The following is a 57,671-nucleotide window of genomic DNA, read 5'->3' as shown; positions in this document are numbered from 1 at the left end:
GGGTGTCCTTCGACATGGCAGCGGGTGAGCAGGGCGTACCCGACGGGCGTGCCGTCGGGGGTCTCGGCGAGCAGGGAGAGACCGTCGATCCACGCCGCGGGATCGGCGCGCAGCGCCTCGACGATCCCGGCCTCTTGCGGGGTCGGGAACGCCGCGAGGGTGATCCGGCGGATCGCTGCGGCGTCGTCGGCGGAGCCGGGCACCTCGGCGCGGGTGGTGAAGACAGTTGTGGATGATCGGGACAACGGGAACACCTTTGTGTGAGGGGTCCCGGTGCTGCTCAGGAGCGTGGTGTGCGCCTCCGGAGTGGCGGAGCAGGCGTGTCCTTGGGCTCAGCTCAGCTCAGGACCGGGACCCGGGAGATGAGAACTGTCCGGGCACCGCGTGTCGCGGCGGTCTCCACGGCAATCATCAACTCATCTCCCCAATCGCTGTTCGCTCAGGTCAGCGACCCCGCCGACCCCGTCGCGCGGAGGCTAGCACGCCCTTGGAACGGCGCCCATCCGTTTTCGGAAGCCACCGCCCCCGGCCCGCCGTGACGGTGGGCGGACCGGGGCCGGAACGGGCGGAGGTGGGCCCGGGATGACGATCAGTACCAGCCGTGCGAGTTGTGGAAGGCAAGCGCCGCCGCCCAGGAGCCGTACCGCTGCTGGACGTAGCGCTCGGCTCCGGCGTGCTGTTCGGCAACCGTGCCCCTGCCCCAGGGCTGGTCGGTCTGGAACAGCCCGTAGTACTTGCCGTTCTGTGCGTTCGGGTTGCCGCTGGACTCCCGGCGGATGATCTCCGCCTTGGCGGAGTTCTCCGCAGTCGAGGCGCTCGGGGCCTGGGCCTTGCTGCGGCCCTGCGGCCCCTGCTGCGGCTGGGGGGCTGCTTGCTGCGCCTGTGATGCCGTCTGTTGTCCGGCGCTGGGCGGGGCCGCGGTGTCCGGGGCCGTCGGGGCGGGCCGGGGTGCGGCCTCTCCGACGGTCAGGCGCTGCCCGGGGTAGATCCGGTCGGGATCCTCGAGGTTGTTCTGCCTGGCCAGTTCCTGCCAGTTGGTGCCGAGGTTCTGTGCCACCTCGGAGAGAGTGTCGCCGGAGCGCACCTCGTAGGTGTTGTTGGTCGCGGAGCCCTGAGCGGAACCCTGACGCTGCGTGGTCTCCGAGTGCGTGTGTGTGTCGGCTGACTGCGCCTCCTGCCCGAAGGCAGGCGCGGCGGGAACGGCAACGGCGGCCGCTGTCAGGACGCCGAAGGTGGCGATCTTGGTCTTACGCATCTGAATCAAGTCCTTACCGTCGAGCCCGGAGACTCTCTGTTGGGGTCAGAGGAAAGCCCGTCAGAGCCGTAGCAAACTCCGTCAGATGCGATCCGGGCCGACGATCCGTTCTGCTTTGCCGATCTTTCACTCGTCCAGAGGTACCGGGCGTCCCCGTTGGGCGGTACCTAGCGGGGATCGGCCCGCAACCAGTCGAGAACTTGGGCGGCGTGCCGGTCCGGAGGGAAGACGGGATAGAAAACGTGCTCGATCACGCCGTCGTGGACGATCAGGGTGAGGCGGCGGTAGAACGTCCGCCCGCCGGCCGTGAAGGTGGGCAGGCCGAGGGCTCCGGCGAGGGTCAGCGCGGGGTCGGAGAGCATCGCGAAGGGCAGCCGCAGCCGCTCGACCACCTCCCGCTGGTAGGGGCTGTCCTGGCTGGATACGCCGAATACCGCCGCGGCACCAGCGGCACGCAGTTGCTCGTGCTGGTCGCGGAATCCGCATGCTTCGGGGGTGCAGCCGCGTGCACCGGGGATGCTGTCCCAGCCGCTGGGCAGGTCGCGGTCCGGGCGGCCGGTGAGGGGATAGACGTAGAGGACGGTGCGCCCGGGGCCGAGTCGGTCCAGAGCCACCAACTGCCCGCCTGTCTCCGGGAGTTCGAGGTGTGGCAGCCGCGTTCCCGGCAGGTGGTCCGCCGCACCGTCGTCCTCGGGCTCGGGCAGTCCTGCGGGCAGTCGCGTCAGATCGTCCACAGGGTCTCCTTCCCCGCCGCTGAGTGCCGTGCTGGTGCCGTTGCCCGAACCTAACCCCCGCGCCGAGGGTCGGAGCCAAGCCGCCGCGTGACCGTACGGCTCCGCGACGGAACGGACACCGAACGGGCGAACAGCTGCCCGGAACGGGCGGCGTCCTGCGGCGGTCGGCATCGAAAGTGCTGGTCACGAGCGCTTCCGTGCGACGCGGGAACGGGCACAAGTGGCCATGAACTCTTCCGCCGCAAGGCTGGCCGCTCCGGCCCGGGGCGAGGTACAACTCTCAACACGGGCAGGAACGGGCAGGTCCGTGACCGAACGGAGAGGGGCGCGGGAGTCATGAGCGCGGCGGAGCGACAGCGGCAGATCGTCGGTACGGCACGACGGCTGGGCTCCGTCGAGGTGGCCCAGCTGGCTGCGGAACTGGGTGTGGCCAAGGAGACGGTGCGCCGCGATCTGCGCGTGCTGGAGCAGCACGGGCTGCTGCGCCGGACGCACGGCGGCGCCTATCCGGTGGAGAGCGCCGGGTTCGAGACGACGCTCGCGTACCGCACCACCATGCATGTGCCCGAGAAGCGGCGGATTGCCTCGGCGGCCGTCGAGCTGCTCGGGGACGCGGAGACGATCTTCATCGACGAGGGATTCACCCCGCAGCTCATCGCGGAGGCGCTGCCGCGGGACCGGCAGCTGACCGTGGTGACGGCCTCGCTGCCGGTGGCGAGCGTGCTGGCGACGGCCGGGGAGTTCACCGTACTGCTGCTCGGCGGGCGGGTACGCGGCGGAACGCTGGCAACCGTGGAGCACTGGACGACGAAGATGCTCGCCGGGTTCGTCATCGATCTGGCCTTCGTGGGGGCCAACGGCATCTCCCGGGAACACGGGCTGACCACCCCGGACCCGGCCGTCAGCGAGGTCAAGGCCCAGGCGGTGCGGGCCGCGCGGCGGCGGGTCTTCGCGGGGCCGCACACGAAGTTCGGCGCGGTGAGTTTCTGCCGCTTCGCCGAGGTGGGTGACTTCGAGGCGCTGGTCACCTCGACGGGTCTGCCCGCGCCGGAGGCACACCGCTACGCGTTGCGCGGGCCGCAGGTCATCAGGGCCTGACCCGCTCCCCAGCTCGGCACGGGCGGCCGTGCCGTGCGCCCGCGATTGACCGGAATATCACGATTCGCCAGGAGTTCACATGCGCTGTCAGAGCAGTCCGCAGGGCCGGATACGTAGCCGACCACGACGGGCCAGGGCGGTCAGGGCCGCCACCGCCGCCGGCACGGCGGGCGTACTGCTCGCGCTGTCCGCCTGCGCGGGGGCAGGCGCTCTCGGCTCCGGAGGCGACACGATCAACGTCCTGATGGTGAACAACCCGCAGATGCTGGAGCTCCAGAAGCTCACCGCCAAGCACTTCACCAAAGAGACCGGCATCAAGGTCAACTTCACGGTGCTGCCGGAGAACGACGTCCGCGACAAGATCAGCCAGGACTTCGCCAACCAGGCCGGGCAGTACGACGTGGCGACGCTCAGCAACTACGAGACGCCGATCTTCGCCAAGAACGGCTGGCTGCGCTCGCTGACCCCGTACACGCGCAAGGACAAGGGCTTCGACCAGCAGGACATCCTCCCGTCGGTGCGCGAATCGCTCAGCGGCGAGAACGGCCAGGTCTACGCGCAGCCCTTCTACGGCGAGTCGTCCTTCCTGATGTACCGCAAGGACGTCTTCGAGCGGGAGGGCCTGAAGATGCCCAAGCACCCCACCTGGCCGCAGGTGGCCGAGCTCGCGGCCGAGGCGGACGGTGCCGAGCACGGCATGAAGGGCATCTGTCTGCGCGGACTGCCCGGCTGGGGTGAGCTCGTCGCCCCGCTGACGACCGTCGTGAACACCTACGGCGGAACCTGGTTCGACAAGGACTGGAAAGCACGGCTGAACGATCCCGCGTTCCGCAAGGCGACCAAGTTCTATGTCGACCTGGTGCGCAAGCACGGCGAGTCCGGGGCAGCCCAGTCCGGCTACGCCGAGTGTCTCAACAACATGACCCAGGGCAAGACGGCCATGTGGTACGACGCGACGGCGGGCGCCGGCTCCCTGGAGAGCGCGAAGTCCAAGGTGAAGGGGAAGATCGGCTACGTGCCCGCGCCGGTCGTCAAGACGAAGAGCTCGGGCTGGCTCTACTCCTGGGCCTGGGGCCTCCAGAAGGCGAGCCGCAACCCGGACAAGGCGTGGAAGTTCATCTCCTGGGCGTCCGGCAAGGAGTACGAGAAGCTCGTCGGCAAGGAATTCGGCTGGGCCAACGTCCCGGCGGGCAAGCGGGCCTCGACGTACGAGCTGCCCGAGTACAAGAAGGCCGCCGGCGCCTTCCACGAGGTCACCCGCGAGGCCATCACCGAGGCCGAGCCCCGGAACCCGGGCGTGCAGAAGCGCCCCACGATCGGCATCCAGTTCGTGGACATCCCCGAGTTCTCCGACCTCGGCACCAAGGTCTCCCATGAGATCAGCGCCGCCATCGCGGGCCGCCAGTCGGTGGACAAGGCGCTGCAGAAGGCCCAGCAGCTGGCGCAGGAGGTCTCCGACGACTACGAGGGAAGAGGCCGATGAGCACTCCGACCACCACTCCGGCCCCGGGCGCGCACGAGGACAAGCCCGTACCGACCGCTCCGCCGGCAACCGCCGCACCGAAAGGACCGCCGAACCGGCTGCGGGCCTGGGTCACCCGGGCTCCGCTGCTGCCCGCGCTGGTCTTCATGATCGTCGTCACCCAACTGCCGTTCGTGGCCACGCTGGTGGTCTCGTTCTTCGACTGGAACGCGCTCTATCCCGAAGCGCGGTCCTTCGGCGGCTTCGAGAACTACCAGGAGGTGCTCGGCGACCCCGAGTTGCGCGACTCGGTGCTGACCACCGCGCTGCTGACCGCCGTCGTCGTACTGGCCAGTCTCGTACTGGGGCTGCTGCTTGCGCTGCTGCTCGACCGGAGCTTCCGGGGACGCGGACTGGTGCGCACCCTGCTGATCGCACCGTTCCTGCTGGTGCCGGTGGCCGCCGCACTGCTGTGGAAGCACGTGCTCTTCAACCCTGAGTACGGGCTGTTCAACGGTGCGCTCAGCTGGCTGTTCGGGGAGAAGGCGCCGCAGCCGGACTGGGTGGCTGAAATGCCGCTGGGCGCAGTGCAGGTGGCGCTGATCTGGCAGTGGACGCCGTTCATGATGCTGATCCTGCTCGCAGGGCTGCAGAGCCGTCCCGCCGACGCCATCGAGGCGGCACGGATCGACGGGGCCGGGGCCTGGCAGATCTTCCGCTATCTGACGCTGCCGCATCTGCGCCGCTATCTGGAGCTGGGCGCGCTGCTGGGGTCGATCTACATCGTGCAGAACTTCGACGCCGTCTTCACCATCACCTCCGGCGGGCTGGGCACCGCGAACCTGCCGTACACCATCTACCAGACCTTCTACCAAGGCCATGAGTACGGCCTGGCCTCGGCCGCCGGGGTGCTCGTCGTCATCGGCTCCCTGCTCATCGCCACCCTCGCGCTGCGGGTGGTCTCGTCCCTGTTCCGCGAGGAGGTCCGCGCATGAGCGCTCTGACCACAGGCGCACCGGAGGCGGCACCGTCCGCGGCGCCGCCGAAGGCTTCGTCCGCCGCGCCGAGAAGTGTCCGCCGGAAGAACGCCGCGCTGGGCCTGCTGGCCTGGGTGTGCGGGCTGCTGTTCGTGCTGCCGATCGCCTGGATGGTGCTCACCTCGCTGCACTCGGAGTCGGACGCCGCCACCAACCCGCCCTCGCTCGCGGCGCCGCTGACGCTGGACGGCTACCGGGAGTTCTTCGGCGCTGGCGGCGGCGCCGCACCGTGGCCCGCGCTGGCCAACTCGCTGATGGCCTCGGTCTTCTCCACCCTGCTGGTGCTGCTTCTGGCGCTGCCGGCCGCGTACGCGCTGTCCATCCGGCCCGTACGCAAGTGGACCGACGTGCTGTTCTTCTTCCTGTCGACGAAGATGCTGCCGATCGTCGCCGGACTGTTGCCGATCTACCTGTTCGCGAAGAACACCGGCTTCCTCGACAACATATGGCTGCTCGTCATCCTCTACACGTCGATGAACCTGCCGATCGCGGTGTGGATGATGCAGTCCTTCCTCGCCGAAGTGCCGACCGCGCTGATCGAGGCGGCACAGATCGACGGGGCACGACTGCCCACCGTCCTCACCCGGGTCGTCGCGCCGGTCGCCGCGCCCGGCATCGCGGCCACCTCGCTGATCTGTTTCATCTTCTCCTGGAACGAGATGTTGTTCGCGCGGGTGCTGACGGGGGTCGTGGCGCAGACCGCGCCCGTCTTCCTGACCGGCTTCATCACCAGTCAGGGGCTCTTCCTGGCCAAGGTGTGCGCCGCGTCTCTCGTGATCTCCCTGCCGGTGCTCGCCGCGGGGTTCGCCGCCCAGGACAAGCTGGTCCAGGGCCTGTCGCTAGGAGCTGTGAAATGAAGGCCGCACTCGTCGAGTCCGTGGGCAAGGTGTCCCTGACGGAGATTCCCGACCCGGCCCCCGGACCCCGCGAGGTGGTGGTGAAGGTCGCGGCCTGCGGGCTGTGCGGCACCGATCTGCACATCCTCCAGGGCGAGTTCGCCCCCTCGCTGCCGCTGGTGCCCGGGCATGAGTTCGCCGGGGAAGTGGTGGCGCTGGGCAGCGAGGTGACCGAGCTGGCCGAGGGCGATCAGGTGGCCGTCGACCCGTCGCTGTACTGCCACGAATGCCGCTACTGCCGACGCGGCCACAACAACCTGTGCGACCGGTGGGCGGCGATCGGCGTGTCCCGCGCGGGCGGCGCCGCCGAGTACGCCGTCGCACCCGTCGCCAACTGTGTACGCCTGCCCGAGCACGTACGTGCCCAGGACGCCGCCCTTATCGAGCCGCTGTCCTGCGCGGTACGCGGTTACGACGTGCTCAAGAGCCAGCTCGGCTCCCATGTGCTGATCTACGGCTCGGGGACCATGGGGCTGATGATGCTGGAGCTGGCCAAGCGGACCGGTGCGGCCAGTGTGGAGGTGCTCGACCTCAATCCCGACCGGCTGGCCACGGCCCGCAAGCTGGGGTGCAGCGGCACGGCGGCCACCGCCGAGGAGCTGGACCGGCCCGACGGCTGGGACCTGGTGGTGGACGCGACGGGCAACGCGGCCGCCATCCAGGACGGCCTGGGCCGGGTCGCCAAGGCAGGCACGTTCCTGCAGTTCGGCGTCTCCGACTACGCGACACGGGCCACCATCGAGCCGTACCGCATCTACAACCAGGAGATCACCATCACCGGTTCCATGGCCGTGCTGCACAGCTACGAGCGTGCAGCCGAGCTGTTCGCGGGCGGAATTCTCGACCCGGAGGTGTTCATTTCCGACCGGATGCCGCTGGCCTCCTATCCGCAGGCACTGGGGCGCTTCGCTGAAGGCAAGGGCCGCAAGATTGTGGTGGTGCCGTGAGGGGGTGAGCTCTTCTGGTCAGGGGCGGGGCGCGGTTGTGCCCTAGAGGCAGTCCCGGGGTACCGCTTCGTTCCAGGTGCGGGAGAAGACGCGGTTTCCCGACTCGTAGGCGTCCAGCGTGGCGTGTATGTGGAACGCGCTCTCGGTGCAGGTCAGCACCGTACGGGTAGCGGTCTGCGTCTCCCAGCCGTCGCGCCGGAACGTCATCGTCCAGACGGACTCGCCGGCCACGGAGGTGAAGTCGTCGGCAATCGCCGTATACCGCTCGTAGGCGCGGCGACCGACCTCCAGCCCGATGTGGTCCAGCCGCTCCATCCCCCGGTCCTTCACGATCTCCAACTCCTGGTGGTAGCCGATCAGATCGCGCTTGACGTCCCAGCGTTCCTCCGGGGACCTGAGCGTGCTGGTGGCCAGCGGCGGCGCCCCCTCCGGTTCGCCGAACAGACCGCGCGGTGCCTCTCCCTCCTCCTGCGGGGTGCGCACCGGCAGGGTGAGGATGCTGGAGTTCTCGTACACGCTCAGCAGCGAGGGCCTGGGCGGCGGCCAGGCCAGCGGCCAGTACGAGGTGGACAGGGAGAGCCGGATGCGGTGGCCCGGCGGGAACGCCTGTGCCACCCCGTTGAGCTGCACGGTGGCCCGGTAGCGGCGGCCGGGCTCCAGCGGCTCGGGGTCGTCGGTACCGCTGTGGCGGGTGAGGTTCATCAGGCCGTAGGTGATACGGGTGGCGCTGCCGTCGGGCGCCACATCGGACAGCCGCGCGGCGACCTGCGCCACCGGCTCGCCGACCGACAGCTCCAACTCGACGCTCGGCGAGCCGAGGATCTCCAGCCGCTCGGTGAGCGGCGCCGTCTCGAAGACCAATGACCCGCCGTCCTCCTCCCGCTGGTCGTAGGGCAGGTCCGGAGGCGCGTTGTAGGAGGCCCACTTGCCCGCGAACTGGCCGACCGACAGCGGCGAGCGCACCGTCAGCGCCGCTCCCGGCGCTGCCTCGTTCTGCTCCTCCGGGGAGCAGATGCGGTAGCGGGACAGCGGGTGGTCGATCTCCGTGACGTGCGGCGAGGGCCACTCCGGCTCCACCACCCACCGGCCGGGCCGCTCCTCGTAGGCGGTGGACGGAGGCACGCTGTCCTGCATCCAGGTGCTCAGCATGGGGCCTTCCATGACGCCGTTGTCGACGCCCTTGAGCCAGTGGTCCCACCAGCGGACGACCTCCTGGAGATAGCCGATGGCCGGGCCCGGCTCGCCCAGGTGCGGGAACTTGTGCGACCAGGGGCCGATGAGGCCCTTACGCGGGACGTCCAAGTGGGCGAGAAGCCGGGTGACGGCGTTGGAGTACCCGTCGGCCCAGCCGCTGGAGGCCAGCACCGGGCAGCGCACGGCCTGGTAGTCCTCGCAGACCGAGGCGTGCCGCCAGTAGTCGTCGCGCCGCTGGTGGCGCAGCCACTCCAGTACCCACGGCTCGCTGTGCTCCAGCCGCTCGAACCACATGTCGCGCCAGCGGTCCCCGACGACAGCGGGGTCGGGCGGACAGGTGCTGTAGGCGAACATGGTGCCTGCCTCGGCCAGGTTGTCCGACAGCAGCGTGCCGCCCATGTAGTGCATGTCGTCGGCGTACCTGTCGTCGGTGAACGAGGCGATGACGATGGCGCGCAGGCTCTCCGGCCGGCGCGCCGCTACCTGGAGGGCGGCGAAGGCACCCCAGGAGATGCCCATCATTCCGGTGGTGCCGTCGCACCAGGGCTGTGCGGCCAGCCATTCGAGGACGGCCTCGGCGTCCTGCTGCTCCTGCTCCAGATACTCGTCCCCGAGCACTCCGTCGGAGTCCCCGGTGCCGCGCAGGTCGACACGCACGCAGTTGTAGCCGTGGCCCGCGATGTAGGGGTGGTGGATCGAGTCCCGTACGGCGGTCAGATCGCGCTGCCGGTAGGGGATGTACTCCAGCACCGCCGGCAAGGGCTCCTCGTCCGAACAGACGGGACGCCACACCCGGGCCGACAGCCGGGTGCCGTCCGGGAGCGGCACGGTGGTGGGCTCTTCCTTGGTCTCGTAGGGCAGGTTGTGCACGCTGCGCATGGCGCGGTCTCCGCTCGACGATGGTGCTGCGCGTTAGGGCTTGCCCCGCGGATCCTGCGTACCCGGCATCGGGGTTGCCCTGTTCTGGAAGGGGGTGCCCCTGCCGGTTCGCCCCAGGCTGCCGGCGCGTTGTGGCTGGTCGCGCAGTTCCCCGCGCCCCTTCGGGGCGCGCCGGGGCGCATCGCCGAGGGCTGTGCCGGTCGGCGCCGTGCCGTGCAGACCCAGGGCCGCGATGGCGCGGTCGTACTTCTCTCGCAGTTCGGTCTCGTCCTCCCCGGCGGTGAAGATGTGCGCGATCTCGTAGCTGTAGCTGTCCTGCTGTGCAAGGTTCCGCAGCCGCTGGCCCTCGTCGGGCACCACGTCGATGCGCACGCCGGGAATCTCCTCCTCCACCCTGGCGACCTCCTCGTCGGAGGGCACCTGCCGGGCCACCCCGTCGGTGAACCAGCGGTGGTACCACTTGGCCGCGCACAGGTAGGGGCCCGCGCGGTGCGGAAGGGCGGGGTCCCGGCCGAGGGCGAGGGCGAGCATGCAGTGGTGGTTGGGGACGCCGTCCACGTAGCCGAACAGCTCGGCGTGTGACTGGGAGTGCCTCGGGTTGATCTCCAGTAGCTTGATCTCGTCCTTCCCTGGGTCGTAGAAGAACTCGATGCTGAACGTGGCGGCGTCCATCCCGATCTGCCGGACGACGCGCCGGGAGACCTCGGCCAGCCGCTCCTGGACGGGCTCCGGGAGCCTGCTGGGGTACTGGTGCCGCAGGAAGGAGGGTGTGTCGGGGTAGTTGATGGAGTCGAGCACCCCGTAGACGGTGACGGCGCCCTGGTGCACATAGCCCTCGACGGCGACCTGGAGGCCGGTCAGCCTCTCCTCGGCGAGACAGACCATGCCGCCCACCCGGGCCATCTCGTCCGGGAGCTCGATCTGGTCGAGCACGTACTCGAACGGCTCGCCGAGCCGGGTGATGCCCTCGCGGATCTTGTCGACGGCCGTGCGGAACTCCTCCAGGTCCGCCACTCCGTAGGCCAGTTCCGACGAGTAGGACAGCGCCGGTTTGACCCACATCGGGAAGCGCACCCCGGCGGGCGGCTCCGGCTGCGCGGCGTCCAGGTCCACCCGGCCGAACCTCGGCACCTCGTCGATGACCTGCTGCTGCTCCAGCCTGCTCCAGTATTTGTGCTCGCACTTGACGACCGAGTCCAGGCTGGTGCTGCGTGTGCCGTACTGCTCGGCCAGCAGCGGGATCATGGTGCTGACGGGGAAGTCCCAGTACCCGACGACGGCGTCGACGCGGCCGTCGAAGGAGTCCAGGACGCCCCGCGCCCGGTCCAGCAGCGCGGGCACCGAGATCCCGTCCCCCTGCAGTTCCTCCGGGGCCAGCAGCGGATGGAAGCGGTAGCGCGCCGCGTCGGGGACCGCTTCCAGGGTGGTGCGGTTGGCGTCGTCCATGCCCAGGACGAAGACGTTCTTCTCCTCCTGCGTGGCCGCGTTGCCCGTGGCGTTTCCTGTGGCGTTCTCGGATATGGACACGTGCCCTCTCAACCTCAGTGTTCGGTGGTCCCGGGCGGAGCCCGGGGCCGCCGGCGCACTGGCCCGACCCCGGCAGCCGGGACCGGGTTGCCGGGCAACGGAGCGGAGAAACGTGCGCGTCAGGCCGGGTGGTGCCTCGTTGCCGATCCGCAGCTTGATCGTTGGAGCCAGTGCGAATCCGGAGCACTGGGTTCCGGAGCGAGGAGAGGAGAACTCGTTGACACGGAGGAGTATCGCGCTGGCAGCAGCCGTTGCGATGAGCGGCGTACTGCTGGCGACCGGACAGGCCGCCGCCACGTCCCACACCCAGGCGCAGGCCGGCAAGCCGCCTTTCCCGTACGTCGACTGCATCAAAGAGGTGAAGAAGCAGCACAAGGCCAGTGACGCAAGGGCCAAGCACATTTGCGACCAGCTGGTGAAAAAGGGGTGGATCAAGCCGCCGAACGCCTGAGCCTGCCGAAGACGCCCCGTCGGACAGCGGATGTGCTGTCCGACGGGGGCTCTTTGCGTTGCGCCCGGTCAGTGGTCAGCTGTCATCAGTCGGCGATCAGCGGTGGACGGCGGCCCGGTTCACCGTGCCGCCGCGGCGGGTGTCCGCCGAGCGGGTGCCTGCTGGGCGCGGGCCGCCTTGGCGACTGCTGCCTGCCAGGCCAGCAGGCCGGGGACGGCGACCAGTTCGAGGCCGAGCGCGGCGATCATCGTCGGGTACGGGCGGCCTGTCCTACGCCAGGAGACCACGCGTCCGATGCCGCCGGCGAACGCGGTGCCGAGCACCAGGCGCAGCACGCCGCCGCGCTGTTCCACGCGGGGCAGCGAGGACCAGATGAGCGGTGCGGCTGCCAGCCAGAAGGCGTTGACGAAGCGGTACTCGCTGTCGAGCGTCGCGCTGACCTGCCCGCTCTGCCCGGGAAGCGCTGAGGGGCCGGCGAGCATCCCGGCCGTACCGGAAGCGAACGGGATCGCGGCGAGGGTCCCGAGCGTGAGCTGGAGGGCGCGCCGTCCGCGGTCCCCCTGTGCTGATTGAGAAGCCATGCCCTCATGGTTGCGCACCACCTCGGCCTCCGCCTCAACTTCCGCCCCCGCCCTTACCGCTGTTCCCGCGGACCGCCCTTTCCGCGCCGGGCCGCCCCGTCGGATCCGGGCAGGGTGTCGACGAGGGTTGCCGCGCAGTCCTCGACGAGAGTCTCGGCGTGCGCGGGAAGGGTGCCGCCGTTCCCCAGATGGCGCCGGACGACGGCGAGCGGAAGGTCGATCAGGGCGAGGCTGAGGCGTTCGGCGTCCTCGGGGCCCTCCGCGCCCAGCGCCGTGGTCAGGGAGCCGATTGCGGCGAACATCCGCCGGTTGCCCCGGTCGGCGCGTGATCGGTGTTCGTCCGACCACTCCTCCCGCCCGAAGTCGCCCGGGCCGCAGAGGAGCACGGCTGCCTCGTCGGGGTGGGCACGGCACCAGACGACGACATGCCGGGTGGCGGCGCAGGCGCCCTGCCGCACATCGTCGTGCGCGGAGAGGACGCGTAGATAGCCCTCCTGGAAACGTTCGACGGTACGCAGCCACACCTCGGCCAGCAGCGCGTTCCGTCCGGCGAAGCGGTGGTAGAGGGAGCCGCTCGGCGCGCCCGCCTCCTTGGCGACGGCTGCCATGGTCACGCCTGCCGGACCGGATGCGGCAGCCAGCCGGACGGCGGCATCGAGGAGCTGTTCGGTGTCGAATCGGGGTGGCCTCGCCATGGTCGGGAGGGTAGCCTGCTCGTATTAGAGAGCACTCTCTAAAACTGCTTCGCAAGCCCTATGGAGGTCCGATGGACGTCTACAACGTGCACGAACGGCTACTGTCCGCACCGCCGCGCCAGGTGGGTGCCCTGCTCGACTCGCTGGCCGGCGACGACGACCGGCTGTGGCCGCGCGGCTGGCCTGCCATGGCGTTCGACCGGCCACTGGGGGAAGGCGCCGCGGGCGGCCACGGCCCGGTGCGCTACACGGTCGCCACGCACGTTCCCGGCACCTGGGTGCGCTTCACCTTCACCGCTCCGCGGGGCTTCGACGGCTTCCACGAGTACGCGGTGTTCGCGGCGGACGGCGACCGAACGCTGCTGCGGCACACCCTGGCCATGAGGGCGCGCGGCGCGGCCCGCCTCAGCTGGCCGGTGTTCTGGGGCCCGCTGCACGACGCCTGTCTGGAGGACAGCCTGGATTACGCGGAGCGCAGCTGCGGGTGCGAGCCGGCCCGCCCCGCGCACCACAACGGGTATGTGCGGGCCCTGCTGCGGCTCGCCGCCCGCCAGAGCCGGAGCGAGGAGCGGCGCTACACCGGTTCGCCGTCGGCCCAGGCGGTCACCTCGACCTTGTCCCCCACCGCGAGCGTCCCGGGCCGCAGCACGGAGAACTTGGCGCCGAAGGTGACGCCGCCTTCCGGGGAACGCCGGTAGGCCGCCAGGGTGCGGAGGGGCTCCGGGCCCGCCTTGCTGCCGGAGCCCTGTTCGACCATCGTGACCGCACAGCGCACAGCGAGCTTGGTGAAGCCCAGCTCCGCGTCGCCGATCCGCAGCAGTCGTGCCCTGTCCTCGGCGTGGGGTTCCGCGTCCCAGCCGTCCACCACGACGTTGGGGCGGAAGCGGGCCATCGGCAGCGGCGCTGCACCGCGTTCGGCGAGCCGCGCGTTGAGCCGGTCCAGGGTGGCGCGCGAGAGGAGGTGGATAGCTGAACTGTCGGCGTAGCGGGAGGTGCCGGGAGTGAGACCGTCGGTCACCCTGTCGTTCCGGGGCGGGACCCGGACCAGTCTGCTGGGTGCGCCGAGCACCTCCGAAAGCCAGTCGGCGGCGTCAGCGCCCTGGTCGATACCGCGCAGCGGCTGCCCCAGCATGTCCACTTCCCGCGGCTCTCCCTCGAGCTCCACGTCGACGTGCAACGCCTCCGCGCCGGGCGCGCGCAGCGTCAACCGCTCACCGCCCGGTCCCCCTTCGCTCACCTCGGGGCGGATGACGGCGAGCTTCGGGTCCCGTCGCTGGGTACGTCCCACACCTTGCGGCGAGATCACCATGAAACCGCGGTCGTGGGTGAGTCCGGCGGGCTGCATGACCGCGCTCCTGGTGGAGACGGCGGCACACCCCTTGACGGGGTAGTAGGCCAGCTCGACGACCTCGGCCATGTGCTGCTCCCTCGGTTGTGTGCCCGGTTGGCTGTGCGCACGCTCCGTCGATTATGTGCGCGGGCCCCGGCCGCTCATCCCCCGGCCCACTCTCGCGCGCGGACGCCGGCAGGCGGGCGATCGGGACGGGGGCGGGGTCGCATAGCCTGGTCGTCAGGAGGAGAGTTCCGTGACCGACTCAGGACCCCGTCCCCGCCCCGAGGGGCCGCCGGCGAGCGACACACACGCGCGCCGGGCCGGGCCGGAGCATGTGCGCGAGTGTGTCCTGCTCAAGCACGGCGAGGTCTTTCTGCGCGGCCGTAACCGCGCCCGCTTCGAGGAGCTGCTGTACCGCAACCTGCGGGATGCGCTGCGCACGCTCCCCGGCCCGACGTGGGTCGAGAAGGGCCGCAGCGTCACGCTGGTGGGCGGCGCGCCTCCGCTGGAGGAACTCGTGGACTGCGTACGCCGCGTGATCGGCTTCAGCCTGGTGCAGCCGGCCGTGCGCATCCCCAGCACCGTCGAGGACATCGGCGCCCACGCGGTGCGTGCCCTGCGCCGGGCGCGGGACGAGCGCACCGACGGCAGCGGAGAGGTCACTTTCGCCGTACGTCCGAAGCGGCGGGACAAGTCCTTTCCGCTGACCTCCTCCGAGCTGGCCGTCGCCATCGGTGAGCGGGTGCGGCTGGAGACGGGGGCGCGGGTCGACCTCTCGGCGCCGGACGTGCAGCTGGCGGTGGAAGTGGACCGGCACGCCAGCTATCTGTCCTGGAGCCGGATGCCGGGCCAGGGCGGGCTGCCGGTGGGCTCCAGCGGCCGGGCGCTGGCCCTGCTGTCCGGGGGCTACGACTCGCCGGTCGCCGCCTACCGGGCCATGCGCCGCGGACTGGCCTGCGACTTCGTGCACTTCACCGGTGCTCCGTACACCAACGCCTCCTCCGTCTACAAGGCGTACGCGCTCGCCCGCGAGCTCAACCGCTTCCAGCCGGACCGCGTCCTGTGGGTCGTCCCGCTGGGCAAGGCACAGAAGCAGCTCGCGATCGCGGGGGCCGGCCGGCTCCAGGTGGTCGCCCAGCGCAGGCTGATGGCGCGGGCGGCGAGCGCGCTGGCCCGGCGGCTGGGCGCCGAGGCGCTGGTGACCGGGGACAGCCTGGGACAGGTGGCCAGCCAGACAGTGGCCAACATGGCGGCCGTCGACGAGGCGGCATCGGTACCGCTGCTGCGTCCGCTGCTGGGCTGGGAGAAACAGGAGATCATCGACGAGGCGCGCGCTCTCGGCACCGCCGACGTCTCGGTTCTGCCCGACGAGGACTGCTGCTCGCTGCTGGCCCCCCGCCAGGTCAGCACCCGGGCCCGGGTCCCGGATCTGCAACGGGTGGAGCGCCGCCTGGAGCTGGACGAGCTCGTCGAGGAACTGCTGGCGGGCGCCTGGTCTTTGGAACCCGGCGCCGATCCGGCGGCCTGATCCCTTACAGGGCGCAGCCCCCACCGGGTACGCCGCTCCCCGCGGATGGCCGACGGACAACCCGTGCGTTTCTCACATTCGGTTCGTGACAGAATTGACTACCCATTCCCCTTCCCGTACTGCACGCTTGATCCCGTGGTTCCCAGGGGAGGGAAACGATGGACAAGCGGTACGAGATATTCTGTCTGGCCGACCCGTATTTCTACGACACGCCGGACCGCTTGTCGCATTCCGCACCGGGCGACGACGAAGCGCTGGAGCCGGATCCCGAAGAGTTACCGGTGGCGCGCCGCCCGGTGCCTGCCGGATGGCGGCAGACCAGGTCCGGCGACTGGCTGGAACTCCGCCCGCTGACCGGCGAGTTCCCGCTCCAGGGCTGGAAGATCCACGCCTCGGCCACGCTGGAGAACGCGAACGAGATCGGCACGGCCGTCCGGGACTACTGCGTACCCCGCGGAATTCCCTTCAAATTCGTACCGCACCGCACTCTGCTGTATCTGCGCAATGCCAAATACGCCGGGCGTGGCACGAGCGGGAAATTTGCCACCATCTATCCGGCCGACGAAGCGCAACTCGAAAATATTTTGCGCGAGTTGGGGGAAATACTGGACGGCCGACCGGGCCCGTACATTCTCACGGACCTGCGCTGGCGTGAAGGGCCGCTGCACGTACGGTACGGGGGCTTCGCACCGCGCTTCTGCGTCGACGGCCAGGGCATACTCGTGCCCGCCGTGGAGGACGCGCACGGCCGGCTCGTACCCGACCGCAAGGACCCCGCGTTCCGGGTGCCGGACGGCGTGGAGCTGCCCGCGTTCCTGCGCCCGCAGCTGGCGGCGCGTGCCGCGGCCAGTGTGACGGAGCTGCCGTACCGCATCGAGCGGGCCCTGCACTTCTCCAACGGCGGTGGGGTGTACGGCGGTACCGACACCCGCGACGGGAGCCGGGTCGTGCTCAAAGAGGCCCGGCCGCACGCCGGGCTCGCCGCCGACGGCGCCGACGCGGTGGCGCGGCTGGAGCGGGAGAAGGCCGCGCTCGACCGGCTCGCCGGGCTGCCGGTGGTTCCGGCCGTACGCGACTGGTTCGAGCTGGACGGGCACCGGTTCCTGGTGATGGAGGAGCTGGCGGGCGAGACCCTCAACTCCTTCTTCGCCAGGCGTCACCCGCTGCTGAGCGCCGACCCCGACCCGGAAGCGGTGGCCCGGTACACCGAGTGGGCGCTGCGGATGCACCGGCTGGTGGAGCAGGCCGTAGCGGCGGTGCACGAGCGGGGCATCGTCTTCAACGACCTGCACATGTTCAACATCATGGTCGCGCCGGACGAACAGTCCGTCGCGCTGCTGGACTTCGAGGCGGCCGCGCCCGCGGCGGACGATCCGCGGCAGATCGTCGCCCATCCCGGCTTCATCGCCCCGGCCGACCGTACCCGCTACGACATCGACCGTTACGCGCTGGCGTGTCTGCGGCTGGCGCTGTTCGTCCCGATGACGACGCTGCTGGCCGTCGACCGCGGCAAGGCAGCACATCTGGCCGGGATCGCGGCCGAGCAGTTCCCCGGCATCCCGGAGGGGTTCCTGGCCGAGGCGGTCGCCACCATCGAGGGTGCCCGCACGGAGGACCCGGCCTCCCGTCCCGCCACCACTGCGCGCGCCGCTGCAGACGCCCTCGCGGCCCGGTCCCCCGCCCCTCGCCGGCCCGTTCGCGCCGCTGCTCCCGTCGCGCCCGGCGACTGGCCGGCAGCGCGTGCGGCGATGACGCGGGCGATCCTCGCCTCGGCCACGCCCGAGCGCGACGACCGTCTCTTCCCCGGCGACATCGCACAGTTCGGCGACGGCGGCGGACTCGGCCTGGCACACGGTGCCGCCGGGGTGCTGCACGCACTCGCCGAGACCGGCGCGGGCCGGTACCCGGAAGGCGAGGAGTGGCTGCTGCGGCATACCGATCCCCCGCAGCGCGGCACCCCGCTGGGGCTCTACGACGGACTGCCCGGAGTCGCCTGCGTACTGGCCCGGTTCGGACACACCAAGCGGGCGCTGGAGCTCACCGAGCAGGTGCTGGAGGAGAAATGGCAACGTCTGGGCAGCTCGCTGCACGGCGGCCTCGCCGGTCTCGGCCTCGCCCTGGAGCAGCTCGCTGACGACACTGCAGAGCAACAGCTGCGCTCCGCCTCCGACGAGGCCGCACAGCTGCTGGCCCAGCGGCTGGACGAGCCGGACGACGTGGCCCCGGGCGTCAACAGAGCCGGACTGCTGCACGGTGCGACCGGAGCTGCGCTGCTGTTCCTGCGGCGGTACGAGCAGCACGGCGATTCCGCGCTGCTCGATCTGGCGGAACGCGCGCTCGACCGCGATCTGGCGCACTGCGTCCAGGACAGTGCGGGGACCTGGCAGGTGGACGAGGGCAGCCGCGTCATGCCGTACCTGGGCGCGGGCAGCGTGGGTATCGCCATGGTGCTGGACGACTTCCTCGGGCACCGGCCGGAGCACGCCGGGTTCGCACGCGCACGGGAGGCGATCCTGCCCGCTGCCCGGATGCGCTACTACGCGCAGCCCGGTCTCTTCCAGGGCCGCGCCGGAATGCTGCTGCACCTCAGCAGGACCAGCACTCCGGGCGTCACCGAAGCCGACCGGGAGGCGCAGCTCGCGGGGCTCGGCTGGTACGGCATGGCCTACCGGGAGGGCCTCGCCTTCCCCGGCGACCAGATGATGCGGCTGTCGATGGACCTGGCGACCGGCACGGCGGGCTGTTTGCTCGCTGCGGGGGCCGCTGCCGCTGCCGCGGATACGGCGTTGCCGAGCTTGCCGTTTCTCGCATCACCGTCGCCGCCATAGCCGTGTCCGGCGGATCTGCTGGCGAGGGGGTGCCGCTGTCCGACGTCCGCAGGCTGCGGGTCCGTTGTGGCTAGTCGCGCAGTTCCCCGCGTCCCTTCGGGGCGCGTCCCCAACGCCAGCTCACAGACCGGCCTCCGGGACGGGGGCCGTACCGAACCACCACCGTCCCTGCACCACACACAACCCAACACCCCGATAGGGAAGGAAACCACCATGGCACTTCTCGACCTGCAGACGATGGAGCCCGAGGAGCGCACCGGCGGCGGCGACGACAGCAGCGCGAGCCTCCTCCTGTGCGACAAGCACAGCTCCCACAGCACGCTCCTGTGCCTGTGACCGGGTGACACACACATCCGGTGCTCCTGGACGGGGTTCTGCCCCCGCCCAGGGGCGCTCTTCTGTCTCCGGGCAGCGGACCGGCGTGGCCCCGGCGGCGGCCGACCGGCTGCTGCTGACCGCGTCACGCCCGCATCTGTGGCGTACGGTGGCGCTCTTTCTCTCGGCGACTGCCGCAGCAGGTGCCGGACTGGCGCTGCCTGCCGCCCTCGGCCGTACTCTCGACCTGCTGCTCGCCGGCGAAGGGGCCGGCAGTGCGGAAGCGACCCGCTGGCTCGCCGGATGCGCGGTGCTGACGTGTGCGCTGGTGGGGCTGGACGCCGCCGACACCGTGCTCACCGGCACTCTCAACTCCCTTACCACGGCGCGGCTGCGCTCCCGCCTCGTCGGCCGTCTGCTGGCGGTCGGCCCGCTGCGTGCGGAGCGCTTCGCCCACGGCGACCTGGTCACCCGCTGCACCGGCAACGCGGCGCACGCGGGCACGGGGCCCAGCAGTGTTGCGTCGGCGCTGGCCGCCGCGGTGACGCCGGTGGGGGCGCTGGTGGCGCTCGCGCTGCTCGATCTGCGGCTCGCGGCCGTCTTCCTCGCCGGCACACCGCTGCTGGTGCTGCTGCTGCGCGCGTTCTCCCGTACCTCGACCGACTGTGTCGCCCGCTATCAGGAGACGCAGGCCCGGCTCGCGGGGCGGCTCGTGGAGGCACTGGCCGGGGCCCGCACCATCGCGGCGGGCGGCATCCGGGAGCGCGAACGGGCCCGGGTGCTTGAGCCGTTGGCGGAGCTCTCCGCGCACGGACACCGCATGTGGCACGTGCAGGGCCGCGCCACCGCACAGGCCACCGTACTGGTGCCGCTGCTCCAGGTGGCGGTGGTCGCGGTCGGCGGGCTGCTGTTGAGCGAGGGCGAGCTGAGCGTCGGCGGGCTGGTCGCCGCCACGCGCTACGCCGTTCTGGCGGCGGGCGTAGGCACGCTCGTCGGACAGCTCAACGCCCTGGTGCGCGCCCGGACCGCGGCGCAGCGGCTGGCGGAGGTGCTGGACGTCACCCCCATGCCGGGCGGGCGGCGGATGGTGCCGGAGCACACCGCGGGCACCGGTGCGGGTCGGCTGGAACTGTGCGGTGTCCGGGCCTCGTACGGCGGGGAGGCGGTGCTGCGCGGCGTGGATCTCGTGGTGCCCGGCGGGACGACGGTCGCGGTGGTCGGCCGGTCCGGCTCCGGCAAGTCGCTGCTGGCAGCGGTCGCCGGGCGGCTCGTCGAACCGGAGGCCGGGCGGGTGCTGCTGGACGGCGTCGACCTGGCCGAGCTGGACCCGGCGGCGCTGCGCCGGGCCGTCGGCTTCGCGTTCGAGCGCCCCGTCCTCTTCGGCGCCACCGTCGGCGACGCCGTCGCCGCGGGCGTCCTCGCCGAAGGGGCGGCCCGCGAGGCGCGTATCCGGGCGGCGGCGCGTGCCGCCTGCGCCGAGGAGTTCGTCCGCACTCTGCCGTACGGTTACGACACCCCCTGCGAGCAGGCGCCGCTCTCCGGTGGCGAGGTGCAGCGCCTGGGTCTCGCCCGCGCACTCGCCCAAAGCTGCCGGGTGCTCGTCCTGGACGACGCCACCTCCAGCCTGGACACGGTGACGGAGCTGAAGGTGACGCGGGCACTGGTGGGCCCGGGGGGCGCGGACGGAGGGGACGGAGGGGCCGTGGGGCCGCGTACCCGGCTGGTCGTCGCGCACCGCGCCTCGACCGCCGCCCGCGCGGACCTCACGGCCTGGCTCGACGGTGGCCGGATTCGTGCGCTGGCACCGCACGAGCAGCTGTGGGAACGGCCCGCCTACCGGGCCCTGTTCGGCAGCGGGAGCGGCGATGGCTGAGTCCGGGAAGGGGAGCGGAAAGGACAGGGGGAAGGCGACGGCGCGCCTCCGGGCGGAGCCGCGCAGTGCTCGGCGAGGGCTCGGGCGGGCAGGTTCGGCCTTCCTGCTGCGGCGGCCCCGGGTGCTGGTGGCGCTCGCGGGCTGGTCGGTGCTGGAGGCGGCGCACACCTTCGCACTGGGCTTCGCGCTCGCCCGCGCCCTGGACGACGGTTTCCTGGCGGGCCGCCCGGCAACGGGCCTGGCATGGCTGTCCGGCGCCGCTTCGGGGCTGCTGCTGGGGGCGTGGGGAACGGCGCGGGTCTACCGCCAGGTGGCGGCGCTCGCCGAACCGCTGCGGGACGAGTTGGTGCGCCGCGTGGTGGGGCGCGGACTGTACGAGGCCGTCGCAGCCACCGGCGCGCCGGGGCGTGGCGCGGGTGACGCGTCCGGCACCGGCGTCGTCTCCCGGCTGACGCACCAGGTGGAGATAGCCCGGGACAGCTTCGCCGGACTGGTGATGGTCTCGCGTTCGTTCGTCTTCACGCTGGCGGGGGCTGCCTTGGGGCTGGCCGCGCTGGCGCCGGTGCTGCTCCTCGTCGTCGTACCGCCGCTGGTGGCGGGGCTCGCCGTCTTCGCGGGGACGCTGCGACCGCTGGCCCGCAGACAGCGGGACTTCCTGGTGGCCGACGAGGAGTTGGCACGCGAGGTGGGCACAACGGTACGCGCGCTGCGGGACGTGACCGCGTGCGGTGCGGAGGAGACGGTATGCCGGTCGGTGGAACGGCGCGTGACGGCGGAGCGGCGGGCGGCCGACGCACTCGCCCGCTGGGGCGTCACCCGCGCCGTGGCTCTCGGCCTCGGCGGGCGGCTGCCCGTGGTGCTGTTGCTGCTGCTCACCCCCTGGCTGCTGCGGCACGGGGTGAGCGCCGGGGCGCTGGCGGGAGCGCTCACGTATCTCACCCAGGCGCTGCTGCCCGCGCTGCAGAGCCTGGTGCACGGACTGGGCGGCGCCGGTGCCCGGCTCGCGGTGGTGATCGGCCGACTGCGGGAGGGTGCGCCCGACCCGGGCCCGGAGGCGCCGGGTACGCCCTTGCCGAGCCTGCCGGGACCTCGTAGGGCGGCCGCTGTTCCGGCGGCCGGGCGGGGAGTTCCCGCACTCGAACTGCGGGGCGTCACCTTCGCCTACGGCCCGGCGGCGGCGCCGGTGCTTTCGGGGCTCGATCTCACCGTCCCGGCAGGCGGGCGGCTGGCGGTCGTCGGGCCCAGCGGCGCCGGAAAGTCCACACTTGCCCTGCTGGTGGCCGGACTGCTGCGGCCCTCGGACGGTGAGATCAAGCTGTACGGACAGCCGGTCGCCCCCGAACAGCCGCTGCCTGGGCAGCAATTGGCCGGGCAACGGGTGCTGATCCCCCAGGAGTCGTACGTCTTCACCGGCGGCGTGCGCGACAACCTGTGCTGTCTGCTGCCGGAGCACCCCGGACCGCTGCCGGGTCCGGTGCTGCTCAGCGCCGTCGAGACGGTGGGTGCCCAGGGGCTGGTGCGGCGGCTGGGCGGACTCGACGGGTGGGTGGACCCGGTGGCGCTCTCGGCCGGTGAACGGCAGCAGTTGGCGCTGGCCCGCGCCTATCTCTCCCCCGCGCCGCTGGCCGTCCTGGACGAGGCCGGCAGTCACCTGGACCCGGCTGCCGAGGAGGTGGCCGAGAGTGCCTTCATCCGGCGCGGCGGTGCGCTGGTGGTCATCGCGCACCGGATCAGCTCGGCGCTCCGTGCCGAGCGGGTGCTGGTGCTGGACGGGGAGCGTACCTGCTGCGGCACGCACCCGGAGCTGCTGGAGTGCTCCGCGCTCTACCGCGACCTGGCGGCGGGCTGGGCCACGCGGTCCCGGGTTTAGCGGTGTTCACGGTCACCTCCGCGCCTTTGCCGTGCCCAAAGCGGGCCGGGTGCTCACAGCCAGCCGGCCCCCTGGGAGATACGGATGGCGTCCACCCGGTTGCGGGCGCCTGTCTTGCGGGTGATGGCCGACATGTAGTTGCGCACCGTGCCGGCCGACAGCCCCAGACGGCGGGCTATCTCGGTGACGGACGCGCCCTCGGCCGCCGCCGACAGCACGGTCAGCTCCCGTTCGCTGAGCGGAACTTCGGAGGCCCGCAGGAGCGTGCCCGCCAGCGCGTTGTCCACGAAGCGCTCGCCGGCTGCCACCTGCCGGATGCCGGTCACCAGTTGCTCGGGCAGCGCGTCCTTGCACACGAATCCGCGCGCTCCCGCGTCCAGTGCCCTGCGCAGGGCACCGGGACAGTGCTGGCTGACCAGCACCAGCAGCCGGTGTGCGGCCCCGGCGGTCCGCGCGGCACCCGTCCGGGAGAGCCCCGCCAGCTCGTCCAGCGGGGAACGCGCCGTCACATCGGCGTCCACGACACACACATCGGTGGTCCGTGTCCGCGCCAGTCGCGCCGCGTCCTTCGCGGAAGCGGCTTCGATGGCCATGTCCGGCTCCCTGCCGACCAGGGCGGCCAACGCGCATCGCAGTATGCGCACGTCGTGCACCAGCAGTACCCGGATCACACTCAGTCCCCCCTTGATGCCTGATCCCCATACCTGTCAGGCGCAGTTCAATACATACAACCTCAAGCCACCGAAAAGCCGCACAGTTTTGGCCACGCATGGAGACCAAGTGTGTGCGATGTGTTATCGGGGGCGCGGGAGGGGGCGCACTTCACTGGAGCAGCGGAAGTCACCACACCAGCGCGGCCAGCAGGGCGATTCCGACGAGCGCACACGCCACGTAGTCACCGACATGCCCGGAATGCAGCCAGCGCAGCGGTACGGACCAGCGGGGGCGCAGGCCGCTGGGCACGGTCCGCAGCGCGGCGTAGGCCGCGCCGACGGCGAGCGCGGCCGACAACAGCCCCAGCAGCACGCCTGCCGCCGACCAGTGCGGGGCGGGTGAGTGGATGCCGGGCTGCTCCGTGCCGTACAGCACGGCCATGGCATAGCCGGTGTGGTCGGTGAGCGTGTCGGCGGCCCGGCTGACGGCCCGCCACAGCGGGGGCACACACCCCACGGCGAGGCCGCCCGCGAGGAGGGCGCCCGCGGAGGCGAGCATCGTGTCCGGCACCCGGGTCACCCGCCCCGAGGTCTCGGCCGGTTCGTCCGCACCGGTCGTCTCCTCGCCTTCGCCGTCCGGCCCGTCCCCCTCCGCCGCCGACTCCGTCCGTGGTGAGTCCTCAGTCGGCTTTCCCGCCGCCTTACGTGCCGCCCGGTTCAGCTGCTGCCCCGACGCAGGCTCCCCCAGCCCCAGGAAGACCCCGCCCGCGACCCGCAGTACGGCGGCGCCGGTGGTCGCGGAGACGAGTACGAAGACGACCGTCGGCCAGCTGCCCGCGGCCTCCTCCGAGACCGCCTTGCCCAGCCCCGTACCGAACGGCGGCAGCCCCGCGAGCGCCAGCCCGCCGAGACCGAACAGTGCTCCGACGCGCGGCAACTCCCGACCTCTGCCGTGCAGTTCTCGCTCGTCGACGCTGCCGAACCGGTCCACCAGGACGCCCGCGCAGGCGAACAGCGCTGCCTTGGCCCCGGCATGGCCCAGAACGTACAGCGTGGCGCCCGAGACGGCCTCGGGGGTGAGGACCGACAGGGCGACGAGGAACAGCCCGGTGTGGGCGATGGTGGAGAAGGCCAGCAACCTTTTGATGTGCCGCTGCAACCAGCACAGCAGCGCGCCCGTGACTGCCGTCAGCACGCCCAGCGCCAGCAGTGCACGGTGCACACCCGCCTCCGGGGCGCCGCCGGGCCCGGCGAACACCGTCCAGTACAGCCGCGCCACTCCGTAGACGCCCAGCTCCACCATCACCCCGGACAGCAGCATGCACACCGGGGTGGGCGCCACCGTGTGGGCGTCGGGCAGCCAGAAGTGGAAGGGCACGGCAGCCGCCTTGATCAAGAACCCGGCGGCCACCAGCACGAACGCGGCCTTCACCAGCACGCCGGAGCCGTCAGGGGCCGCGTCCAGCCGCTGCCCCATCTGGGCGAGACCGAGCTCTCCGGTGCGCGAGTACAGCAGCCCGACGCCCAGCAAGGTGGCGTAGCCGCCCAGCGAGTTGAGGAAGCCGAAGGTGAGCGCGCCCTGGACGGCGCGGGCCTCCTCGACCCGGTAGCCGGTCAGCGCATAGGCGATCACGCCCATCAGCTCGAAGAAGACGAAGGCGTTGAACAGGTCGCCGGTCAGCGTGAATCCGCACATGCCCGACTGGAAGACCAGGATCAGCGCCGGGAAGGCTCCGGCCTGGCGGGGCGGCGGGTCGTCGAAGAACCGCCATGAGTAGACCAGTACGGCCACCACCAGCACCGAGACCAGCGCCGTCAGCCCCAGCCCCATACCGTCCCCGACCAGCACGATCCCCACGCCCGAGCCGTGCCGGGGCTGCCAGCCGCCCAGCCACTCCACCGGCACCGGTCCGTCCGCGGCGGTCACCAGCAGCCCCAGCGCCAGCGCGGCCGTCCCAGCGGAGACCGCACAGCCGCAGACCTCGGCGACGTACCTGGGCAGCCATCGGCCGGTGGCCACCAGCAGCGCGGCACCCAGCAGCGGCGCCACGACCAGCAGGGGCAGGGCCTGAGCCGCCGTCATCCCCGCAGCTCCCGCAGCTCGTCGGGGTCGACGGTGCCGTGCCGCTTGGCGACCTGGACCACGAGCGCGAGCAGCAGCGCGGTGACCGTGGCGCCGACGACCACATCGGTCAGGGTGAGCGCCTGCACCACCGGGTCGACGACGGGCCGCGAGCCGGGCGGGATGTCCGAGTAGACCGGCGCGGTGCCGCCGCGCCGGTAGCCGACGGCCAGCAGCAGTACGTACGTCGACGCCTGGCAGACCGCCAGCGAGCCCACGGCGTGGATCAGGTTCCGGCTGGTGGCCAGCCCGTAGCAGCCGGCCAGGAAGAGCCAGCAGGCGACCAAGTACGGCAGTACGCTCACGCGCCGCTCCGCTCGCCGTCCCGGCCCCCGGACCCGCCCGCCTGCTCCGATCCGTCCCCGCCCTCGATCACGATGGCCTGGTCGAGGAACTGTGCCAGCAGAACCACCACGGCGGCGGCCACCTCCACTCCGATCGCGGCGTTCAGCAGCGGCACGGTGCCGCCGGAGGAGAGCGTGTTGAACGTCCCGTACGGCAGGACGTTCTCCAGGAAGGCCGCACCCGAGAGCACAGCGCCGAGACCGACCAGCAGATAGCCCGCCTCGCCCGCCGCGTCGGCCAGTGTGAACAGTGTCAGCGAGCGGACCCGCTGCAGGGCGCGGTAGTCGATGGCGATGTAGAGCAGATGCAGCGCTGTCGCTGCCACCACCCCGCCCTGGAATCCGCCGCCGGGGCTGAGTTGTCCGTGCGCGGCGATGTAGAGCCCGGTCAGCAGGGTGACGGGCAGCACCAGCAGCGCGTAGCGGCGTACGAGGGACGGGACGCGGGCCGGTGCGGGCTCCACCCGGCGCTCGTCGCGGGTGGTACGCAGAATGACGACGGTGCCGAGGACCGAGCCGAAGAGGACGGCCTGTTCGCCGAGGGTGTCGAAGGCCCGCTGGTCGAAGTTGACCGAGGCGACGGTGTTGGCGGTATGCCGGCCGAGCGCGGCTTCCACCGCGCGGGCGCCGTACGGATGCCAGGAGCCGCCGAAGCCGGGCAGCGCGAAGCAGGCGGCGGCCAGCAGCACGGCCACCCCCAGCCCACCGACGGCCATCACCCACATCCGCACCCGGCGGCTCACCGGTGCTCCTCCCGCCGCTCGCTGCGCGCGGCCTTGCGCCGCACCTTCCGTACGGACAGCAGCACCATCAGCGGCGTCAGCACGGTGCCGACAGCGAGCTGGGAGAGCGCTACGTCGGGTGCCTGGAGCACGGCGAACAGCAGGGCGAGCGCCAGCCCGAGGCCCGCCAGGACCGTGGCCTGGCGCACCGGGTCACGGGTGAGGACGGTGGCCGTACCCGCCAGCGTCACCAGCAGCAGGGCGAGCGCCACCGGCAGTTCGCTATCCAACCGGCTCGCCCCCTCCGGGAGGTGTCGTCAGGGCCCGCATGCACACGGCGCTGCCCGCCACCAGCAGGCATCCGACGAGGAGGAGTTTCACCGTCGTCCTGCCGGGGGTGGCCGCGGCGCACACCGGCACCACGACGAGGGGTACGGGCACCGTGCTGAGCACCGTCATGGCCCTGGTCACCGCCGCGGGCGGCCGGTCGGCCCGCAGTTCCTCGCCCAGCAGCCGCTCGTACACCAGCGTGCCGGCCGGGCCGAGTACGGCCAGGGCGAGAGCCATGTCCGTATAGGCAGCGCGTGCCCAGCCCTGGGAGAGCAGCAGCAGGGCGAGCGCTGCGAGCACGGTGGCGAGATTCTGCGCCAGGACCCGGCGCCGGACGGGACCGGTACACACGCCGCAGAGCGCCGGGAGGACGCCGCACAGCAGCAGCGCGCAGCCCGCTGCGAGCCAGCCGTTCACCGCCGCACCGCCGCCCTGCGGGCCGCCCGCCCGGCGACCGCCGCGAACAGCGCGGCCCCCGCGCCGACGCAACACTCCAGGATGTCGACCGTCTGGATGAGTACGAGCCACAGCCCGGCCAGTACCACCCACCAGGCCGCCACCTCCGAAACAGCCGTCAGCCGACTGCCCATCAGTTCGCCTCCCCTCCACGGTCATGCCGTGCCCGGCGAGAGGCGCCGGTCGGCCGCAGCACGCCGTCGGGGCCTGCCTCCGCCTCGCCCCGCTCGGACGCGTCAGTGGGTACCACCGGGTCCCGGGTGGCAAACGGTGTCGCCTCGCGCGTCGTTTCGCCCGATTACCTGCGGGTACCTCGACGCTCTTGGAAACGACGCACCCGACAGCGCGGCCGGTACACCTCCGGCCCGCGGAGCGAGCGGAGTGAAGATGCGACCGACCGAGAGCAGCACGGAAGCGCCCGCGAAACCGAGCACGCCGAACCCGGCGGACACCCCGGGCCCGGCGGAGACACTGCCCACGCTGAGCGCCCGGGAGGCGGCGGGCGTGGTGGGGGACGTACTGCTGCCGGTGCTGGCGGGCGGCGTCATCGTGCGCAGGCCCCGGGCGATGTCGCTGGTGGAGCGCACCGGCTGGGACCGGCGCGGCGTCGAACGGGTGCGCGCGCTGCGCGAGCGGCACGGCTCAGGACCGCTCCCGCTGACGGTGCGGGGCCGGTCGTACGCGATGGTGCTGGACCCCGAGGACGCGCGTCGCGTCCTGCTGGAGACGCCGGAGCCCTTCAGTCCGGCGACGCTGGAGAAGTGCGGCTCACTGGCGCAGTTCCAGCCGCACGGCGTGCTCATCTCCGGCGGCGAGGAGCGGACACGGCGCCGGGAGTTCGTGGAGCAAGTGCTGGAGACCCCCCGGCCGTTGCACGACACCGCCGGGCGGCTGACCGGAGTCGTACGCGAGGAGGCGGCGCTGCTCCTGGCGGGGGCCGAGCGGTCCGGACAACTGCTGTGGGAGGAGTTCGACGCCGCGTGGTGGCGCACGGTCCGGCGCATCGTCCTCGGGGACGCGGCCCGCGACGACGCCACGCTCACCGCGCAACTGGGCGCGCTGCGCTCGGCCGCCAACTGGTCGCTGGCCGGTCCGCGCCGCAGGCGGCTGCGGAGCGCGTTCCTCTCCCGCGTACGCTCCTACGTCGCCCATCCGGAGCCCGGCAGCCTCGCGGAGCGCGTCGCGCGGACCCCGGCGCCGACGGGCACCGACCGGACGGGCCAGATCCCGCACTGGCTGTTCGCCTACGACGCCGCCGGCATGGCGACCGTGCGTGCGCTGGCACTGCTGGCCACCCACCCGCAGCCTGCCGCGCGCGCCTACGAGGAGGCGACGACCTCAGATCCGGACACCCCGCGCGAGCTGCCGTTCCTGCGCGGCTGCGCGCTGGAGTCGGTACGGCTGTGGCCCACGACGCCGCTCATCCTGCGGGAGAGCACCGCGGAGACCGGCTGGGAGGGCGGCACCCTGCCCGCCGGGACGGTCTTCGCCCTCTACACGCCCTATCTGCACCGCGCCGAGCCCGCCACACCGTACGGGGACGCTTTCGCGCCCCAGCAGTGGACCGAGGAGACGGGGCGGAAGGCGCGGGCCAACCCCGCGCTGGTGCCGTTCAGTTCGGGCCCGGCCGGGTGCCCGGGCGAGAACCTGGTGCTGTTCACCGTCAGCACGCTGCTGGCCGCGCTGTTGGAGCGGCACGCGTACTCTCTCGCCTCGCACCCCCAGCTGCGGGCCTCCGCGCCGGTGCCCGCGACGCTGGACCATTTCTCCCTGCGGTTGCGGGTGCACCCTTCGCAGGAGGGACGCGCCCCGTAAGGCCCAGGGCGAACAGGGGCAGCCCCTCCGGCTGGTCAGCCCTCGCCGGGGGCGATCTCTTCCTCGTTCACCGTGTGCAGCGCCTGCTCCTCCGGGGAGAGGCCGGGGCCCTCGCCGGTCTCGCGGCCGTAGACGTCCTGGCGGCGGGGCGGAGCCGCTTCCGGGTCGGCGCTGAGCACTCCGGCCGGGTCGTCGGGCGGGCCGGAGACGGCCTCCCGCTCGGACTCCTCGGGCTCCTCCTCGGCGAGCCGTTCGTCCAGGGACTCGCCCTCCCGCATCTCGGCGGGCGTGGGCGCGGAGCGGGTGACGGCGGTCGGGGTGTCTCCCGGCACCGACTCCTGCTGCGGGTCGCTGGACCGCTGCTGCATGGGGGCACCGTCCCCGAGATCGGGGATGCCCTGATCCTCGGGCTCGGCGCCGGGGTCGGCGGGCTCCGCGTGCTCTTCGTCGGCCTCCGCCTGCGGGGTCAGGAACGAGGTGTCCCGGCCGCCGCTGTCGCGTCCGCTCACCCTGGGCGGCGGGTCGGATTCCACGGGTGGCTGCCACCGGCCGCGCTCCTGGCGCTCGTCCGGTTGCCGGCCCTCGACGGGGCCCGCCTGCATCTCGGCGGCGTCCTCGGTGGTGACGCCCTCCTCCGCGGGGATGTCCCTGCCGTCTCCCGTCATGGTGGCCTCCTCTCGTGCGGATGCTCCGGGTACCCCTCCGGAACGCGGGCTACGCGGACGCCGCGCAGGTCAGGACGAGGGGCGGCCGGGCACTGCGGGCGGCCGGCCGTCGGTGAGTACACGCACCGTGCCGAGGTCGGGCGCGGCGGCGTCGGGCAGGTTCATTCCGGCCTCCACACCGCTGCGCAGATACTCCAGGACGGTCCTGGTCAGCCGCTCACCTGGCAGCACGGTGGGGATGCCCGGCGGGTAGGGAGTGATCATCTCGGCGGCGATCCGGCCCTCGGCCCGGTCGACGGGAACGTCCTCTATCGTGCCGAAGTACGCGTCGCGCGGCAGGCACGCCTGTTCCATCCGCAGGTCGGACGGGGCGTGCAGGCGGACCGGGGGCGCCTTGGGAAGCTCGTCGGCGCGCTCCGTCAGCTCGCGCAACGCAGCGAGGAGTCTCCCCGTGGTGTACCGGTCGTCGGCGTGGGTGAGCTGGGTGTTGATCCTGCGATGGTCGCTGATGTGGACGTCGAGATGCCGGTGCTCGCGCAGCCAGTCGGCGGCCTGGTAGCCGTTGAGCGGCAGCTCGTCCAGGTCGATGACGACGGGCAGCGGGTCCAGGTCCGCCGCCTTGCCCTCGCCGACGAAGTCGGCGCGGTCGTTGACGTGGAATCCGTCCATGGCCTCCAGCTGCTCCCGTACCTCGGCCGCCAGGTCGAGCGCGTGGGAGAGCAGCCGGTGGCCGTGCTGCACCATCTGGCGGCGCCAGCCGTCCAGCCCCGCGTAGAGAAGCACGTTGGGGCTGGTGGTGCCCAGCAGGTCGGCACGCTGGGCGAGCATCAGCGGGTCGATGTGGTCGCCTTGCAGATGGAAGACCGAACCCTGCTCGAAGCCGCTGCCCATCTTGTGGATGCTGGTCACGCAGACATCGGCGCCCGCGTCCATCGCCCAGGTGGGCAGGTCCTGGTGGAAGGGCAGATGGGCGCCCCACGCCTCGTCGACGATGAGCGGCCGGCCCCTGCGGTGGCAGATCTCCGCGACGGCCTGCAGATCGGCGCAGGTGCCGTACGGGGTGGGGCTGGTCACCAGGGCGCCACGCGCTTCCGGATGCTTCTCGAAGGCGGCTGCGAACGCGGCGGCCGAGGGGGCGTGCGCCAGCAGCCGCTGCTCGTCCCACTGCGGCTCCACCCAGACCGGGTGGATGCCCGACAGCAGCAGCCCGGAGATCACCGACTTGTGGGCGTCCCTGCCGACCAGCAGCTTCTCGTGCGGTCCGGCCACCGCGAGCATGGCCGCCTTCACGGACAGCGAGCTGCCGCAGGTGGAGAAGAACGTGTGCTCGGCATGGACGGCCTCGGCCATCAGCTGTTCGGCCTTGACCAGCACGGCACCGCGGGTGCGCCGGTCGTCGAGCCCTCCGGAGGCCAGGACGTCGCCGTGGAAGACGGCATCGCCCAGCACCGCGCGCACCCGTGGGTCGGCGCCCTTCGCCTGCTTGTGTCCCGGCGGGGAGAACGGCAGCTCCCCCGCCGCCTGGTATCGGGCCAGTGCCTCCAGTACCGGCGCGGCGTTGTGATCCATACGCCCCCGGGTGCCCTCTCAATCGGAAGAGAACCGGCAAAGGCTTGCCCGGTGCCTCATGCGTACCCCGCATGGGATGCTGCGCTTGCCAGCCCTGCGCCCCGGGGGTACCCCCTGCTCGAAGAGCTCGGGGGAGCGCCCGCAGCCTGCGAGCGACGGGCAGGGGCACCCCGAACAGCACACCTAGCGGCGGTGTTCGCGGGGTGTCTCGCGTACGACGTCCTCAGGCTTCTTGTCGTCGCGCAGCCCCAGGAAACGGGGATGCCGCAGCATTCCGTCGCGGGTCCACTCGGTGAAGCCGATCTGTGCCACGAGCCGCGGCTCCACCCAGTGTGCGCCGCGCTCGCGGACCGGGTCGGCGAACGGGGAGCGCCGTACCTCCAGCTCGTCCAGACCACGGCGCAGGGACAGCAGCGTGGCGTGGTCGTAACCGGTGCCGACCTTGCCCGCGTAGCGGAGCGTGCCGCCCTCGTAGTGGCCGAGCAGCAGCGCTCCGAAGCCCACGCGCGTCCCGGCGGGCTCGGTGAAGCCGCCGATGACCAGCTCCTGGCCGCTCGCGCACTTGAGCTTGAGCCAGTCGGGCGACCGGCGCGGCAGATAGCGGCCGTCGGCGCGCTTGGCGATCAGCCCCTCCCAGCCGTGCGCGCACGCCTCGTCCAGCAGCTGCCGGCCGCCCTCGTTGCGGTGGGTGGTGAAGCGCAGCGGGGCCCGGAAGTCCAGCGCTCTGCGCAGCAGCGACTTACGGGTGCGCAGCGGCAGCCGGGTCAGGTCCATGCCGTCGAGCCGCAGCAGGTCGAACACGTAGTAGGTGATGGCCACGCCGCTGGCTCTGGCCTGCCGTTCGGTGCTCAGCTGCATGCGCTGCTGGAGGCGGGCGAAGTCGGTGCGGCCGTGCGCGAAGGCGACGATCTCGCCGTCGACGGTGAAGTCGGACCGGGTCTGTGCGGCCAGTGCGTCGACGATCTCGGGGTACGTCGCGTCGACGCGCCGCCCGGTGCGGGACAGCAGCCGTTCGTGGCCGTCCTCGCGTACGGCGAGCGCCCGCACCCCGTCGAGCTTGCGTTCGAAGATCCAGCCGCCGGCGGAGAAATCCCGTCTGTCGCTCAGCTCGGCACGCATCGGCTGCTCGGCCGGCGTCGCACCCGGCGGCGCCCGGCGCAGCAGCGCTCGCTGGTCGCCGGGCAGGGTGTCGAGCAGACCGCTCACGACCGCCCGCCCTCCCGGGTCCACTCCTCGGTCGCCTCCTCGGAGACCTGTTTGAGGGTGCGGTCGCTGCGGGCCGAGCGGACGCGCCACGGGTCGGGAGTGCCACGCGGGGAGGCATGGCTGTCGTTCTTCTTGACCAGCAGCCACGCCTCGCGCTCGCCGTCGTCGCCGGTGCGGAAGCGGGAGAGCGCCCAGTCGCCGCGCAGCTTGCCGCCGTGCATCCGGAAGGAGATGTGGCCCTTCTCCAGCGCCTTGCCGAAGTCGCGGGAGAGCGGTTCGTAGGTGCCCTCGTCCCACACGATGACCGGCCCGGCCCCGTACTCGCCCTTCGGGATGACGCCCTCGAAGGTGCGGTATTCGAGCGGATGGTCCTCGACCGGCATGGCCAGCCGCTTGTCGTGCGGATCCGTGGAGGGCCCCTTGGGGACCGACCACGACTTGAGCACGCCGCCCCACTCCAGCCGGAAGTCGAAGTGCAGGCTCGTCGCGTCGTGGATCTGCACCACGTAGTGCGGCTCGTCGCTGCGCTCCGCGCGCTTGCCCTCGGGCTCCGCGGTCCGGTCGAAACGCCGCTTGCCGCGGTATGTCCTGAGCGTGTCGTCGTCGCCACTCACGCCTGGTCCTCACCGTTCCGTGCCGCGTTGTGTGCGCACGCCGCGCTCCGTGTGCTCCGTGCGCTCTTCGCATCCCCCGCGTTCCCACTGTCGCGCGGGCGACACGGGTTCGCAGCGGGAGCGGTGCCGTGGCGCAGGAGGGCGGGTCAGTGCGCGGGGCCGAGCTGGGAGGCCCAGGGGATCAGCGGGAGGGTGAGCGGGGGCGGGTGGACGGCGCCGGGGCCGATGATGTTGCTGCCGAGCCTGCCGCCGAGGTGGACGAGGCGCCCGTCGTCCTCCCGGAAGTGCCAGGCGCCGTCCCCACGCTGCACCGCCGCCACGGCTTCGGCCAGGAATCCCAGCTCGCCGGTGTCCTGGTCGGACCACTCGTACTCGCTCCACATGTACTGGTCCACCCAGAGCGTGGCCACGTCGTCGAAGTAGACGGCGATCATGGAAGAGGCGTTGCCGGGGCCGATCAGCACACAGAACTCGTCGGTCACCAGAGGGGCGAGCGGGTAGCCGGGAACGGCCCGCGCGGCGTCGTCGAAGATCTGCACGACGGGGTGCACGGGCTGCGCTGCGGCCTCCAGCCGGGTGTCCAGGCCCGGCCGTACGTGGATGTGCGGGCGGGCGGCCGTGTCGGGGACCGCCGTACTGGGGGCCGTGCCGGGAGCCGCGCCGGACGGAGACGTGCCGGGAGCCGTACCCGGGGACGGGGGCGGGGACTGGGACGGGGACGTACCAGGAGCCGCATCCGGGGATGTGCTCGTCGGGGCGCCACTCCCGGCCAGTTCTCCGCCCACCTGTTCGCTCAGTTGTTCGCCCACCGTCGCATTCCCCTCGTCGTCCGGTCCCGGCGCGGCATCTCTTGGTGACGCCACTTCCTCGCACCGCGCCGCTGCGTTCCGCGCTTGTCAGCTGTCACTGCCGAATGTCGACGCTATGCACGTTTTGTCTGTTCAGCAGCCCGGGGCACACGGTTGGCGGCGCGACCGCTGAGCCGAACGAGCGGCGTACCCAATTCCGCGGCGGGTCAGTTGACTTCACAGGAGGCGCGCGCACCGTACCTGCCGGCCTCCGCCACCGGACACGAGGAGGGCCGCATGACGTCGACACCCAGCACGCCTGCCACCACCACCGCACCCGCGTCCGCGCCGGCCCTCGAGACACCCGGCACGGTGGCGCTGCCGAGCCCCCAGGACGAGCTCGCCGCCTACCTCGCAGCGCATCCCGCCCCGGCCTCCGCCGTCGACGCGGTGATCCGCGACGAGCGGGGCCGGCTCCTGGTGGTCGACCCGGTCTACAAGGCGGGCTGGGACCTGCCCGGCGGCATGGTCGACGACGAGGGCCTGGTGGACGGGCTGGTGCGGGAGCTCCGCGAGGAGCTGCGGCCCATGGCACTCCGGGTCGGCCGGCTGCTGGCCGTCGACAACGTGCCGGCCACCGTGTACGGCAGGGCGCTGACCGCCTGCGTGTACGCCGTCCATCTGCCGCACCCGGTGACCGCCCAGGATCTGCGCCTCCAGCAGGACGAACTGCGCGCCGCCGAGTTCGCGCCCCCGGAAGAGGCGCTGGCCCGGCTCCCCGAGCGACTGCGCCGCCGCACGGCCGCCGCTCTCGCCGCCGAGCGCGGTGCCCATACGGCGCACCTGCTGGACGGCCACCCGGCTCCGCTGGACGAACGGGACCGCCGCGCCCTGCTGCCCGCCCCCGCGGTCGCCGCCGCGGCACTGGTCACGGATGCGACGGGACGCGTTCTGGTACGGGAGGTGCGGGACGACGACGGGGACAGCGAGCGGGACGACGGCGGATGGGGCGGCGGCTCCTCCTGCCGACTGCCGGGAGCCCTGGTGTCGGCGACCGAGACCCCCGGCGAAGCCGCCGCGCGTGCCCTGCACACCCAGCTGGGGCGCGCGGCACGCGGATCGACGGGCCGGCTGCTGGCCGTCGACAGCACCAGGTGTCCGTCGGGCGGCCGCACGCTCATCACCCACCTCTTCACAGCTCACCTCGCCGCACCGCAGCTCCCCACCACCGCCCGCTGGCTTGCCCGGGACCAAGCCCTGCGCGCTCTTCCCGCCCACGAGGCCCGCCTGCTGCGCGGCACCCCGGCAGGGGATGCCGGTGCCCATGGCCACACGGACGAGTGAGAGGAGCGAGACGGACGAGCCGTCCGGGCCTGAGGTGTCCCCACCGCTGGAGCCGTACGCCCATGGCGGGCTCGCCCGGCGCCGAGCGCGGTGGGAGAGCAGGTGAATCACCGTGCGCGCGGCGCGCACGGCGCGTTGGGGACGAGATAAATAGCCGGCCCGCAGTCGGGCAGGATGAGGCGGTGACTTCCCGATCCCGTGCCATGTCGTTCAATGCGGCGGCAGATCGCTATGCCGCGTACCGGCCGTCCTACCCGCCCGAACTCTTCGGCGCCGTCGAGGAGTTGACCGGAATACCGTTAGCAGGGGCCCGAGTCGCCGATGTCGGAGCCGGCACGGGCATCTCCACCGAGCAGTTGGTCGAGCGCGGCGCCGAGGTGATCGCCGTGGAGCCGGGCGAGGGCATGGCCGCGTGGTTCCGCAAAGGCCTGCCGGACGTGCCCTTGGTGCGGGGGGACGCCAACGCGCTGCCGCTCGCGGACGGGTGCCGCGATCTGCTCACCTACGCGCAGTCCTGGCACTGGACCGACACGACACGCTCGGTCCCCGAGGCGCTCCGCGCGCTGTGCCCAGGCGGCTCGCTCGTCATCTGGTGGAACACCACCGCACACGACGTTCCGTGGATCGCCGAACAGACGGAGCGCATCACACGCCACACCGGCGCCACCTCCCCCTCGCTGAGCCCGATCGACGACCCGGAGGCGGTACGGAAAGCAGGACTCGAGGGACTGCGCGTCGGACGCCGCCATGTGCGGTGGAGCCGTACCGTCCCGCTCGAGACCCATCTGGGCAACCTCGCCAGCCATTCCGGGTTCCTCGTCATGGACGACGAAGCGACGGAGTCGTTCCTCGACGCCGAGCGCGGGCGGCTGCGCCAACTCTTCCCGGACGAGCGGGTGGTGGAGACGTACGTGGTGGACCTGTGGGTTGCGAGCGGCGGCTAGCCCAGGGCCGCGCGGATCAGTCCGACCAGTTCTTCCGTGCGTTCGTCGACGAAGAAGTGGCCGCCGGGCACCGGCCGGAAGGTGAAGGGCCCGCTGGTCAGATCGCTCCAAGCCCGCATGGAGCCGGGCGGGAAGGTGGTGTCGGCAAGTCCGGGCAGCGCGGTCACCGGGCAGCTCAGCAGCGGCTCGAGCGGGGGGCGGTAGGTCTCGACGATGCTGAAGTCGGCGCGCAGTCCGGCCTCCGCCAGTTCGACGGCCGTCGGATCGTCGAACAGTTCGGCGGGCACCTGCCCGTAGAGACCGAGCGTGGTCATGAAGGCCGCGCGCGGCAGGTCGTGGGCCGGTTCCCGGCCCAACGGCAGTTGGGGCGGACGCTGCGCCGCGACCATCAGGCCCAGCGGTACCAGCCCCTCGGCCTCCAGCCTGCGCGCGGCCTCGAACGCGACCAGCGCGCCGAGGCTGTGGCCGAAGAGCGCGTAGCCGTCCACTCCGCGCACCTGGTGTCGCAACTGCGGCAGCAGCTCGTCCATCAGGCTGTCCATGGTGGTGTGCGGCCGCTCCATCGCCCTGCTTTCCCGGCCGGGTAGCTGTACCGGGAACACCTCTATGTCGGGAGCGAGCAGCCGCTGCCAGACGCGGTAGCCGGAGGCGCCCTGCCCGGCGCACGGGAAGCACAGCAGCCGCACCCGCGCCCGCCCTCCCGGCGCGGGCGGCGGAAAAGGGAACCAGGCACTGGGACTTCCTGCCGGGATGGTGGCGCTCATGCGGTGATGATCCCTGCGATGGCTCGTACGGTGGGGTTCTCGATGAGGGCCGCGATCGGCAGATCGGTGTCGAACTCCCTGCGTACGCGGGCCGCGAGCTGTATGCCGACCAGCGAGTTGCCGCCGAGCGCGAAGAAGTCGTCGTCCATCCCGATGTCGTCGATACCCAGTGCCTCGGACCACAGCCTCGCCAACCGCTGGTGCGTATCGGCTGGTGCCGCGCCGGATTCCTCCGGCTCATGGGCCCCCGGCACGGCAACCGGACTGCTGCCGGTGGTGGCGCCGGTCGGGGGCGTGGCGGGCTGTCCCGCGTCCGCGATGACGTTCTGGGTGAGCGCTTCGACGGCGCGCAGCCGCTTGTCCATGCCTTCGGGGATGACGACGACCTGGGGCCCGACGCGGTCGCCCAGGATGTGCCAGAGCGCCTGGATGCCCTCCTCGGGACGGATCGCGAACGCGCCGCCGAGCCCCTGGGGGGCCGGGTGGTCGGAGGCCGGGGGAAGGTCGGCGCCCCCGGTGTGACCGGGGTCGTCCGGAAGGTCCGGGACGGCCCGGGAAGAGGCGGAGGCGATGACTCTGCGCCGGAACTCCTCCCTGTCCCAGACCCGCACGGTGTAGCCGGTCACATCCACGACCTCGCGTCCGTCGTCGTCGGTGAGGGTGATGTCGAAGGTCACCATGTTCTGGTGCGCCCCGCGCCGCCGCGAGTACGCATGAACCGTCGGGGGCAGCGTGCCCCGCACCGTGATGCTGCTGATGGAGAACGGCAGATAGCTCTCCCCCCTCGGACCGAGCTCCGGCAGGTACACGGCGTTCGAGGTCGCCGCGTCGAACAGGGCCGGGTGCAACGGAAAGTCGGTCAGCTCGCCGAGGAACGGGTCAGGCATCTCGATCCGGGCCAGCGTCGAGGAGTCGTCACGCCGCAGCTCCGCGATGTTCGACCAGTGCGGCCCGAAGTCGATGAGGCCGAGCTCCGGGTAGAAGGACTCGGTGTCCGGCTTGACGACGGGGAAGCACTCCCGCAGCACCTCCAGGTCGTGCAACGGCGCCCGTGCCTCGGGTGCCGTACGAACCAGTCCCGTCACATGCTCCGTCCACTCCGCGCCATCAGTGGTGCTGGCGATGGCGAAGCGGTAGCCGCCGCGTTCGGGGGCGAGGGTCGTCCGCAGAACGGTGCGGCAGGCGAGAGCGAGCAACGAGAGGAAGGTGACATCGGTCAGCAGCAGCCGTCCGTCCGACGCCGGGTCCTCCAGCAGCGCTTCTCCGCCTGCGGCACGGATCATCTCCACGTATGCCGTCGCGGGCCATACGGGGATGTCCGACACCCGGTGCTCACCGGACACCCAGTGCGTCTCACCGTCCAGGACGGACCGGTAGACGATGCTGCCGTCCGGCCCTTCACTGCGCTCCCCGAGGAGCGGGTGCCCCTCGGGCTCGGTGTGACTGCTGGGAACGGCATCGTCATCGGGGGCGACGTGACCGACGGGCCGGGTGCTCGCGGTGTCGGCGGTGTCGGCGGTGTCGGCGGTGTCGGCGGTGTCGGCGGTGTCGGCGGCAGCCTCATCCGTGGGAGTCCCGGTGACGTCGTCGCCGTCGCTGTGGGCACTGCCGTGCTCCTCTGCCGCTCCCAGAGAGCCGATGTCTGCTGCGGCGCTGCCGGTCTGGAGCGCGCGGAAGGCGGCCGGGGCGAGGGCGTCCGCCTTGGCCGCCATGCCTATCTCTGCCCAGGCGTCCCAGTTGACGGAGACGGTGAAGCCGGGGCCGTCGGCCGCACGGGCGTGCGCGTAGGCGTCCAGGAAGGCGTTGGCCGCCGCGTAGTCGGTCTGGCCGAGGTTGCCGGCGACCGAGGTGATCGAGGAGAAGAGCACCATCAGCTCCACCCGCTCCCCCAGCAGCCGGTCCAGCACCAGCGTGCCCGCGACCTTCGCCGACATCACCCGCTCGGCCTCGGCCCGGGTCTTGAGCACCAGCAGTCCCCCGCCCGGGACGCCCGCGGTGTGGAAGACGCCGTCGAAGGCGCCGAACTCCCGCTCCCCACACTCCACCACGGCCCGCATCGCCGCCTCGTCCGCCACATCGGCCTGGCACACCAGCACTTCGGCACCGTGCTCCTCGATACGGCGCAGCCGCCGTACCGTCTCCAGCACCGAGTCGTCCGCGCCCTGCGCGGTATCCCTGATGTCTCCGCCGAGCAGCCGGTCCCACTCCTCCCGCGCGGGGAAGGGGGAGCGCGCTGTCAGTACGAGGCGGGCGCGTACGGCCTTCGCCAGGCCCTCGGCGACGGCCAGTCCGATGCCGCCGAGGCCGCCGGTGATCAGATAGGTGCCGCGCTCCCGCAGCGGACCGGCGGCTTCCCGGGTACGCGGCTCGGGCACCTGGGCGTAAGTGAGCAGCCAGCGTCTGCGTCCGCGCATCGCGATCCAGCGGTCGCCGCAGGCGGCGAACGCCGGCGCTGCCAGCCCGGCTCGGGCCAGCTCCTCCCACAGGCCCTGCTCGTAGCGGTGTTCGGCGACATCCAGGCAGCGGACGGAGATCTCGGGCAGCTCCTTGGCCATCACGTCGCACACCCCGGTCACCGCGGCCCGCGCAGGTACCACCGGTTCGGCGCCTGAGACCGCGCGCAGCCGCGAGCCGACCACGTCCCAGCGCATGCCGTGCACCTGCGCCGAGCCGCGATCGGCGAACGCCTGGGCGAGGTGCAGCACACTGAAGAAACCGAGGTCGAGCCACTCACCGGTGTGGTCGGGGCCGTGCGCCTGGTCCGGGGGCACCTCCCCGTCGGAGGCCGACGGAGGACCGAACAGCCAGCCATGCAGTACGCGTTCGGGCAGCAGACCGTCGGCGATCAGTGAGTCTGCCAGTGCGTCGTAGTCGTCCCGGGCTCCGGGCCGCAGCACATAGCGGCTGCCGGTCAGCCGTTCGAACTTCTCGCCCGGTTCGGCCGTCACCACTTGGGCGCCGGCGTGCCGCAGCCGGTTCACGGTGCCGTCCAGGCTGTCGCCCCTGCGGAAGACCAGCCAGGTACCGGCCATCGCGCCCGTCCCGGGAGGCGGAGCCGGGTCCTCGCACCACTCGGGGCGGAAGAGCGCCCGTTCGATGGGGCGTCGCCCCTCGTCCGTCGGCGGCTCCTGGGGCGCGGCAGGGGCCTCGGGCTGCCGGACGGGGTCGAGCCAGTGCACGCTGCGCTGGAAGGGGTAGCTGGGCAGCGGCACCCGACGCCAGTTGTCGCCCCGGTAGGCGGCCCAGTCGAGCTCGGCGCCGGCCGCCCATAGTGCGCCCACGGCCCGGGCGAGACAGTGCGGACCCTCGTCCGTGCCCTGCGGCATCGGCATCGTCGGCACAACGGTGCGGTCCCGGCTGCCGGAGGCGACCGCCTGGGCGCGGGTCAGACCGGTGAGTACCTGGCCGGGGCCCGCCTCGACGAACAGCAGACCGCTGTCCTCCAGCAGCAGGGCGACGCTGGGAGCGAACCGGACCGGGGCGCGTAGGTGCCGCGTCCAGTAGTCGGGGGACATGGCCTGCTTGTCGGTGATCCACTCGCCCGTGACGTTGGAGATGAACGGCAGCTCAGGCGCTCGCAGTTCGACTTTGGCCAGCTCGGCGGCGAACGGGTCCAGTGCGGGCTCCATCATGGCCGAGTGGAAGGCGTGCGAGGTGTGCAGCCGGTGCCCGGTCACGCCGCGCTCGGCCAGTGCTGTCTGAGCGGCGTCCACCGCCTCGTCAGGTCCGGAGATCACGGTGAGGCGGGCACCGTTGTAGGCGGCGATGTCGCAGCCCGCCAGGCCCTCGAGTTCTTCGGCGGGCGCGGGCACGGCCAGCATGCTGCCGCCGGGCAGCTCCTGGACCAGCGCCCCGCGCCGGACCACGAGCCGGACCGCGTCGGCCAGCGGGAAGACACCCGCGAGGCAGGCGGCGACGTACTCGCCGACGCTGTGGCCGATCATCGCGGCCGGACGCAGCCCCCACGCCTGCAACTGCCGTGCCATGGCGTACTCGACGGTGAACAGTGCGGGCTGGGCCATGCTGGTGCGGGTCAGCCGCTCGGCCGCACCGGGCTCGTCCGCAGCGAACATCACCTCGCGCAGATCGGCCTCCAGCAGCGGGCCCGCCAGCTCGGCGCACTCGTCGACAGCCGCGCGGAAGACCGGCTCCTGCGCGTAGAGGCGGCGCCCCATACCGAGGTGCTGCGAGCCCTGCCCGGGGAAGAGGAAGGCGACCGGCGCCGCGTCCGCCGGCGCCTGCGGACTGTCGGTACGGGCGGCACGCAGCGCGGCGGAGACGCCTTCCGTGCCGGGTACGACGGCAGCGCGGTGCCGGAAGTGGGGGCGGCCCAGACCGAGCGTCGCGGCCACGTCGGCCGGTTCCAGCTCGGGGTGCGCTTCCAGGTGGTCGGCGAGGCGGCCGGTGGCGGCGGCGAGCGCTTCGGGAGTACGGGCCGACACGCCGAGCAGCAACGGGCGCTGTGCGGCCGGGGTTTCGGGCTTTTCCCGCTCAGGGAGGGCAGGTGGCTGCTCCACCACCACGTGTGCGTTGGTGCCCCCGACGCCGAAGGAGCTGACGGCGGCCAGCCGCGCGTCGTGGTGCCCGGGCCAGTCGGACAGCTCGGTGTTGACGTAGAAGGGGCCGTTCTCGAAGTCGATGGCCGGGTTGGGCCGGGCGAAGTTGATGCTCGGGGGGATACGGCCGGCCTGGAGGGCGAGGACGGTCTTGATGAGCCCGACGACGCCCGCGGCCGGCCCCAAGTGGCCCACGTTGCCCTTGACCGAGCCGATGGGGCAGCTGCGAACCGCGGTCATGCCCAGGTCACGGTAGGCGCGGGTGAGCGCGTTCACCTCGATCGGATCGCCGACCCGGGTGCCGGTGCCGTGGGCCTCGACGTAGCCGATATCGGCGGGGTCGAGGCCGTGGGTGCGCATCGCACGCCGGATGAGCATGGCCTGGCCCTCGACGCTGGGTGCAGTGAACCCTGCCTTGAGCGCGCCGTCGTTGTTGATGGCGGAAGCGCGGACGAGGGCGTGGATGTGGTCGCCCGCGGCCACCGCGTCCGCGTACCGCTTGAGGACGACGGTGCCGACGCCGGTTCCGAAGATGGTCCCGTCCGCGTCCGCGTCGAAGGGACGGACCCGGCCGGTGACGGAGAACATGCCGCCCTCGGCCGAGTGGTAGCCGGTTTTGGGCGGTAGTTCGACCTGGACGCCACCCGCGACGGCGGCGTCGCACTCGCCGCTGCGCAGCGCCTGGCAGGCCAGGTGTACGGCGACCAGCGAGGTCGAGCAGGCGGTCACCACGTTGACGCTCGGGCCGGTGAGGCCGAGCTGGTGGGAGACGGAAGTGGTGAGGTAGTCGGTGGCGTTGGCGACGGCGACACCGACTTCGCCGAGGAAGGCGGTGGCCTCAGGGTGGGAGTTGACGTTCCACTCCCGGTAGAAGTCGGGGGCACCGCCGCCGTAGACACCGACCGTGCCGGGCACCCGGAACGGGTCGTAGCCCGCGTGCTCGAGGGCCGTGTAGACGGACTCCAGGAAGAGCCGGTGCTGCGGGTCGCGGACCTGCGCTTCGCGGGGAGTGAGTCCGAAGAAGGCGGCGTCGAATTCGGCCACGTCCTCCAGGACCGGTTTGGCCCGTATGTAGTGCGGGTCCGCGAGGACGGAATCGGGTATACCGGCCTCGCGCAGCTCCTCCTCGCTGAACCGGGTGACCGACTCGACGCCGCCCGCCAAATTCGCCCAGAACGTGTCCAGGTCGGCGCTGCCGGGAACCCGGAGAGACATGCCGACGACGGCTATGGCGTCCTCCCCGGCCCGGTCGCCCTGATCGTTCCCGGACACGCCGGCAGGCCCATTCGGCTTCGTACTGTGCACCGTGCACCCCCGTTACCTGGTCTTCGTGCATCCTCCGACGCCCCCAACTCGCCCGTCAATGCGTACAGTTCGACAATGTCGTACGGCGGGTCCGTTCCGTCCGGCCGCTACCCGGCGGCCCGCCGAGGGAGGAGAGCACCGGTGCCCGAGCCCATGTCCTACGCCCCGGGAGCGCTTTGCTGGGCCGATCTGCGCACCCCCGACCCATCCGCGTCCGAGCACTTCTACACGGCCGTACTGGGGTGGGGGTATCTGCATGCGGGTTCGACGTACGACCACTACGGATACGCCACCTGGCAGCGGCACATGGTGGCCGGTATCGCACCGTTCGGGCCCGACTCCGAGGAGGACGGCGAGGAAGCGGCGAGCTGGATCGTCTTCTTCGCGACGGACGGCGCCGACGCGCTCGCCGACCGGGTGGCGGCGGCGGGCGGCGAGGTCACTCGCGGCCCCGTGGACTTCGGAGTGCTGGGGAGGTCCGTCGTGGCAGTGGATCCCGCGGGCGCGCATGTCGGCTTCTGGCAGCCCAGGGCACACATCGGAACGGGTCTCTTCCGCGAGCCGTCCGCACTGTGCTGGGCGGAGCTTGCCGTGCACGACACGGCGGAGGCAGACCGGTTCTACGAGGCCGTGCTGGGCCTGCGGGCCGCCGAGTACAGCGCCGCCGGTGAGGAGCACTACGCGGCGTTCCGGATGCCGGCCTCGCGGGCGGAGGCCCTGGGCGAGCCGGTGGCAGGCGAGCCGGTGGCGGGCCGCACCGTACTGGGCGCGGAACAGCAGGACGTGGAGCCCTTCTGGATGCCGTACTTCGGGACGCGCGACCCGGAGACAACCGCCGGGACGGCACTGCGGGAGGGAGCCACGGTGCTGTACGAGGGGAAGAACGGGGAGGGCCGCGGGCTCGCCGTCCTCCGCGATCCGCAGGGGGCGGTCTTCGCAGTCGTCGAACTCCCTGCGTGACTCCCGGTTTCTCGCCAGGAATTTCTTGGTCAGCAGGCTGGAGCAGGCCGCCGTACAGCAAGTAGGGTGCGCGCCCATCGCCGTCGAGAGAACGGTGTGTTGAGCCGCGACGTTGTGGAGGTAGCGGATGAGCGCGGGCTCGATCTTCTTGTGGGAACTACTCGGTACCGCGGTGCTGATCATGCTGGGTACCGGCGTTGTCGCCAACAACGTGCTGCGCAGGACGAACGGCAATGGCGGGGGTGTGCTGTTCGTCAACATCGGCTGGGGTTTCGCGGTCTTCACGGGCGCGAGCGTGGCGGCGCCCAGCGGGGCGCACCTCAACCCGGCCATCACGTTCGCCCTCGCCGTCGCCGACAAGACCGACTGGTCGGACGTGCCCATATACATACTCGCGCAGATGCTCGGCGGCATCCTCGGCGCGGTGCTGTGCTGGGCCACGTACAAGCTTCAGTTCGACGACCATGACGACCCCGCGGGGACGCTGGGCATCTTCTCGACGGCGCCGACGATCCGCAACAGCCTCTGGAACACGGTCACCGAGGTGCTGGGCACCTTCGTGCTGGTGGCGTTCGTGCTGTTCTCCCCCACGTTCAAGCCGGGCAACGGCGAGGGCGGCATCCCCGACTTCGGCAACGCGGCGCTGGGTTACGCGGGTGTCGCCTTCGTCGTGCTGGTGATCGGCACCTCGCTGGGCGGGCCGACGGGCTACGCCATCAACCCGGCGCGTGACCTCGGGCCGCGGATCGCCTATGCGTTCGTCCTGCCGATCAAGGGCAAGGGCAAGGCGGACTGGGCGTACTCCTGGGTGCCGGTTGCCGGCCCGATGATCGGCGGCGTGCTGGCGGCCCTGCTGTATCTGGCTTACCCCGCGTAGGCCCCTCCGGGGAGGGGGTGCCCCTTGGGGAGCGTTGCGGACTGCCGGTCCGTTGTGGCTGATCGCGCAGTTCCCCGCGCCCCTGACGGGGCGCGGTCTCTCCCCCTTGCTGTGCTTGGGCAGTCTGCTCCCCCAGCCCTCCATGCCGGGTGTGCAAGACCCGCCGGGCAAGCCAGGGACACTCCTACGGGTGGCTGGCGGGCGATCCGCCGGGTGGTGGGGTGGTGCGGGCGCTTTGATCAGTGCGGGTGGTGGGGTGCAAGCCCCACCACCCGGTCACTGTCCGCACGTGTGAAAGGCACCCCGTGCACGGAGCACCACCGCGCCCCCGCGCCCGCTTGCGCATCAGCGCTCGCCGCCGTCTCGCCCTGGCCGGGGCGAGCACGGTCCTTCTGCTGGTACCCGCCCTGTCGGCCGCCGCCGACGGCCCGTCCGGGGCCCGGCGGGGAGGGACGACGCCCGTCCAGCTCCTCGCCGTCAACGATCTGCACGGCAACCTGGATGCCGTGCCGGGCCCCGCCGGGGCCGTCCACCGGAACGGGCCGGGCGGCGAGCCGGAACAGGTGCAGGCCGGCGGGGTCTCACGGCTCGCCACCCTGCTGGATCGGGCACGGGCGAGCGCGAAAGGGGCGGAGTCGCTGACCGTCGCCGCGGGTGACATGATCGGCGGCAGTCCGCTGCTGTCGGCCGCGTTCCACGACGAGCCGACCGTCGATGCGCTGGAGACACTGGGACTGGACGTCACCTCGGTGGGCAACCACGAGTTCGACGAGGGGCCGGACGAGCTGCGCCGGATGGACGCGGGCGGCTGCCACCCGAAGGACGGCTGCGCCGACCCCGACCGGCCCTACGACGGCGCCGACTTCCCCTACCTCGCGGCGAACGTGCTGCCACGTACGGCCGAGAAGGCAGGGAAGGCAGGGAAGACAGGGAAGACAGGGAAGGCGGACAAGGCCGGAAGGGCAGCGGCCGCCGCGCGGAAGCCGATCCTGCCGCCGTACTGGATCAAGAAGTTGCCGAGTGGCGAGCGCATCGGTTTCATCGGGCTGACCACCAAGGACACCCCGTCGGTCGTGAGCGCCTCGATGACCGAGGACCTGGTCTTCGAGGACGAGGTCGAGACCATCGACAGGTACGCCGACGAACTGGACCGCAAGGGCGTCAAGGCGGTGGTGGCACTCGTGCACGAGGGCGCCCAGCCGCCCGCCAAGACGTACGACGCCACCTGCGGCAAGGACGGTGCCCCCGACCGGCTCGACGGGCGCATCCAGGGGATCGCCGAGAATACGTCGCCGAAGGTGGATCTGTTCGTGACGGGGCACTCGCACGAGCCCTACGAATGCAGTGTCAAGGATCCGGCGGGGCAGCCGCGGCTGGTCACGCAGTCGGCGTCGTTCGGCCGCACCTTCACCGACCTGCGCTTCGACATCGACCGGGAGACCGGTGACGTGGTGCGCTCCTCGGCCCGCGCCGAAGGCCATGTCGTCACCACCGACACGCCCAAGCAGCCGAGGGTGGACCGCGTCATCGAGAAGTGGCGCGCCCGCTCGGCCGACATGGCGAACGAACCGGTCGGCTATATCTCCGACGACATCCCCGGCCGGGGCGCGCCGGATCCGGAGACCCCGCTCGGCGATCTGCTCACCGACGCCCAGGTGGCGGCCACCCGCGAAGCGGGCGCCGAGCTGACGCTGCTCAACTGGGGCGGCGTGCGCTCCGATCTGACCTATCGCGCCTCCGGCAAGGAGGGCGACGGTGTGGTGACGTACGGCGAAGCCTTCCAGGTGCAGCCCTTCGACAATCCGCTGGTGACGATGACGCTCTCCGGGAAACAGCTGCTCGCTGTGCTGCGGCAGCAGTTCTCCGGGGCGAACGAGGGCTATCCGCAGGTGTTGCAGATCTCCGACGAGCTGCGGTTCGACGTCGACAAGTCGCGCACGGGTGCCGACCGGCTGCTGGCGGACACCGTGCGGGTGAACGGCAAGCCGGTGGACGAGTCGCGCAGCTACCGGGTGACGGTCAACGACTTCCTCTCCCAGGGCGGCAACGGCTTCAGCATGCTGAAGGAGGGCACCGACCGGCAGTCCGTCACACGTGACCTGGACGCGTTCACCAGCTACCTCAAGAACCATTCCTCCCCCGAGAAGCCCATCGCGCCACCCAAGGCGGACCGCATCACCTGGCGCTGAGCAAGCACTGCGCCGCAAGGCTCCCGGCCGCCGAGAGGCTCCCCGTCACCGGTCCCCGGCCCGTGGCGGAGGGCCCGGCTACGGTAATGGCGCCCGCCGCGCTCCTCGCGGCGGGTCCGCCATTCCCCGCGAGGAGCCCGCAACGTGAGAGCCGCACGCCTGGTCACCGAAGTCCTTCAGCCCCGCAACGCGCTGCTCGCGGGGCTGACCGGGCTGGGGGTCGCGGCGGCAGGGAACTGGACGGGCGCGCCGTGGGGACTGTTCGCGGCGCTGTGCGCGGGCATCGTGCCGGCCTCGTACATCGAGTGGGAGCGCAGGCGCGGCACCTGGGGCGACCGGCATGTGGTCGACCGCACGCAGCGGCTGCCGATCTTCCTGGTGATCCTCGGATCGGTGGGGCTGGGAGCGCTGGTGATAGTGCTGGGGCGGGCGCCGCACGACATTTTGATCGCGATGGTGGCGCTGTGGGCAATGACTGTGGGCCTGCTGGCGGTGAACACCGTCTGGAAGATCAGCGTGGACGCGGCGGTGGCCGCCGCCATGGTGGCGATGCTCGCCGTGGTGCACTCGCCGTGGTGGCTGGCCGCCGGCGGCCCGCTGGTGGTGGCCGTGTGCTGGTCACGGATCGCGCTGACGTACCACACGGTGGCGCAGACGGCCGCGGGTGCCACGCTCGGGCTGGTCACTGCAGGCGCCTGGCTGGTGTGAGAGCGCGTCAGCCGGCCGGCGCCGGGAGCAGCGCGATACGGCCCACAAGCGTGCGGCAGCAAGCTGCCACGGGCTTCCGCCCGAGTGATCGGGCGACGAACGAACCCATCGCTCTCCCTACTTCGACTCCATCTTCTCGACCAGGCTCCGGGGCCGAAGATCGGTCCAGTGCGTCTCGATGTATTCCAGGCAGACCTGCCGGGTGTCTTCGGGGTGCGCCACGTGCCACCCGGCAGGCACATCGACGAACGACGGCCACAGGGAGTGCTGGTTCTCGTCGTTGACCAGGACGAGGAAGCTGCCGTTCTCATCGTCGAAGGGGTTCGTCGAGCTGCTCATCACATGCCTCCCGGTGATCTGTCGAAATGCGCAACGTCCGATCGACGGGCGTGGTTCTCGTCGTGCCCGCATCCCCCTTCCCGGACCTCCTCCGCCATTGGCGGACGAGGCGGCTCGACGCTATTTCCCTGGCGATCGAGCGACAAGCCCTGCGGCCACAAGCTGCCATAGGTGCGGGCAGGGATGGCCTGTTCAGGTCTCGACCACGCGGATGGCTTCGACCGGGCAGCGGGCAGCGGCTTGGCGGATGTCCGGATGCAGTTCGAGTTCCGGTGCTTCGTCGACCAGTCGCACCACCCCGTCGTCGTCCTGGTCGAACACGTCGGGCGCGGCGAGTACGCACTGTCCGGCACCGATGCAGACCTTCGGCTGCACCGTGACGCGCAAGCCGTCGCGTTCCGCCGTCACCGCGCCCGTCCCCCGGTGCCGGGCAGCCGGTCGAGCCGGTCGGCCACCACCGGCCCGATGCGGGAAAGCGCCTTGGGCAGCATCAGATGGTCATGCCCGCTGTCGACCTCGTGCACCTCGATCCGCCCGTCGACGAACGGCTGCCACGCCCTCGATGTACGCCACGGTCCGCTGCCGCCGCTCCCCGGTTCACCGGTGGCGATGAACAGCAGCAGGTCACCGTGGAACCGACCGGGCCGGTACTCCCTGAGGGCTCGGCCGTGGCGCTCGTGGCTTCGGCAGAGGCGGTCGAGGATCTCGTCGTCGAGGGCGAATCCGCTTGGCCCGCCGCGTGCGGCACCGAGGACCTCGATGAACATATCGCGGACGTCGCGGGGTGCTGCGGCCGGTAGTTCGGGTTGGCCGGTGGGCTGCGGGAACGCGTCGAGCACCGCGAGCAGCTCGACCTCATCACCTTCTTCCTCGATCGTCGTCGCGATGGCGTGCGCCACGATGCCGCCGAACGACCAACCGACCAGCCGGTACGGGCCGGTCGGCTGCACAGCCCGGATGCGCGCCAGGTAGTCCGACGCCATCTCCTCGACACAGGTGGGCGCGGAACGGCCGTCGAAGAGATCAGGAGCCTGCAACCCGTAGACCGGCTGCTCGGGGCCGAGGTGCGGCAGGAGCCCGGCGTACGGCCAGCTGATCCCGCCTGCCGGGTGGACGCAGAACAGTGGCCGGCTGCTTCCGGTCGCGCGCAGTGGGAGGAGAGCGTCCAGACCGCTGCCGGCCTCGTCCGAATCCAGGCGGCGGCTCAGCTCGGCCACGGTCGGTGCCGAGAACAGCGCTCCCACGCCCAGTTGCACGCCGAAAACGCTCCGGATGGAGGTCACCAGGCGAGTAGCCAGCAAGGAGTGCCCTCCGAGCTCGAAGAAGCTCTCGTCGACGCCGACGTGCTCGACGCCCAGGGCCTGGCCGAACAGCTCGCACAGTACCTCTTCGGTTCGCGTGCTCGGCGCCCTCGCCCCGGCCTCGCGCGTGAACTCGGGCGCCGGGAGGCTCTTGCCGTCCAGCTTTCCGTTCGCCGTGACCGGCAAGGCGTCCAAGGTCACGACGGCGGCGGGCACCATGTACGCGGGCAGGCGCTCTCGTGCGAACCGCCGGACATCGTCGGCGTCGACCTCCGTGCCCGTTTCGGGCACCACGTAGGCCGCCAGTAGTTTGTCGCCGGGCCGGTCCTCGCGGACGACCACCGCAGCGCGTGCGACTGCGGGGTGTCCGGAGAGGGTGTTCTCGATGTCGCCTGGTTCGATGCGGAATCCGCGCACCTTCAGCTGATCGTCAGCCCGCGCCACGTACTCCAGTTCGCCACTGTGGTTCCACCGCACGAGATCCCCCGTCCGGTACATCCGCGAACCGGCCGGGCCGAGCGGGTCGGCCACGAAGCGTTCCGCGGTCAGCCCCGGGCGCTGCCAGTACCCGCGTGCCAGTCCTTCGCCGCTCACGTACAGCTCCCCGATCACGCCCGGCGGGGTCGGTCGCAGCCACCGATCGAGCACGCGCAGCTGCGTGTTGGCGATCGGTCGGCCGATCGATGGTGGTCGCGTGGCATCGCACCAGGCCAGCGTCGACCAGACAGTGGTCTCGGTCGGGCCGTACAGGTTCCCGACCCGGCCGCCCCGCGCGCGCATGTCGGCGGCGAGGTCCGCAGGCAGCGGTTCGCCGCCGGAGAGCATCGTCAGTTCCCCGGCCTCCGCGCCGCAGGACCCGATCAGCACCTGCCACAGCGAGGGCGTCGCCTGCACGATCGAGATTCGCTCCTGTTCGACCAACCCGGTCAGCAGCGCGGGATCGCGCATCGCCTCCTCGTCGGCGACCACGACGGTGCCGCCCGCCAGCAGTGGGCCGAGCAGTTCCAGCACGGCAATGTCGAAGGCGAGCGTCGTGACGGCCAGCCAGCGGTCCGAGGCGTCGAGCCCTACGGCCTGTCCCATCGCGAGCAGCAGATTCCGCAGGGCGGACTCGGGCACCGCCACGCCCTTGGGCCTGCCGGTGGAGCCGGAGGTGTAGATCAGGTACGCGGGGTGCGACGGATGCGGCTCGACGGGGAGAACCTCGTCGGTGAGGTCGGTTGCGGGGAGCCTGTCGATCGCCTCGCGGACCGCACCGTCGTCCAGCAAGACCTGCGCGCACGAGGTGCCGAGGCGCGGGGCGGTGGCGGTCGTGGTGAGTACGAGGAGGGGATCGGCGTCGTCGAGCACGTGAGCGATGCGTTCCGCGGGGTGTGCCGGATCGATCGGCAGATATGCGCCGCCTGTCTTCAGCGTGGCGAGCAGTGCGACCAGCATCTCCGCCGAGCGCGGTATCGCCAGGGCGACGACTCGCTCCGGTCCCGCCCCACGGCCTATGAGATAGCGGGCGAGCCGATTGGCACGCGCGTTCAACTCCGCGTAGGTCAGCCGCCCCTCGCCGGAGACGACCGCCTCGCCTTTCGGAGACCTGCCGACCTGGGCCTCGAACAAGGCGGGCACCGACAAGGACGGCAGGGCGACCGGGGCGCCGTTCCACTCCCCCAGCAGCTGTTCCCGTTCGACGGCGGTAACCGCATCGACGGTGTCCACCGCCCGGTCCGGCATTTCGACGACCATCCGCAGCAGCGCGTGCAGCCTGTCGAGCATGGTCTCGGCGGCCGGCTGGTCGAAGACGTCCGACCGATGGTCCAGATGCAGTTGCAGCCGCTCCCCCTGCACGACGACGAGGCTGAGCGGGTAGTGCGTGCCGGCGTGGCTGTGCGCGTCGCGAACCCGCAGCCCACCGCCTGCCTCTTCGAGGGTTTCCCGGTCGACCGGGAAGTTCTCGAACAGCACCAGGCTGTCGAACAGTGCGCTGTGGCCGGTCATCCGCTGGATGTCGTTGAGCCCCATGTGCTCGAACGGCGCCATCCGCAACTGATCTTCCTGCACCCTGGACAGCAGGTCCGCAACGGGCTCGTCGGGGGTGAGACGGACGCGGACCGGCAGGGTGTTGATGAACAGACCGACCATGTCCTCGATCCCCGCCACCTCGGGTGGGCGTCCCGCGACGGTCGCGCCGAAGACCACGTCATCGCTGCCGGTCAGCCGGCCCAGCAGCAACGCCCACGCGCCACGCACCAGCGTGTTGAGCGTCCAGCCGCGCTCCCGCGCAAGAGCCTCCAGAGGCTCGGTCAGTTCCGGCGGCAGTTCGCGGGAAACCCGGTGGCGTCGGCACTGCGCCTGGACGACTTCCGCTTTCGGCGCGATGCGGGTCGGCGCCGGCAAGCCGCGCAGCATTCCTTGCCATGCGGCTGCGGCCCGCTGCCGGTCCTGCGCGGCTTGCCACGCCAGGAACTGCCTATACGGAGTGGGCTGCGGTAGCCCGTCCACGCCGTTGTGTTCGTAGATGTGGAACAGATCGCGGAGCAGCACCGGCATCGACCACCCGTCCAGTAGCAGGTGGTGGTGCGTAAGCGCCAAGAGGTGAGCCTCTTCGCCGAGCCGGAACAGCACGAACCGCAGCAGCGGGGGCCTGGCCGGGTCGAACCGTTGCGACCGTTCCTCGGCCAGCAGACGTGCCGCTTCGGCTCGCTGCTCGTCGTCACTGAGGTGCCGGAGGTCGACTTCCCGCCAGGGCAGGATCACGGAGGCGGGAACGACCTGGACCGGCCGTTCGACGCCGTCGAACCAGAAGCCGGCGCGGAGGTTCGAGTGGCGCTCCAGCAGGGATTCCGCTGCGTCCCGCAGCGCCCCGCGATCCATCGGCCCGACCAGTTCCAGGGACAGCTGGAGCACGTAGTCGTCGAGGTCGCGCGCGTCGTACAGCGCGTGGAACAGCAGCCCTTCTTGCAGCGGGGTGACCGGCAGGACCTCGTCCGCTCCCCCGTGCCGCGCGTACTCGGCCCGCACCCGGGCGAGTTGCTCCGCGGTGAGGTCGGCCGCAGGTGCTCGCGCTTCCGTTGCCGCGAGCACGGGCGGGTCCCGCAACTCGGCTGCCTCGGCCAACGCGGCAACGGACTTGTACTGGAACACGTCTCGCACCGTGATCGTCAGCCCGGCCGCCTGGGCCCGGTTGACAAGCTTCACGGAAGAAATGCTGTCGCCACCCAGGTCGAAGAAGTTGTCGTCCACGCCGACGGCCGTGATGTCGAGCACCTTCCCGAACAGATCGCACAGTCGGGCTTCGAGTGGTGTCCGAGGGCCGCGCTCCGTGACGGATTTCGTGAAGTCCGGTTTGGGGAGCGCTTTCCGGTTCAGCTTCCCGCTCGCCGTCATCGGTAGGCGGTCCAGCTCCACCACGGCCGACGGCACCATGAACTCCGGCAACCGCAAACGCACGAACTCCCGCAGCCGACCGCCATCCACCTCGGCGCCCGAAGCCGACACGACGTAAGCAACAACACGCCGGTCGCCCGGCTGGTCCTCGCGCACCACCACCGCCGCCTCGGACACCGCCGCATGTCCGGTCAACGCGTTCTCGATCTCCGCAGGCTCGATCCGGAAACCCCGCACCTTCACCTGATCATCAGCACGCCCCACGAACTCCAGCACGCCGTCCCGGTTCCACCGCACCAAATCCCCGGTCCGATACATCCGCGACCCCGCCGGACCGAACGGATCCGCCACAAACCGCTCCGCACTCAACCCAGCACGACCCCAGTACCCCCGAGCCAAACCCACACCCGCCACATACAACTCCCCCACCACACCCGGAGGAACCACACCCAACCGGCCGTCCAGCACATAGACCCGCGTGTTGGCAACCGGACGACCGACCCTGACCGGGCCGCCCTCGGCCTCCCAGAACAGGCTGTCCGCGCTGGCCTCGGAGGAGCCGTACAAGTTGAGCAACAGCGAATCCGGCAGGACATCGCGGTGGCGCTCGGCGAGAGCGCCGGGCAGGGCCTCACCGCTGGTCACCCAGCAGCGCACCGACGACAGGGACCTGGAGAAGGTGTCGTCCAGCAGCAGTCGGAGCAGGCTCGGGACCACGGTCACCCGCTCCACCTCGTACTCCGAGACCAACCGCACCAGGCCGGCGGGGTCTCGCAGGACGTCGTCCCCCGCCAGTACGACCTTGCCTCCGTACAGCAAGGTGCCCAGCACTTCGGTAGCGCTGTCCAGGAAGCTCAGCGAGCTGCGAGCGAGGACCGTCGAGGACTGCCACTGCGGGTACCGACTGCTGAACCATTTCCAGCGGTTCGCAAGTCCGGCGTGCAGCCCGACGACGCCCTTGGGCACACCCGTCGAACCGGAGGTGTAGATGACATACGCCGGATGCTGCGACGTCAGCGCAGCCGTCCGCTCGGCGTCCGTGACGTTGGCGGACGACGCTGACGGCTGGCCTTCTCGATTCGCCGGATCGTCGATCAGCAGGCTGGTGGCATCGGTGCTCGGCAGCTCGGACAGCCCCGCCGAGGTCGTCACTACGACCGCAGGCTCGGCGTCGGCGAGCATGAACTCGATCCGGTCGGCCGGGTATGCCGGGTCGATCGGCAGGTAGGCGCCACCGGCCTTCAGCACGGCCAGAACCGCGACCACCATGTCCACCGAGCGGGGCAGCGCCAGTGCCACGACCCGCTCCGGGCCCACGCCGAGCCGTATGAGGTGGTGCGCGAGCTCGTTCGCGCGAGCATTCAGGTCGCGGTAGGTCACCTCGGTGCCTTCGAACACGAGCGCATCGGCGTCCGGAGTGCCCGCCACCTGCTTTTCGAACAGATCCGGCAGCACCGGCGACGGCGGCAGCGGCATCGCCGTGTCGTTCCAGGAGGTCAGCAGCCTCTGCCGCTCGGTGGCATCCACCAGGCCGATGCTGCCGATGCTGCGGTCAGGGTCGTCGACCGCCGTCTCCAGCAGGCTGCGGAACCGGGCCAGGAGGTCTTCCACGGTAGGGCGTTCGAAGATGTCGGTGTTGTACTCGACGGTCAGCGAGATCCCCTCCGAGTGCGCGCCTTCGCTGACACTGATCAGCAGGTCGACTCGGGATGCACCGACGCTGGCCGGCATCAGCCGACCATTCGTGTCCGGCAGGCTCAACTCGGTGTCCAGCGCGTCCTGCAGCGTGAGCATCACCTGGAACAGCGGGTGGTGCGCCAGGGTCCGGGTCGGGTTCAGCACGTCGACGAGCTGCTCGAACGGCACGTCCTGGTTGTCGTAAGCCCTCAGATCGGTGTCGCGGGCGCGCCCGACGAGCTGGCGGAACGTCGGGTCGCCGGAGGAATCGACCCGGAGAACGAGGGTGTTCACGAAGAACCCGACGAGATCGTCCAACGCCTCGTCGGTGCGGCCTGCGACGACGGAGCCGATGACCACGTCCTCTCCGGCGTCCTCTCCGGCGTTGAGCCGGGTGAGCAGAGCCACCAATCCGGCGTGGAGCACCATGAACAAGCTCGCGTCGCCGGACTTGGCCACCTGACGCAGACGTGCGCAGAGCTCGGAAGGCCACTCGACGACCAGCGTGTCCCCCCTGTGCGAGGCAACCGCCGGACGTGGTCGGTCGGTGGGCAACGGCAATTGTTCAGGCGCCCCGTCCAATTTCCGCCGCCAATAGGCGAGCTGCCGGGAAATCAGGCTGTCCGGGTCTTCCTCGCTGCCGAGGAATTCGTGCTGCCACAACGTGTAATCCGCATACTGCACCGGCAACGGCACCCAATCCGGCCCCACACCCTCACAACGCGCCCGGTAGGCGTCACAAAGATCCCGCCACAACGGCCGCAAAGACCACCCGTCAGCGGCAATATGGTGCACCACCAACACCAGCACCCGCTCGGTCGGCGAGACCACCAACAGGCTGGTCCGGACCGGCAACTCATCACCGAGCTCGAACCGGTGCCGCACCGACCCGGCCACCGCCTCATCCACCCGCCCCGCCTCAACACGGGTGACGGTCAGGCCCGGCCACACACCTCCCAGCTCATCGCACGGCACCACTTTCTGGCACGGCACCCCGTCGATTTCGTCGAAGACGGTCCGCAAGCTCTCATGCCGAGCCACGACATCATCCAATGCCGACGCCAGCGCGTCCTCATCCACCTCACCCTCCAACCCCACCACCAACGGAATGTTGTACGTCGCCGACGGCCCCTCCAACCGATACAAAAACCACAACCGAAGCTGCGCAAACGACAACGGCAACCGCTCCGGCCGCACCACCGGAACCACACCACCCCGAGCCCCACGCGCACCGGCTACACGCTCCGCCAACAACCCCGGCGACGGCGCATCAAACACCGCACTCACACCAAGCTCAACACCCAAAACCCCCCGAACACGCGACACCAAACGCGTCGCCAACAACGAATGCCCACCCAAATCAAAAAACCCATCATCCACACCGACACCCTCAACACCCAACACCTCAGAAAACAAACCACACAACACCACCTCCGCGTACGACCTCGGCGCCCGAGAAACCCCACCACCCGAAACCACCGGAACAGGCAACGCCCCCCGATCCAACTTCCCATTCACCGTCACTGGTAGGCGGTCCAGTTCCACCACGGCCGACGGCACCATGAACTCCGGCAACCGCGCACGCACAAACTCCCGAACCTCGCGCTCCCCCACGCCCGAACCCACCACATACGCCACCAGACCCCGCCCACCAGGCAGGTCCTCACGCACCACCACCGCCGCCTCGGACACCGCCGCATGCCCGGTCAACGCGTTCTCGATCTCTCCGGGCTCGATCCGGAAACCTCGCACCTTCACCTGATCATCAGCGCGCCCCACGAACTCCAGCACGCCGTCCCGGTTCCACCGCACCAAATCCCCGGTCCGATACATCCGCGACCCCGCCCGGCCAAACGGATCCGCCACAAACCGCTCAGCACTCAACCCAGCACGACCCCAATACCCCCGAGCCAAACCCACACCCGCCACATACAACTCCCCCACCACACCCGCGGGAACCACACCCAACCGGCCGTCCAATACATACACGTTCATGTTTGACAGCGGCCTGCCAATGGGCGGGACCGCAGAACCGGAAAGCTTTTCGGTCATCGTGAGGTAGACGGTCGCCTCAGTGGGCCCGTAGGCATTCACCATCAGCCGCCCTCCCGACCACCGGTCCACGAGTTCGCCAGGGCAGGGTTCGATTCCGGTGATCAGGACGCGCAGCGCGGGGAAATCCTCCTGGCGTGGAATGCTCGACAGCACCGTGGGGGACACGACAGCGTGGCTGATGCGCTCCTCAGCCAGGACCGCGGCCAACTCCGCGCCGACCAGCTTCCCCGTCCCGGGCACGACGAGCGCGCCTCCGGTCATGAGAGCCATGAGCAGCTCCATCACCATCACATCGAAACCGGGCGATGCCAATTGCAGCACTCGACTGCCGACACCGGCATCGAGCCGCTGCCGCTGCACTTCGGCGAGGTTGGCCATCGCGGCGTGCGGAACCACGACGCCTTTGGGAGTGCCGGTCGAACCAGAGGTGTAGATCACGTAGGCCGGCGACTCCGGCCTCAAGGATGCGCGTCGGTCGGTATCGGTCAGATCGTCGCTGCTGGTGACAACGAGTTGGCGCCGGAGCTCTGCGTCGTCCAGGAGGAGGACCGGAGTCCCCTCTGGCACCACGTGATCAGCGCTGGTGTCCGCTCCGATGACGACGGCGGGGTGCGCGTCTTCCAGGATGAACCGGATCCGGTCGGCCGGGTATGCAGGGTCGATCGGCAGATAGGCGCCACCGGCCTTCAACACAGCCAGGATCGCGACCACCATGTCCACCGAGCGGGGTAGCACCAGTGCCACGACCCGCTCCGGCCCCACGCCAAGCGCTACCAGGTGGTGCGCGAGTTGGTTTGCGCGGGTGTTGAGTTCGGCGTACGTGAGGTGAGTGCCGGCGTGTTCGAGTGCGGTGGCGTGGGGTGTCCTGTCCACTTGCTCCTGGAAGAGGTCGGGCAGCCGTGTGGGAGTGATGTCGGGCCTGTGGGTGTCGTTGCGCTCGACCAGCAGCTCGTGTTCTTCGTCCGCATCGAGGAGCTGGACACGGCCTAGACGCAGCTCGGGATCTTCCACCACCTGGCCCAGGAGACGAACTAGATAGCTGCCGAGCTGATACGCCGTCTCACGGTCGAAGAGGTCTTCGGAATACGTCAGCGACAGCTCCATGCCGGCCGGCGCCCCGCCAGTGCTCCGATACTCGTCGAACACGAACGACAGGTCGAACTTCGCCGGACTGAAATCATGGGAATACAAACCCCCCGTCGTGCCCGGCAACGCGAAATCATGCTCCTCCGCATTATTGAGAGCAAACGCCACCTGAAACAACGGATGCTGCGCCAACGACCGAATCGGATTGACCGCCTCCACCAAACGCTCAAACGGCACATCCTGATGCTCATACGCCGCAACATCGACCTCACGGACCCGACCGACCAGCTCACGGAACGTGGGATCACCCGAGGAATCCACCCGCAAGACAAGAGTGTTGACGAAAAACCCCGCCAAGTCCTCCAACGCGCTGTCGGTCCGCCCCGCAATCGGAGACCCGA

The 57,671-nt window shown here is 71.1% G+C and carries 43 protein-coding genes and 1 pseudogene (1 of these 44 running past the window's edge); 19 read left to right on the top strand and 25 right to left on the bottom strand.

Annotated elements, in window-relative coordinates:
* The 3 genes from ACTWQF_RS24185 to ACTWQF_RS24175 all read right to left on the bottom strand — a co-directional run.
* A protein-coding gene (locus ACTWQF_RS24185) for a GNAT family N-acetyltransferase (RefSeq protein WP_443281744.1) crosses the window boundary here: on the bottom strand, positions 1-245 show its 5' portion. It extends 292 nt beyond the left edge of the window; only the first 245 of its 537 coding nucleotides appear in the window; the start codon lies at positions 243-245; its stop codon lies off the left edge, out of view.
* A 344-nt stretch (positions 246-589) separates the two neighbouring features.
* Positions 590-1,255 (bottom strand): LysM peptidoglycan-binding domain-containing protein, encoded by a 666-nt coding sequence (locus ACTWQF_RS24180; RefSeq protein WP_443281743.1) that lies wholly within the window; start codon positions 1,253-1,255, stop codon positions 590-592.
* Between the two features lie 167 nt (positions 1,256-1,422).
* Complete coding sequence (locus ACTWQF_RS24175) at positions 1,423-1,989, bottom strand: peroxiredoxin (RefSeq protein ID WP_443281742.1); 567 nt, start codon at positions 1,987-1,989, stop codon at positions 1,423-1,425.
* A gap of 336 nt (positions 1,990-2,325) precedes the next feature.
* On the opposite strand from ACTWQF_RS24175, the gene ACTWQF_RS24170 reads away from it, so the two are divergent.
* From ACTWQF_RS24170 to ACTWQF_RS24150, 5 genes are all read left to right on the top strand, one after another.
* Positions 2,326-3,087 carry a DeoR/GlpR family DNA-binding transcription regulator gene (locus ACTWQF_RS24170; RefSeq protein ID WP_443281741.1) on the top strand — a complete coding sequence of 254 codons (762 nt, stop codon included), beginning with the start codon at positions 2,326-2,328 and terminating at the stop codon, positions 3,085-3,087.
* 79 nt (positions 3,088-3,166) lie between these two features.
* Positions 3,167-4,570, top strand: coding sequence for an ABC transporter substrate-binding protein (locus ACTWQF_RS24165; protein WP_443281740.1), 1,404 nt, complete (start codon positions 3,167-3,169; stop codon positions 4,568-4,570).
* Positions 4,567-5,544, top strand: coding sequence for a carbohydrate ABC transporter permease (locus tag ACTWQF_RS24160; protein ID WP_443281739.1), 978 nt, complete (start codon positions 4,567-4,569; stop codon positions 5,542-5,544). Before ACTWQF_RS24165 ends, ACTWQF_RS24160 begins: the two co-directional genes overlap by 4 nt.
* Positions 5,541-6,443 carry a carbohydrate ABC transporter permease gene (locus ACTWQF_RS24155; RefSeq protein ID WP_443281738.1) on the top strand — a complete coding sequence of 301 codons (903 nt, stop codon included), beginning with the start codon at positions 5,541-5,543 and terminating at the stop codon, positions 6,441-6,443. The genes ACTWQF_RS24160 and ACTWQF_RS24155 overlap by 4 nt, the downstream gene beginning before the upstream one ends.
* Positions 6,440-7,429, top strand: coding sequence for a zinc-dependent alcohol dehydrogenase family protein (locus ACTWQF_RS24150; RefSeq protein ID WP_443281737.1), 990 nt, complete (start codon positions 6,440-6,442; stop codon positions 7,427-7,429). The genes ACTWQF_RS24155 and ACTWQF_RS24150 overlap by 4 nt, the downstream gene beginning before the upstream one ends.
* 42 nt (positions 7,430-7,471) lie before the next feature.
* Here ACTWQF_RS24150 and ACTWQF_RS24145 read toward each other — a convergent pair whose 3' ends face one another.
* Entirely contained in the window at positions 7,472-9,502 is a 2,031-nt protein-coding gene (locus ACTWQF_RS24145) for a CocE/NonD family hydrolase (protein ID WP_443281736.1), read from the bottom strand.
* Positions 9,503-9,535: 33 nt separating this feature from the next.
* Entirely contained in the window at positions 9,536-10,948 is a 1,413-nt protein-coding gene (locus ACTWQF_RS24140) for an ATP-grasp domain-containing protein (RefSeq protein ID WP_443281851.1), read from the bottom strand.
* Between the two features lie 298 nt (positions 10,949-11,246).
* On the opposite strand from ACTWQF_RS24140, the gene ACTWQF_RS24135 reads away from it, so the two are divergent.
* A complete protein-coding gene (locus ACTWQF_RS24135) occupies positions 11,247-11,480 on the top strand; it encodes a hypothetical protein (RefSeq protein ID WP_443281735.1) in 234 nt (77 codons plus the stop codon).
* A 119-nt stretch (positions 11,481-11,599) separates the two neighbouring features.
* Here ACTWQF_RS24135 and ACTWQF_RS24130 read toward each other — a convergent pair whose 3' ends face one another.
* Entirely contained in the window at positions 11,600-12,061 is a 462-nt protein-coding gene (locus ACTWQF_RS24130; protein WP_443281734.1) for a DUF4345 domain-containing protein, read from the bottom strand.
* A gap of 53 nt (positions 12,062-12,114) precedes the next feature.
* Complete coding sequence (locus ACTWQF_RS24125; RefSeq protein WP_443281733.1) at positions 12,115-12,756, bottom strand: TetR/AcrR family transcriptional regulator; 642 nt, start codon at positions 12,754-12,756, stop codon at positions 12,115-12,117.
* A 71-nt stretch (positions 12,757-12,827) separates the two neighbouring features.
* Between ACTWQF_RS24125 and ACTWQF_RS24120 the strand changes: the two are divergent.
* Positions 12,828-13,307: pseudogene (locus ACTWQF_RS24120) on the top strand (SRPBCC family protein); the annotation flags it as partial.
* 23 nt (positions 13,308-13,330) lie between these two features.
* Here the strand turns inward: ACTWQF_RS24120 and ACTWQF_RS24115 are convergent.
* Positions 13,331-14,173, bottom strand: coding sequence for an MOSC domain-containing protein (locus tag ACTWQF_RS24115; protein ID WP_443281732.1), 843 nt, complete (start codon positions 14,171-14,173; stop codon positions 13,331-13,333).
* A 250-nt stretch (positions 14,174-14,423) separates the two neighbouring features.
* On the opposite strand from ACTWQF_RS24115, the gene thiI reads away from it, so the two are divergent.
* The 5 genes from thiI (at position 14,424) to ACTWQF_RS24090 (ending at position 22,503) form a co-directional block, all read left to right on the top strand.
* The gene (gene thiI / locus ACTWQF_RS24110) at positions 14,424-15,617 is read left to right on the top strand and encodes a tRNA uracil 4-sulfurtransferase ThiI (protein WP_443281850.1); all 1,194 of its coding nucleotides are present in this window, start codon (positions 14,424-14,426) and stop codon (positions 15,615-15,617) included.
* Positions 15,618-15,775: 158 nt separating this feature from the next.
* Positions 15,776-18,445, top strand: a complete 2,670-nt coding sequence (gene lanKC / locus ACTWQF_RS24105; RefSeq protein ID WP_443281731.1) for a class III lanthionine synthetase LanKC — start codon at positions 15,776-15,778, stop codon at positions 18,443-18,445.
* 213 nt (positions 18,446-18,658) lie between these two features.
* Positions 18,659-18,781, top strand: coding sequence for a SapB/AmfS family lanthipeptide (locus ACTWQF_RS24100; RefSeq protein ID WP_016471140.1), 123 nt, complete (start codon positions 18,659-18,661; stop codon positions 18,779-18,781).
* Positions 18,782-18,785: 4 nt separating this feature from the next.
* Positions 18,786-20,633, top strand: a complete 1,848-nt coding sequence (locus ACTWQF_RS24095) for an ABC transporter ATP-binding protein (protein ID WP_443281730.1) — start codon at positions 18,786-18,788, stop codon at positions 20,631-20,633.
* Entirely contained in the window at positions 20,626-22,503 is a 1,878-nt protein-coding gene (locus ACTWQF_RS24090; RefSeq protein WP_443281729.1) for an ATP-binding cassette domain-containing protein, read from the top strand. Before ACTWQF_RS24095 ends, ACTWQF_RS24090 begins: the two co-directional genes overlap by 8 nt.
* 53 nt (positions 22,504-22,556) lie before the next feature.
* On the opposite strand, the gene ACTWQF_RS24085 is transcribed toward ACTWQF_RS24090, so the two are convergent.
* The 7 genes from ACTWQF_RS24085 to ACTWQF_RS24055 form a co-directional block, all read right to left on the bottom strand.
* Positions 22,557-23,174, bottom strand: a complete 618-nt coding sequence (locus ACTWQF_RS24085; protein ID WP_443281728.1) for a LuxR C-terminal-related transcriptional regulator — start codon at positions 23,172-23,174, stop codon at positions 22,557-22,559.
* 169 nt (positions 23,175-23,343) lie between these two features.
* Positions 23,344-25,239 (bottom strand): complex I subunit 5 family protein, encoded by a 1,896-nt coding sequence (locus ACTWQF_RS24080; protein WP_443281727.1) that lies wholly within the window; start codon positions 25,237-25,239, stop codon positions 23,344-23,346.
* Complete coding sequence (locus ACTWQF_RS24075) at positions 25,236-25,583, bottom strand: sodium:proton antiporter (protein WP_443281726.1); 348 nt, start codon at positions 25,581-25,583, stop codon at positions 25,236-25,238. The genes ACTWQF_RS24080 and ACTWQF_RS24075 overlap by 4 nt, the downstream gene beginning before the upstream one ends.
* Complete coding sequence (locus ACTWQF_RS24070) at positions 25,580-26,365, bottom strand: MnhB domain-containing protein (RefSeq protein ID WP_443281725.1); 786 nt, start codon at positions 26,363-26,365, stop codon at positions 25,580-25,582. The genes ACTWQF_RS24075 and ACTWQF_RS24070 overlap by 4 nt, the downstream gene beginning before the upstream one ends.
* A complete protein-coding gene (locus ACTWQF_RS24065) occupies positions 26,362-26,634 on the bottom strand; it encodes a Na(+)/H(+) antiporter subunit B (RefSeq protein ID WP_443281724.1) in 273 nt (90 codons plus the stop codon). The genes ACTWQF_RS24070 and ACTWQF_RS24065 overlap by 4 nt, the downstream gene beginning before the upstream one ends.
* On the bottom strand, positions 26,627-27,091 hold the full coding sequence (locus ACTWQF_RS24060; RefSeq protein WP_443281723.1) for a monovalent cation/H+ antiporter complex subunit F: 465 nt from the start codon (positions 27,089-27,091) through the stop codon (positions 26,627-26,629). Before ACTWQF_RS24060 ends, ACTWQF_RS24065 begins: the two co-directional genes overlap by 8 nt.
* On the bottom strand, positions 27,088-27,264 hold the full coding sequence (locus ACTWQF_RS24055) for a hypothetical protein (RefSeq protein WP_443248592.1): 177 nt from the start codon (positions 27,262-27,264) through the stop codon (positions 27,088-27,090). The genes ACTWQF_RS24060 and ACTWQF_RS24055 overlap by 4 nt, the downstream gene beginning before the upstream one ends.
* A 253-nt stretch (positions 27,265-27,517) precedes the next feature.
* Here ACTWQF_RS24055 and ACTWQF_RS24050 point away from each other — a divergent pair, with 253 nt between their 5' ends.
* A complete protein-coding gene (locus ACTWQF_RS24050; RefSeq protein ID WP_443281722.1) occupies positions 27,518-28,945 on the top strand; it encodes a cytochrome P450 in 1,428 nt (475 codons plus the stop codon).
* A gap of 35 nt (positions 28,946-28,980) precedes the next feature.
* Here ACTWQF_RS24050 and ACTWQF_RS24045 read toward each other — a convergent pair whose 3' ends face one another.
* From ACTWQF_RS24045 to ACTWQF_RS24025, 5 genes are all read right to left on the bottom strand, one after another.
* Positions 28,981-29,610: a DUF5709 domain-containing protein gene (locus ACTWQF_RS24045; protein WP_443281721.1), complete on the bottom strand. Its 630-nt coding sequence runs from the start codon at positions 29,608-29,610 to the stop codon at positions 28,981-28,983.
* Positions 29,611-29,679: 69 nt separating this feature from the next.
* Positions 29,680-31,179 carry an aminotransferase class I/II-fold pyridoxal phosphate-dependent enzyme gene (locus ACTWQF_RS24040; protein ID WP_443281720.1) on the bottom strand — a complete coding sequence of 500 codons (1,500 nt, stop codon included), beginning with the start codon at positions 31,177-31,179 and terminating at the stop codon, positions 29,680-29,682.
* Between the two features lie 183 nt (positions 31,180-31,362).
* Positions 31,363-32,385: a non-homologous end-joining DNA ligase gene (gene ligD / locus ACTWQF_RS24035; protein WP_443281719.1), complete on the bottom strand. Its 1,023-nt coding sequence runs from the start codon at positions 32,383-32,385 to the stop codon at positions 31,363-31,365.
* Positions 32,382-32,999: a DNA polymerase ligase N-terminal domain-containing protein gene (locus ACTWQF_RS24030; protein WP_443281718.1), complete on the bottom strand. Its 618-nt coding sequence runs from the start codon at positions 32,997-32,999 to the stop codon at positions 32,382-32,384. The genes ligD and ACTWQF_RS24030 overlap by 4 nt, the downstream gene beginning before the upstream one ends.
* Before the next feature lie 146 nt (positions 33,000-33,145).
* Positions 33,146-33,808, bottom strand: coding sequence for a hypothetical protein (locus ACTWQF_RS24025; RefSeq protein ID WP_443281717.1), 663 nt, complete (start codon positions 33,806-33,808; stop codon positions 33,146-33,148).
* A 276-nt stretch (positions 33,809-34,084) separates the two neighbouring features.
* Between ACTWQF_RS24025 and ACTWQF_RS24020 the strand changes: the two genes are divergently transcribed.
* Both ACTWQF_RS24020 and ACTWQF_RS24015 read left to right on the top strand, forming a co-directional pair.
* Positions 34,085-35,131, top strand: coding sequence for an NUDIX domain-containing protein (locus ACTWQF_RS24020; protein ID WP_443281716.1), 1,047 nt, complete (start codon positions 34,085-34,087; stop codon positions 35,129-35,131).
* 182 nt (positions 35,132-35,313) lie between these two features.
* Complete coding sequence (locus ACTWQF_RS24015; RefSeq protein WP_443281715.1) at positions 35,314-36,075, top strand: class I SAM-dependent methyltransferase; 762 nt, start codon at positions 35,314-35,316, stop codon at positions 36,073-36,075.
* On the opposite strand, the gene ACTWQF_RS24010 is transcribed toward ACTWQF_RS24015, so the two are convergent.
* Together ACTWQF_RS24010 and ACTWQF_RS24005 are read right to left on the bottom strand one after the other, a co-directional pair.
* Positions 36,072-36,839: a thioesterase II family protein gene (locus tag ACTWQF_RS24010; protein WP_443281714.1), complete on the bottom strand. Its 768-nt coding sequence runs from the start codon at positions 36,837-36,839 to the stop codon at positions 36,072-36,074. The genes ACTWQF_RS24015 and ACTWQF_RS24010 overlap by 4 nt on opposite strands.
* On the bottom strand, positions 36,836-42,667 hold the full coding sequence (locus tag ACTWQF_RS24005; protein WP_443281713.1) for an SDR family NAD(P)-dependent oxidoreductase: 5,832 nt from the start codon (positions 42,665-42,667) through the stop codon (positions 36,836-36,838). The genes ACTWQF_RS24010 and ACTWQF_RS24005 overlap by 4 nt, the downstream gene beginning before the upstream one ends.
* Before the next feature lie 174 nt (positions 42,668-42,841).
* Between ACTWQF_RS24005 and ACTWQF_RS24000 the strand changes: the two genes are divergently transcribed.
* The 4 genes from ACTWQF_RS24000 to ACTWQF_RS23985 all read left to right on the top strand — a co-directional run bounded on the left by ACTWQF_RS24000 (position 42,842) and on the right by ACTWQF_RS23985 (position 47,434).
* Positions 42,842-43,660: a VOC family protein gene (locus tag ACTWQF_RS24000; RefSeq protein ID WP_443281712.1), complete on the top strand. Its 819-nt coding sequence runs from the start codon at positions 42,842-42,844 to the stop codon at positions 43,658-43,660.
* A gap of 127 nt (positions 43,661-43,787) precedes the next feature.
* Entirely contained in the window at positions 43,788-44,537 is a 750-nt protein-coding gene (locus ACTWQF_RS23995; RefSeq protein WP_443281711.1) for an MIP/aquaporin family protein, read from the top strand.
* 305 nt (positions 44,538-44,842) lie between these two features.
* Positions 44,843-46,726 (top strand): bifunctional metallophosphatase/5'-nucleotidase, encoded by a 1,884-nt coding sequence (locus ACTWQF_RS23990; RefSeq protein WP_443281710.1) that lies wholly within the window; start codon positions 44,843-44,845, stop codon positions 46,724-46,726.
* Between the two features lie 144 nt (positions 46,727-46,870).
* Positions 46,871-47,434 carry a hypothetical protein gene (locus ACTWQF_RS23985; protein ID WP_443281709.1) on the top strand — a complete coding sequence of 188 codons (564 nt, stop codon included), beginning with the start codon at positions 46,871-46,873 and terminating at the stop codon, positions 47,432-47,434.
* A gap of 117 nt (positions 47,435-47,551) precedes the next feature.
* Here the strand turns inward: ACTWQF_RS23985 and ACTWQF_RS23980 are convergent, their stop codons facing one another.
* From ACTWQF_RS23980 to ACTWQF_RS23970, 3 genes are all read right to left on the bottom strand, one after another.
* Entirely contained in the window at positions 47,552-47,773 is a 222-nt protein-coding gene (locus ACTWQF_RS23980) for an MbtH family protein (protein WP_443281708.1), read from the bottom strand.
* Between the two features lie 192 nt (positions 47,774-47,965).
* Positions 47,966-48,181, bottom strand: coding sequence for a ferredoxin (locus ACTWQF_RS23975; RefSeq protein WP_443281707.1), 216 nt, complete (start codon positions 48,179-48,181; stop codon positions 47,966-47,968).
* On the bottom strand, positions 48,178-57,671 hold a 9,494-nt coding region (locus ACTWQF_RS23970; protein WP_443281706.1), incomplete at its 5' end, for an amino acid adenylation domain-containing protein. The genes ACTWQF_RS23975 and ACTWQF_RS23970, both read right to left, overlap by 4 nt.

This window comes from Streptomyces sp. 8N114, from assembly GCF_052245835.1.
Taxonomy (GTDB): domain Bacteria; phylum Actinomycetota; class Actinomycetes; order Streptomycetales; family Streptomycetaceae; genus Streptomyces.
This window is presented reverse-complemented; position numbering and strand designations above follow the sequence as displayed.

What these genes read in the sequence shown, in the direction of transcription:
- lanKC (WP_443281731.1), top strand. Translation starts at nt 15,776, where the DNA reads ATGGACAAGCGGTACGAGATATTCTGTCTGGCCGACCCGTATTTCTAC.
- ACTWQF_RS24115 (WP_443281732.1), bottom strand. Translation starts at nt 14,173, where the DNA reads ATGGCCGAGGTCGTCGAGCTGGCCTACTACCCCGTCAAGGGGTGTGCC.
- ACTWQF_RS24020 (WP_443281716.1), top strand. Translation starts at nt 34,085, where the DNA reads ATGACGTCGACACCCAGCACGCCTGCCACCACCACCGCACCCGCGTCC.
- ACTWQF_RS23980 (WP_443281708.1), bottom strand. Translation starts at nt 47,773, where the DNA reads ATGAGCAGCTCGACGAACCCCTTCGACGATGAGAACGGCAGCTTCCTC.
- ACTWQF_RS24155 (WP_443281738.1), top strand. Translation starts at nt 5,541, where the DNA reads ATGAGCGCTCTGACCACAGGCGCACCGGAGGCGGCACCGTCCGCGGCG.
- ACTWQF_RS24140 (WP_443281851.1), bottom strand. Translation starts at nt 10,948, where the DNA reads ATGGACGACGCCAACCGCACCACCCTGGAAGCGGTCCCCGACGCGGCG.
- ACTWQF_RS24055 (WP_443248592.1), bottom strand. Translation starts at nt 27,264, where the DNA reads ATGGGCAGTCGGCTGACGGCTGTTTCGGAGGTGGCGGCCTGGTGGGTG.
- ACTWQF_RS24180 (WP_443281743.1), bottom strand. Translation starts at nt 1,255, where the DNA reads ATGCGTAAGACCAAGATCGCCACCTTCGGCGTCCTGACAGCGGCCGCC.
- ACTWQF_RS24145 (WP_443281736.1), bottom strand. Translation starts at nt 9,502, where the DNA reads ATGCGCAGCGTGCACAACCTGCCCTACGAGACCAAGGAAGAGCCCACC.
- ACTWQF_RS24100 (WP_016471140.1), top strand. Translation starts at nt 18,659, where the DNA reads ATGGCACTTCTCGACCTGCAGACGATGGAGCCCGAGGAGCGCACCGGC.
- ACTWQF_RS24160 (WP_443281739.1), top strand. Translation starts at nt 4,567, where the DNA reads ATGAGCACTCCGACCACCACTCCGGCCCCGGGCGCGCACGAGGACAAG.
- ACTWQF_RS24150 (WP_443281737.1), top strand. Translation starts at nt 6,440, where the DNA reads ATGAAGGCCGCACTCGTCGAGTCCGTGGGCAAGGTGTCCCTGACGGAG.
- ACTWQF_RS24170 (WP_443281741.1), top strand. Translation starts at nt 2,326, where the DNA reads ATGAGCGCGGCGGAGCGACAGCGGCAGATCGTCGGTACGGCACGACGG.
- ACTWQF_RS24045 (WP_443281721.1), bottom strand. Translation starts at nt 29,610, where the DNA reads ATGACGGGAGACGGCAGGGACATCCCCGCGGAGGAGGGCGTCACCACC.
- ACTWQF_RS24165 (WP_443281740.1), top strand. Translation starts at nt 3,167, where the DNA reads ATGCGCTGTCAGAGCAGTCCGCAGGGCCGGATACGTAGCCGACCACGA.
- ACTWQF_RS24050 (WP_443281722.1), top strand. Translation starts at nt 27,518, where the DNA reads ATGCGACCGACCGAGAGCAGCACGGAAGCGCCCGCGAAACCGAGCACG.
- ACTWQF_RS23995 (WP_443281711.1), top strand. Translation starts at nt 43,788, where the DNA reads ATGAGCGCGGGCTCGATCTTCTTGTGGGAACTACTCGGTACCGCGGTG.
- ACTWQF_RS24125 (WP_443281733.1), bottom strand. Translation starts at nt 12,756, where the DNA reads ATGGCGAGGCCACCCCGATTCGACACCGAACAGCTCCTCGATGCCGCC.
- ACTWQF_RS24090 (WP_443281729.1), top strand. Translation starts at nt 20,626, where the DNA reads ATGGCTGAGTCCGGGAAGGGGAGCGGAAAGGACAGGGGGAAGGCGACG.
- ACTWQF_RS24040 (WP_443281720.1), bottom strand. Translation starts at nt 31,179, where the DNA reads ATGGATCACAACGCCGCGCCGGTACTGGAGGCACTGGCCCGATACCAG.
- ACTWQF_RS24080 (WP_443281727.1), bottom strand. Translation starts at nt 25,239, where the DNA reads ATGACGGCGGCTCAGGCCCTGCCCCTGCTGGTCGTGGCGCCGCTGCTG.
- ACTWQF_RS24130 (WP_443281734.1), bottom strand. Translation starts at nt 12,061, where the DNA reads ATGGCTTCTCAATCAGCACAGGGGGACCGCGGACGGCGCGCCCTCCAG.
- ACTWQF_RS24010 (WP_443281714.1), bottom strand. Translation starts at nt 36,839, where the DNA reads ATGAGCGCCACCATCCCGGCAGGAAGTCCCAGTGCCTGGTTCCCTTTT.